This window comes from Candidatus Njordibacter sp. Uisw_002, from assembly GCF_047730155.1.
GTDB lineage: Bacteria > Pseudomonadota > Gammaproteobacteria > Pseudomonadales > Balneatricaceae > Njordibacter.
The window spans coordinates 47,501-104,768 of sequence record NZ_CP159832.1; the positions used below are offsets into that span (position 1 = coordinate 47,501).

At 44.4% G+C, this 57,268-nt stretch carries 56 protein-coding genes and 2 rRNA genes (1 of these 58 only partly in view); 23 read left to right on the forward strand and 35 right to left on the reverse strand.

Annotated elements, in window-relative coordinates; all coding sequences use genetic code 11:
- The 5 genes from ABXT42_RS00225 to cysZ all read left to right on the forward strand — a co-directional run.
- A 23S ribosomal RNA gene (locus ABXT42_RS00225) occupies positions 1-1,147 on the forward strand (it extends 1,742 nt beyond the left edge of the window).
- 189 nt (positions 1,148-1,336) lie between these two features.
- Positions 1,337-1,452 (forward strand): 5S ribosomal RNA (gene rrf, locus ABXT42_RS00230).
- A 182-nt stretch (positions 1,453-1,634) separates the two neighbouring features.
- The gene (locus ABXT42_RS00235; protein ID WP_443628374.1) at positions 1,635-2,249 is read left to right on the forward strand and encodes a LysE family translocator; all 615 of its coding nucleotides are present in this window, start codon (positions 1,635-1,637) and stop codon (positions 2,247-2,249) included.
- 95 nt (positions 2,250-2,344) lie between these two features.
- Entirely contained in the window at positions 2,345-2,941 is a 597-nt protein-coding gene (locus tag ABXT42_RS00240; RefSeq protein ID WP_443628375.1) for a DUF416 family protein, read from the forward strand.
- A gap of 93 nt (positions 2,942-3,034) precedes the next feature.
- On the forward strand, positions 3,035-3,796 hold the full coding sequence (cysZ, locus tag ABXT42_RS00245; RefSeq protein WP_443628376.1) for a sulfate transporter CysZ: 762 nt from the start codon (positions 3,035-3,037) through the stop codon (positions 3,794-3,796).
- Here cysZ and ubiA read toward each other — a convergent pair.
- The gene (gene ubiA / locus ABXT42_RS00250) at positions 3,776-4,633 is read right to left on the reverse strand and encodes a 4-hydroxybenzoate octaprenyltransferase (protein ID WP_443628377.1); all 858 of its coding nucleotides are present in this window, start codon (positions 4,631-4,633) and stop codon (positions 3,776-3,778) included. The two genes, cysZ and ubiA, sit on opposite strands and share 21 nt — an antisense overlap.
- A gap of 161 nt (positions 4,634-4,794) precedes the next feature.
- Here ubiA and ABXT42_RS00255 point away from each other — a divergent pair, with 161 nt between their 5' ends.
- A complete protein-coding gene (locus tag ABXT42_RS00255; protein WP_443628378.1) occupies positions 4,795-5,172 on the forward strand; it encodes an arsenate reductase/protein-tyrosine-phosphatase family protein in 378 nt (125 codons plus the stop codon).
- Here ABXT42_RS00255 and ABXT42_RS00260 read toward each other — a convergent pair.
- Positions 5,150-5,701, reverse strand: a complete 552-nt coding sequence (locus tag ABXT42_RS00260) for a chorismate--pyruvate lyase family protein (protein WP_443628379.1) — start codon at positions 5,699-5,701, stop codon at positions 5,150-5,152. The genes ABXT42_RS00255 and ABXT42_RS00260 overlap by 23 nt on opposite strands.
- A 98-nt stretch (positions 5,702-5,799) precedes the next feature.
- On the opposite strand from ABXT42_RS00260, the gene ABXT42_RS00265 reads away from it, so the two are divergent.
- Both ABXT42_RS00265 and ABXT42_RS00270 read left to right on the forward strand, forming a co-directional pair.
- Positions 5,800-6,318 carry a DUF1415 domain-containing protein gene (locus tag ABXT42_RS00265; protein WP_443629420.1) on the forward strand — a complete coding sequence of 173 codons (519 nt, stop codon included), beginning with the start codon at positions 5,800-5,802 and terminating at the stop codon, positions 6,316-6,318.
- Positions 6,319-6,328: 10 nt separating this feature from the next.
- Positions 6,329-6,811 (forward strand): asparaginase domain-containing protein, encoded by a 483-nt coding sequence (locus ABXT42_RS00270; protein ID WP_443628380.1) that lies wholly within the window; start codon positions 6,329-6,331, stop codon positions 6,809-6,811.
- Between the two features lie 8 nt (positions 6,812-6,819).
- Here the strand turns inward: ABXT42_RS00270 and ABXT42_RS00275 are convergent, their stop codons facing one another.
- The 9 genes from ABXT42_RS00275 to gmk form a co-directional block, all read right to left on the reverse strand.
- Positions 6,820-7,368: a DUF501 domain-containing protein gene (locus ABXT42_RS00275; RefSeq protein WP_443628381.1), complete on the reverse strand. Its 549-nt coding sequence runs from the start codon at positions 7,366-7,368 to the stop codon at positions 6,820-6,822.
- Positions 7,369-7,407: 39 nt separating this feature from the next.
- Entirely contained in the window at positions 7,408-8,172 is a 765-nt protein-coding gene (locus ABXT42_RS00280) for an amino acid ABC transporter ATP-binding protein (protein WP_443628382.1), read from the reverse strand.
- Positions 8,173-8,197: 25 nt separating this feature from the next.
- The gene (locus tag ABXT42_RS00285; RefSeq protein WP_443628383.1) at positions 8,198-9,301 is read right to left on the reverse strand and encodes an amino acid ABC transporter permease; all 1,104 of its coding nucleotides are present in this window, start codon (positions 9,299-9,301) and stop codon (positions 8,198-8,200) included.
- 14 nt (positions 9,302-9,315) lie between these two features.
- Positions 9,316-10,494 (reverse strand): amino acid ABC transporter permease, encoded by a 1,179-nt coding sequence (locus tag ABXT42_RS00290; protein WP_443628384.1) that lies wholly within the window; start codon positions 10,492-10,494, stop codon positions 9,316-9,318.
- Positions 10,495-10,649: 155 nt separating this feature from the next.
- Positions 10,650-11,672 carry an amino acid ABC transporter substrate-binding protein gene (locus ABXT42_RS00295; RefSeq protein WP_443628385.1) on the reverse strand — a complete coding sequence of 341 codons (1,023 nt, stop codon included), beginning with the start codon at positions 11,670-11,672 and terminating at the stop codon, positions 10,650-10,652.
- 264 nt (positions 11,673-11,936) lie between these two features.
- Positions 11,937-13,994: an ATP-dependent DNA helicase RecG gene (recG, locus tag ABXT42_RS00300; protein WP_443628386.1), complete on the reverse strand. Its 2,058-nt coding sequence runs from the start codon at positions 13,992-13,994 to the stop codon at positions 11,937-11,939.
- Positions 13,995-14,006: 12 nt separating this feature from the next.
- Positions 14,007-16,127, reverse strand: a complete 2,121-nt coding sequence (locus tag ABXT42_RS00305) for a RelA/SpoT family protein (protein WP_443628387.1) — start codon at positions 16,125-16,127, stop codon at positions 14,007-14,009.
- Positions 16,128-16,279: 152 nt separating this feature from the next.
- Positions 16,280-16,603 carry a DNA-directed RNA polymerase subunit omega gene (gene rpoZ / locus ABXT42_RS00310; RefSeq protein ID WP_443628388.1) on the reverse strand — a complete coding sequence of 108 codons (324 nt, stop codon included), beginning with the start codon at positions 16,601-16,603 and terminating at the stop codon, positions 16,280-16,282.
- 88 nt (positions 16,604-16,691) lie between these two features.
- The gene (gene gmk / locus ABXT42_RS00315) at positions 16,692-17,321 is read right to left on the reverse strand and encodes a guanylate kinase (protein ID WP_443628389.1); all 630 of its coding nucleotides are present in this window, start codon (positions 17,319-17,321) and stop codon (positions 16,692-16,694) included.
- Between the two features lie 158 nt (positions 17,322-17,479).
- On the opposite strand from gmk, the gene rph reads away from it, so the two are divergent.
- Positions 17,480-18,247: a ribonuclease PH gene (gene rph / locus ABXT42_RS00320; RefSeq protein WP_443628390.1), complete on the forward strand. Its 768-nt coding sequence runs from the start codon at positions 17,480-17,482 to the stop codon at positions 18,245-18,247.
- A 39-nt stretch (positions 18,248-18,286) separates the two neighbouring features.
- Here the strand turns inward: rph and ABXT42_RS00325 are convergent, their stop codons facing one another.
- Complete coding sequence (locus tag ABXT42_RS00325) at positions 18,287-19,060, reverse strand: exodeoxyribonuclease III (protein ID WP_443628391.1); 774 nt, start codon at positions 19,058-19,060, stop codon at positions 18,287-18,289.
- A gap of 239 nt (positions 19,061-19,299) precedes the next feature.
- Here ABXT42_RS00325 and pyrE point away from each other — a divergent pair, with 239 nt between their 5' ends.
- The gene (pyrE, locus tag ABXT42_RS00330; RefSeq protein WP_443628392.1) at positions 19,300-19,941 is read left to right on the forward strand and encodes an orotate phosphoribosyltransferase; all 642 of its coding nucleotides are present in this window, start codon (positions 19,300-19,302) and stop codon (positions 19,939-19,941) included.
- A gap of 10 nt (positions 19,942-19,951) precedes the next feature.
- Here the strand turns inward: pyrE and slmA are convergent, their stop codons facing one another.
- The 6 genes from slmA to ABXT42_RS00360 all read right to left on the reverse strand — a co-directional run bounded on the left by slmA (position 19,952) and on the right by ABXT42_RS00360 (position 25,099).
- Positions 19,952-20,536, reverse strand: a complete 585-nt coding sequence (slmA, locus tag ABXT42_RS00335) for a nucleoid occlusion factor SlmA (RefSeq protein WP_443628393.1) — start codon at positions 20,534-20,536, stop codon at positions 19,952-19,954.
- Between the two features lie 18 nt (positions 20,537-20,554).
- Entirely contained in the window at positions 20,555-21,472 is a 918-nt protein-coding gene (gene argB, locus ABXT42_RS00340) for an acetylglutamate kinase (protein WP_443628394.1), read from the reverse strand.
- Positions 21,469-22,878, reverse strand: a complete 1,410-nt coding sequence (locus ABXT42_RS00345; RefSeq protein WP_443628395.1) for a phosphomannomutase/phosphoglucomutase — start codon at positions 22,876-22,878, stop codon at positions 21,469-21,471. Before ABXT42_RS00345 ends, argB begins: the two co-directional genes overlap by 4 nt.
- 54 nt (positions 22,879-22,932) lie before the next feature.
- Positions 22,933-23,397, reverse strand: coding sequence for a dUTP diphosphatase (gene dut, locus ABXT42_RS00350; protein ID WP_443628396.1), 465 nt, complete (start codon positions 23,395-23,397; stop codon positions 22,933-22,935).
- Between the two features lie 12 nt (positions 23,398-23,409).
- A complete protein-coding gene (gene coaBC, locus ABXT42_RS00355) occupies positions 23,410-24,609 on the reverse strand; it encodes a bifunctional phosphopantothenoylcysteine decarboxylase/phosphopantothenate--cysteine ligase CoaBC (protein WP_443628397.1) in 1,200 nt (399 codons plus the stop codon).
- Between the two features lie 76 nt (positions 24,610-24,685).
- Positions 24,686-25,099, reverse strand: a complete 414-nt coding sequence (locus ABXT42_RS00360; protein WP_443628398.1) for a CBS domain-containing protein — start codon at positions 25,097-25,099, stop codon at positions 24,686-24,688.
- A gap of 184 nt (positions 25,100-25,283) precedes the next feature.
- Between ABXT42_RS00360 and mutM the strand changes: the two genes are divergently transcribed.
- Positions 25,284-26,096 (forward strand): bifunctional DNA-formamidopyrimidine glycosylase/DNA-(apurinic or apyrimidinic site) lyase, encoded by an 813-nt coding sequence (gene mutM, locus ABXT42_RS00365; RefSeq protein WP_443628399.1) that lies wholly within the window; start codon positions 25,284-25,286, stop codon positions 26,094-26,096.
- A 30-nt stretch (positions 26,097-26,126) separates the two neighbouring features.
- Here the strand turns inward: mutM and ABXT42_RS00370 are convergent, their stop codons facing one another.
- The 9 genes from ABXT42_RS00370 to lptM form a co-directional block, all read right to left on the reverse strand.
- Entirely contained in the window at positions 26,127-26,375 is a 249-nt protein-coding gene (locus ABXT42_RS00370) for a YfhL family 4Fe-4S dicluster ferredoxin (RefSeq protein WP_046484856.1), read from the reverse strand.
- A gap of 53 nt (positions 26,376-26,428) precedes the next feature.
- Positions 26,429-26,917 (reverse strand): pantetheine-phosphate adenylyltransferase, encoded by a 489-nt coding sequence (coaD, locus tag ABXT42_RS00375; RefSeq protein ID WP_443628400.1) that lies wholly within the window; start codon positions 26,915-26,917, stop codon positions 26,429-26,431.
- Positions 26,918-27,043: 126 nt separating this feature from the next.
- Positions 27,044-28,045: a glycosyl transferase family protein gene (locus ABXT42_RS00380; protein ID WP_443628401.1), complete on the reverse strand. Its 1,002-nt coding sequence runs from the start codon at positions 28,043-28,045 to the stop codon at positions 27,044-27,046.
- Positions 28,035-28,733, reverse strand: coding sequence for an HAD family hydrolase (locus ABXT42_RS00385; RefSeq protein ID WP_443628402.1), 699 nt, complete (start codon positions 28,731-28,733; stop codon positions 28,035-28,037). Before ABXT42_RS00385 ends, ABXT42_RS00380 begins: the two co-directional genes overlap by 11 nt.
- Complete coding sequence (gene xerC, locus ABXT42_RS00390; RefSeq protein ID WP_443628403.1) at positions 28,726-29,673, reverse strand: tyrosine recombinase XerC; 948 nt, start codon at positions 29,671-29,673, stop codon at positions 28,726-28,728. The genes ABXT42_RS00385 and xerC overlap by 8 nt, the downstream gene beginning before the upstream one ends.
- A gap of 1 nt (position 29,674) precedes the next feature.
- A complete protein-coding gene (locus ABXT42_RS00395) occupies positions 29,675-30,388 on the reverse strand; it encodes a DUF484 family protein (RefSeq protein ID WP_443628404.1) in 714 nt (237 codons plus the stop codon).
- Positions 30,385-31,215, reverse strand: a complete 831-nt coding sequence (gene dapF / locus ABXT42_RS00400) for a diaminopimelate epimerase (RefSeq protein WP_443628405.1) — start codon at positions 31,213-31,215, stop codon at positions 30,385-30,387. Before dapF ends, ABXT42_RS00395 begins: the two co-directional genes overlap by 4 nt.
- Before the next feature lie 14 nt (positions 31,216-31,229).
- Positions 31,230-32,483, reverse strand: coding sequence for a diaminopimelate decarboxylase (lysA, locus tag ABXT42_RS00405; protein WP_443628406.1), 1,254 nt, complete (start codon positions 32,481-32,483; stop codon positions 31,230-31,232).
- Between the two features lie 7 nt (positions 32,484-32,490).
- On the reverse strand, positions 32,491-32,607 hold the full coding sequence (gene lptM / locus ABXT42_RS00410; RefSeq protein ID WP_443628407.1) for an LPS translocon maturation chaperone LptM: 117 nt from the start codon (positions 32,605-32,607) through the stop codon (positions 32,491-32,493).
- A 172-nt stretch (positions 32,608-32,779) separates the two neighbouring features.
- Here lptM and cyaY point away from each other — a divergent pair, with 172 nt between their 5' ends.
- Entirely contained in the window at positions 32,780-33,118 is a 339-nt protein-coding gene (gene cyaY / locus ABXT42_RS00415; RefSeq protein WP_443628408.1) for an iron donor protein CyaY, read from the forward strand.
- On the opposite strand, the gene argH is transcribed toward cyaY, so the two are convergent.
- Together argH and ABXT42_RS00425 are read right to left on the reverse strand one after the other, a co-directional pair.
- Positions 33,115-34,518, reverse strand: coding sequence for an argininosuccinate lyase (gene argH, locus ABXT42_RS00420; RefSeq protein WP_443628409.1), 1,404 nt, complete (start codon positions 34,516-34,518; stop codon positions 33,115-33,117). The genes cyaY and argH overlap by 4 nt on opposite strands.
- Positions 34,519-34,646: 128 nt before the next feature.
- Positions 34,647-34,952, reverse strand: coding sequence for a hypothetical protein (locus ABXT42_RS00425; RefSeq protein WP_443628410.1), 306 nt, complete (start codon positions 34,950-34,952; stop codon positions 34,647-34,649).
- Between the two features lie 272 nt (positions 34,953-35,224).
- Between ABXT42_RS00425 and ABXT42_RS00430 the strand changes: the two genes are divergently transcribed.
- A complete protein-coding gene (locus ABXT42_RS00430) occupies positions 35,225-36,148 on the forward strand; it encodes a thermonuclease family protein (protein ID WP_443628411.1) in 924 nt (307 codons plus the stop codon).
- Here ABXT42_RS00430 and ABXT42_RS00435 read toward each other — a convergent pair.
- Positions 36,145-38,670, reverse strand: a complete 2,526-nt coding sequence (locus ABXT42_RS00435) for a penicillin-binding protein 1A (protein ID WP_443628412.1) — start codon at positions 38,668-38,670, stop codon at positions 36,145-36,147. The two genes, ABXT42_RS00430 and ABXT42_RS00435, sit on opposite strands and share 4 nt — an antisense overlap.
- A 98-nt stretch (positions 38,671-38,768) precedes the next feature.
- Here ABXT42_RS00435 and ABXT42_RS00440 point away from each other — a divergent pair, with 98 nt between their 5' ends.
- The 10 genes from ABXT42_RS00440 (at position 38,769) to ABXT42_RS00485 (ending at position 53,164) form a co-directional block, all read left to right on the forward strand.
- Positions 38,769-39,446 (forward strand): hypothetical protein, encoded by a 678-nt coding sequence (locus tag ABXT42_RS00440; RefSeq protein WP_443628413.1) that lies wholly within the window; start codon positions 38,769-38,771, stop codon positions 39,444-39,446.
- Entirely contained in the window at positions 39,440-40,780 is a 1,341-nt protein-coding gene (locus tag ABXT42_RS00445) for a hypothetical protein (protein ID WP_443628414.1), read from the forward strand. Before ABXT42_RS00440 ends, ABXT42_RS00445 begins: the two co-directional genes overlap by 7 nt.
- Entirely contained in the window at positions 40,777-42,015 is a 1,239-nt protein-coding gene (locus ABXT42_RS00450) for a hypothetical protein (RefSeq protein WP_443628415.1), read from the forward strand. The genes ABXT42_RS00445 and ABXT42_RS00450 overlap by 4 nt, the downstream gene beginning before the upstream one ends.
- Positions 42,016-42,143: 128 nt before the next feature.
- Entirely contained in the window at positions 42,144-42,635 is a 492-nt protein-coding gene (aroK, locus tag ABXT42_RS00455; RefSeq protein ID WP_443629421.1) for a shikimate kinase AroK, read from the forward strand.
- 107 nt (positions 42,636-42,742) lie between these two features.
- A complete protein-coding gene (gene aroB, locus ABXT42_RS00460; protein WP_443628416.1) occupies positions 42,743-43,840 on the forward strand; it encodes a 3-dehydroquinate synthase in 1,098 nt (365 codons plus the stop codon).
- 10 nt (positions 43,841-43,850) lie between these two features.
- Positions 43,851-45,398 (forward strand): SPOR domain-containing protein, encoded by a 1,548-nt coding sequence (locus ABXT42_RS00465; protein WP_443628417.1) that lies wholly within the window; start codon positions 43,851-43,853, stop codon positions 45,396-45,398.
- Between the two features lie 250 nt (positions 45,399-45,648).
- Positions 45,649-50,091 (forward strand): glutamate synthase large subunit, encoded by a 4,443-nt coding sequence (gltB, locus tag ABXT42_RS00470; protein WP_443628418.1) that lies wholly within the window; start codon positions 45,649-45,651, stop codon positions 50,089-50,091.
- A gap of 43 nt (positions 50,092-50,134) precedes the next feature.
- Positions 50,135-51,571 (forward strand): FAD-dependent oxidoreductase, encoded by a 1,437-nt coding sequence (locus ABXT42_RS00475; protein WP_443628419.1) that lies wholly within the window; start codon positions 50,135-50,137, stop codon positions 51,569-51,571.
- Between the two features lie 139 nt (positions 51,572-51,710).
- Entirely contained in the window at positions 51,711-52,784 is a 1,074-nt protein-coding gene (gene hemE, locus ABXT42_RS00480) for a uroporphyrinogen decarboxylase (protein ID WP_443628420.1), read from the forward strand.
- A 41-nt stretch (positions 52,785-52,825) separates the two neighbouring features.
- Positions 52,826-53,164, forward strand: coding sequence for a 5-carboxymethyl-2-hydroxymuconate Delta-isomerase (locus ABXT42_RS00485; protein WP_443628421.1), 339 nt, complete (start codon positions 52,826-52,828; stop codon positions 53,162-53,164).
- A gap of 71 nt (positions 53,165-53,235) precedes the next feature.
- Here ABXT42_RS00485 and ABXT42_RS00490 read toward each other — a convergent pair whose 3' ends face one another.
- The 5 genes from ABXT42_RS00490 to ABXT42_RS00510 all read right to left on the reverse strand — a co-directional run bounded on the left by ABXT42_RS00490 (position 53,236) and on the right by ABXT42_RS00510 (position 57,186).
- Entirely contained in the window at positions 53,236-54,513 is a 1,278-nt protein-coding gene (locus ABXT42_RS00490; RefSeq protein WP_443628422.1) for an MBL fold metallo-hydrolase, read from the reverse strand.
- A 155-nt stretch (positions 54,514-54,668) separates the two neighbouring features.
- On the reverse strand, positions 54,669-55,283 hold the full coding sequence (locus tag ABXT42_RS00495) for a hypothetical protein (RefSeq protein ID WP_443628423.1): 615 nt from the start codon (positions 55,281-55,283) through the stop codon (positions 54,669-54,671).
- A gap of 77 nt (positions 55,284-55,360) precedes the next feature.
- Positions 55,361-55,903 carry a hypothetical protein gene (locus ABXT42_RS00500; RefSeq protein ID WP_443628424.1) on the reverse strand — a complete coding sequence of 181 codons (543 nt, stop codon included), beginning with the start codon at positions 55,901-55,903 and terminating at the stop codon, positions 55,361-55,363.
- Positions 55,904-55,968: 65 nt separating this feature from the next.
- Entirely contained in the window at positions 55,969-56,577 is a 609-nt protein-coding gene (locus ABXT42_RS00505) for a glutathione S-transferase family protein (RefSeq protein WP_443628425.1), read from the reverse strand.
- Positions 56,578-56,670: 93 nt separating this feature from the next.
- Positions 56,671-57,186: a hypothetical protein gene (locus ABXT42_RS00510; RefSeq protein WP_443628426.1), complete on the reverse strand. Its 516-nt coding sequence runs from the start codon at positions 57,184-57,186 to the stop codon at positions 56,671-56,673.
- Between the last annotated feature and the right edge of the window lie 82 nt (positions 57,187-57,268).

Sequence of the window (57,268 nt, forward strand, 5' to 3'; positions counted from 1 at the left end):
GATACCAGGTGGCTGCGACTGTTTATTAAAAACACAGCACTGTGCAAACACGAAAGTGGACGTATACGGTGTGACGCCTGCCCGGTGCCGGAAGGTTAATTGATGGGGTTAGCTTCGGCGAAGCTCTTGATCGAAGCCCCGGTAAACGGCGGCCGTAACTATAACGGTCCTAAGGTAGCGAAATTCCTTGTCGGGTAAGTTCCGACCTGCACGAATGGCGTAACGACGGCCACACTGTCTCCACCCGAGACTCAGTGAAATTGAAATCGCTGTTAAGATGCAGTGTATCCGCGGCTAGACGGAAAGACCCCGTGAACCTTTACTATAGCTTCACAGTGAACTTTGAACCTATTTGTGTAGGATAGGTGGGAGGCTTTGAAGCGGTGACGCCAGTCATCGTGGAGCCAAACTTGAAATACCACCCTGGTATGTTTGAGGTTCTAACTCAGGTCCGTAATCCGGATCGAGGACACTGTGTGGTGGGTAGTTTGACTGGGGCGGTCTCCTCCCAAAGAGTAACGGAGGAGCACGAAGGTATGCTAATCATGGTCGGAAATCATGAGGTTAGTGCAATGGCATAAGCATGCTTAACTGCGAGACAGACACGTCGAGCAGATACGAAAGTAGGTCATAGTGATCCGGTGGTTCTGAATGGAAGGGCCATCGCTCAACGGATAAAAGGTACTCCGGGGATAACAGGCTGATACCGCCCAAGAGTTCACATCGACGGCGGTGTTTGGCACCTCGATGTCGGCTCATCACATCCTGGGGCTGAAGCCGGTCCCAAGGGTATGGCTGTTCGCCATTTAAAGTGGTACGCGAGCTGGGTTTAGAACGTCGTGAGACAGTTCGGTCCCTATCTGCCGTGGACGTTTGAGATTTGAGAAGAGTTGCTCCTAGTACGAGAGGACCGGAGTGAACGAACCTCTGGTGTTCCGGTTGTCACGCCAGTGGCATTGCCGGGTAGCTACGTTCGGACAGGATAACCGCTGAAAGCATCTAAGCGGGAAGCCCCCTTCAAGATGAGATCTCACAGGACTTTAAGTCCCTAAAGAGCCGTTCAAGACTAGGACGTTGATAGGTTGGGTGTGTAAGCACGGTAACGTGTTGAGCTAACCAATACTAATTGCTCGTGAGGCTTGACCATATAACGCCAAAAGCGTTGTACAAGCTAATGGAATCGTATGCAAATGCGGTGACATGAAGTACAAACAATTAAGTTTACGATAGAAGTACGACGGGTAAGCCCTCGGTAAACACATTGTGTATCACCTAAACGAAGACATATCACAAATTCAAGGATGCTGATCGAAAGATTATCATTCAACTTTTTTTGCTTGGCGACCATAGCGAGATGGAACCACCTGACCCCATTCCGAACTCAGAAGTGAAACGTTTTAGCGCCGATGGTAGTGTGGGGTTTCCCCATGTGAGAGTAGGTCATCGCCAAGCACCTCATTCAGTACTAAAAAACCCCTAGCCCAAAAAGCTAGGGGTTTTTTATTGGGCGTAAGAAAACTGGGAAATAAACAATAGTATATTTTGGGTTCCTACGATGATGAATGCTCAAATATGTAGGCTTGAAAAGTATGCAAATGCTACAATTCGTAAGGACAATGACAAGGACGCCAACAATGCTCGAGCTAACGCTACAGTTTTTAGCTATTACCTTATTTTTAGAAGTAACTCCTGGACCCGCGGTTCTTTTTGTCTTATACCAATCAGCGTTTAGTTTTCGCAATGCGCTTGCAGGCATTTTGGGGTTACTGACATCTAATATTATTTGGATTAGCTTGGTCGCTACAGGCTTAGGATTAGTGCTAACTCAAACCCCGGTTATATTTAATGGCTTACGTTATATAGGTGCAGCTTACTTAGTTTACTTGGGTTATAAGATTATTCGCTACGGTATTGGCAAGCCCCACGCTGATGAAAATACCCAAGTAGGGAATTACAAAAGCACCGGATCAAGCTATAGGCGAGGCATGTTTACCTCATTATCAAACCCTAAAGCGCTATTATTCTTTATGGCACTATTTCCTCAATTCACTAGGCCAGAATTCTTTATCCATGATATTTTTTATTTTGGAGCCATAAAAATGTTATGTTTAGCCGTAGTGATGACCAGTTATGCTCTGATGGGGCGTCGCGTATTTAATTATTTGGGAGAGTCTCCATGGACAAACACTATTTCCCGAGTGCTTGGTGGAGGTATTATTGTTGCGGCTATTGCGGTTGCAAGAGGATAGTATTGTCTTGAATTTCCATGCTTGATCGAGTGTCCATGACCCTAGAGCAATAACCCTTTATACTAACCTTCTAATGGTTACCTTGGTGAAACACAATGTACTTCGACCAGTTATACGCTCCACTAAAAGATATGCAGGACTGGCAACAAATTGCGTTCTCTGCAGCACTTTGCGAACGCATATTTCCTCACTATGCTTTATTTGATAGTTTGTCAGAGGCTAATCATGTCCTGATTGCCAGAACAGCATTAGATCAAGTATGGAAGCAGTTATCCCTGCGCGGTAATATGAATGCCGACACCCAACTTACTAAGGTTGAGGCTATTGTTCACAATGAAGAAGATGAAAGCTTTGGAGCTGGGTTGGCATTTGATGCATTAGTGGCACTAATGGCCACTTTACACTGTGTGGATCATGCAAGTTATGAAGATGCCGCCAGTGTGGCTCACTTGTCACGTGAGAGTGTGGCGAAATTTGTTGAACTACACGCAGAAGATGAGCTTAGCGACGAACAACTTATTCGACACATATCAACCCATGAACTTATGGTTAAGGAACTGGCGTTTCAATCTGATGTGATGCAACTTCTGATCTCTCAAAATGTTGCTAAATCATCTCAGATTGACCAGCTTAAATTGATGGCAATGGCAGATGGTGTAAGTAACATAGGCATTAGTATGGATCATGGCTAAGACCGCTTAAACTTGAAAAGATATAATGGGTATTTAAATCCATAACTGTTGTATATGTATTGGTCACGGATAGTAAAGGTAAGGGACGGCATTATGAAACTGGCCAAAGGCTTTGGTTACCTGCTTCAAGGTGCAAAACTACTTGCCCATCCAGATTTAAGAATCTTCGTTTTATTACCTTTATTAGTCAATATCATTATGTTTGCCATTGGTCTTGGCCTGCTCATTTTTTTTGTCGGCGGTTGGATGGATGATGTTGTAGGCTGGTTGCCGCAGTGGATGAGTGGAATTACTAATTTATTGTGGTTTTTGTTTGCGATATTTTTTGGCATGGCTGTGTTTTTTAGCTTTAATATATTGGCGAACTTCATTGCAGCGCCTCTGAATGGTCTATTGTCAGAAAAAGTGCAACAACACTTAACGGGGGAAGATTTGGGTCAAACGAATTTTGGCGCACTCTTGGCAAGTATTCCTCGTTCAGTAGGCAGAGAGCTCATTAAGTTGACCTATTATCTGCCAAGAGTACTACTGCTTTTAATATTCTCCTTTATCCCCATCGCTAACATCATAGTGCCTTGGCTTTGGCTATTTTTTGCTGCTTGGATGATGGCCATACAATATGTGGACTATCCGATGGATAATAACGGCACAAGCTTTAGAAAAATGAAAAAGGCAGTCAGTAATGAACGTTTTTTGCACCTCGGTTTCGGAGCTGGAGTATCAATTTTGTTAATGGTGCCTGCAGTCAACTTTTTTGCAATGCCAATCGCCGTTGCTGGCGCTACAGCTTTATACGTCAATGAGCATAAGGCATTACAACAAGCTCAAAATGACCTACCAATAATTCACCAATAATCCAACCCAAACACTAAATGCTGCCCAGTGGTTATTGATAAACGCCTTAAAGTAATCATCTTTTTTACGGCTACGGCCCAACTTGTGTTGATAGACAAACATGCCTGACATGACAGCCACACCGATATAAAAAGGGCTATTAAGCTGGTTGATAACCCCTATCACACACAAAATACCTACACATGCAGCTTGAAAAAGCCCAATAATTCGCAAATCCCATGTGCCAAAAAGGATTGCAGTAGATCGTAATCCGATTTTTAAGTCATCATCTCTATCTACCATGGCATAATAAGTGTCGTAGGCAATAGTCATACATACAGCTGCTGCAAACGCTAACCAAGCGGTTGAATCTGTGCCTTGTGTTTGGGCAGCAAACCCCATGGGAATCGCCATCGCAAAAGCGGCTCCCAAAACAGCCTGAGGCCAGTGTGTATAACGTTTCATAAACGGATAAGCACTAGCCAACAAAAGCGCTAAAAGAGACAGTTTGACTGTATAACTATTGGTGAAAAGTACTAAAATAAAGGCGATTGAGCAGAGTCCAAAAAATAAGCCCAAGGCTTCTTTAGCGCTGATTTCACCTGTTGCAAGTGGTCTTTGGTTAGTGCGTTGAACATGAGCGTCTACTTTTCGATCTGCATAATCATTAATGACACAGCCGGCTGCCCTCATGACATAAACGCCCACCACAAAGATCACTAATACATCCAGCTTTGGCGTGCCTTTTGCCGCCAACCAAAGGCCCCATAAGGTGGGCCACAGCAGTAAATAAGTGCCTACTGGTCGGTCTAGCCGCATAAGGGTTTTAAATTGGGGCCAACGAAGAAATAACGCCATTAAAGTAAAGCTTCAACTTATATCAAAGACACCATGCTAACATATACGCTAATATTTTCGCTGTTCACAACCGTAACTAAGTTGCAATTATGCTAACAAAAACATATAAAATTTTATTTTTGTGCACAGGAAATACCTGTCGATCCCAAATGGCTCACGCTATGTCCAAGCAATGGGTCAAGCTACAAAAGCTTAATGTAGACATTAAGTCTCGTGGCATTCGTGCAAAATTTGGAGAGCCAACAACCAAAGAGGCACTTTTGGTGCTATCTAAAGCGCAAATCAACTGGCAAGGTACAAGCTCGCAGTTGCTCCTAGAAGATCTAGACTGGGCAGATCTAGTTTTGGGAATGACCCAAGAGCACCTAGATGTAGCCATAGAGCTAGGCGCTGGATTACGTCAAGACTATGGTCCCCTATACCAACTACTGGCGTATCAGGATGAGCTAGTAGATCCCTTAAACTGCGGCCTTGCACGTTATCAAGAGCTGTATGATAAGTTACAAGTCTTATTACCTAAACGTCTTGGGGCAATATAGAGGCCATGGGAGGCATAAAAACTTCCGTGACCAACACTCCTTTACTATCCAGGTAGAAAACGGATCGGCGTGCCCAATGCTTTTGTTGGTTGTGGGTTTGTTTTAGAACGGTGACTTCAAGATCGCCACGACTCATATTGGAATGTTTAAATAAGACTTCACCAAGAGGCTTAGTACCGATGCTTTTCAACAATCTCAAACGACCTTTTAGGGTGCTGTGAGGTATAATGCTGCGTGCACACACCCAAACTTGGTCATGGCATAGTAGTTCTACTTCACGAATAATGGCTTTTTGACGTGGTTTTAGGTTTAGCGCTTGAGCTTCTGATGGGCTTGGAATGCCCCACTCATTACTCACCACGCGAACTGAAAAGTGACCATTGCTTGCACGTATAAGCCTTTGTGTTAAAGAACCTTTGTCCTGTAGCCAAGCTTGCCAGTGGTGAGGTATCGTATGGTGCATTGCACGTTTATAGCTATGCCATGTGCAAGGGTAAGGCGTTTGGGAATGAACTAGAGAAATAGGCACAATAAGCTCATTAATTAGGCGTAATAGAAAGGGGACATTGTATCAATAAGTTTAACTCTAAGACACTCTCGGTAGCACATCAAGAGGTTATCCATACTATTCAAGTATGGCTAGAGAAAACAGTAGTAGGGCTAAATCTATGTCCATTTGCCCATACTGCGGTGGCTAAAGAGCAAGTGCATTTTGCTGTTTGTGATGAATCTAGCGATATAAAGCTAAAGCAGTTTTATGTTTCACAGATGAGTTTGTTACTTGATGCCGATGAGAATGATATTGCCACTAGCCTGCTTATTTTCCCCAAAGGTCTGGAAGTCTTTGATGATTATCTTGATGTGCTGGATTGGTTTCAACAACTATTGGAACAGGCCGATCTTACTCACCATGTGCAGCTTGCATCATTCCATCCTCAGTACCAATTTGAAGGAGTGGCGTTTGATGATTTGAGTCATTTCACTAATCGAGCGCCGTATCCAGTAATTCACCTTCTGCGTCAAACTCAAGTCACTAAAGCATTAGAACAGATAACAGACCCTCATAAAATTTACGAAGACAATATTGAAACACTCAATCAGCTTGGCCGAGAAAAGGTCGAATCACTTTGTCCATGGGGCAAATAGGAAAAGCTTTATGACATTACATATTTTGGCTATCGGCGGCACTATCGATAAAGTGTATTTTGATGCTTTGAGTGATTATAAAATTGGGCCCCCTGCTGCTGCTGAAATATTGCAGCGGGTGAAAGTAAACTTTGACTATGATGTGAGCCAACTGATTTCTAAAGATAGCTTGGAGATGACTGATAGCGATCGTGAAGAAATTGTTAATGCTGTGCAGTCGCATCCTGCTAATCAGGTGATTATTACCCATGGCACAGACACTATGGTGGACACTGGGCAAGTTTTAAAACAAGTATCTGGCAAGACTATTGTCATCATGGGAGCCATGCAACCTGCTATTATGAAGTCAACAGATGCTGACTTTAATCTTGGCGTAGCGGTAGCTGCAGTACAGGCGCTCCCAGAAGGGGTGTACCTGTGCATGAATGGAAGAATCTATAATGTTGACAAGGTTTCGAAAAACCGCGCTCAGGCGCAGTTTCAGGACCTATAAGCGCAAGCTTAATTGGTAATTAACAGCTCATTGAGAGAATAATGTTCATCTAGCCACTGGCCAATCACATTATTACCACACAGATGGTGGGCGTAGTGCATATGCAAACAACGTATCTGCTCCCAGTCACGTAATCCACCAATACCATAAGTGCTAAGTAGCTGGTCATAACCTAAGCTGGTTAGCTGTGCAAGATCTTCAGGTGAACAGCTTTCTAAACGCTGTGCCACATATTCACGCTGATTCTCTTGATAGGCGGCCATCCAGACTGGATCATCTTGCAAGCGCTGTTCTAGCAGCTTTACAGTGCCGATCATTTCTATCTGACTAATAGCCTTATGCAGGTCTCTAGAGGATAACCAATATAAGGTCGGAAATGGTTTGTCATCCACCAAAGGACGCATTTTAAGCACTAATGGCACGCCACTAGGAGAGCTAGCAGCAATGCCCTTTAAGCCCCTTGGACTTCGGCCTAACTGCTGTTGGATGACGCCAAGTTTAGCATCAAGTTCTTTGTTATCTTCAAGTGCGCAGCGCGATGAAGCTATTTGTGTCACGTTGCTACGCTCCTAAAAGTAACATCAGTAGATGATGTTTTAATGGCCTAAGATTTGGCTTAAAAATAACTTAGTACGATCGTGTTGTGGGTTATCAAAGAATTCATGCGGTTTGTTCGACTCGATGATTTCACCTTCGTCCATGAAAATAACACGGTCTGCTACTTTCTTAGCGAAGCCCATCTCGTGGGTTACACATAACATGGTGATACCTTCTTCAGCCAAAGACACCATAGTGTCTAACACTTCTTTGATCATTTCAGGGTCAAGCGCCGATGTAGGCTCGTCAAACAACATAATGTTTGGACGCATACACAAAGAACGAGCAATCGCCACACGTTGCTGCTGGCCACCTGAAAGTTGACCAGGATATTTGTTTGCTTGCTCAGGAATCTTAACCCGCTCAAGAAACTCCATTGCAGTAGCTTCAGCTTCAGCCTTTGGCGTATTACGCACCCAGATTGGGGCTAAGGTGCAGTTTTCCAATACAGTTAGATGAGGGAACAAGTTAAAGTGTTGGAATACCATGCCCACTTCGCGGCGCACAGCATCAATATTTTTTAAGTCGTTGGTCAACTCAGTGCCATCTACGATGATGTCACCTTGCTGGTGTTCTTCCAACCGGTTGATGCAGCGAATCATGGTAGATTTGCCGGAACCAGAAGGGCCACAGATAACAATCTTTTCACCTCTAGAGACTTCAAGATTAATGTTTTTAAGAACGTGGAAATCGCCGTACCATTTGTTCATGTTACGAATTTCAATACACAGATCGTTGGTTGAATTACTTTGTGCTTCTGACATGTTGAGAAACCCTTAAAATTAGTTGTTATCGCTTATGGCCGGTATTTAGCTTGTTCTCTAAGTACAGAGAATAGCGAGACATACCAAAACACGAGATAAAGAAGAAAATGGCGACAAATAGGTAAACTTCAGTAGACAAGCCTAACCAGGCCGAGTCGGCGACAGACGCGCGACCAATACCCAGAGGGTCTAACAAACCTATGACAATTACTAATGTACTGTCTTTATATAGGCCAATGAAGGTGTTAACGATACCTGGAATAGATACCTTTAACGCTTGCGGCAAAATAATGAAGCGCATGGATTGGCCGTAGTTTAACCCTAGAGACTCTGCAGCTTCTAGCTGGCCTTTAGGTAGTGCTTGTAAACCACCACGAATCACTTCTGCCATATAAGCTGAAGCAAACAAACTAACCATAATTAAAACACGCAACAATAGATCAAAGGTGCTGCCAGGAGGTAAGAAATAGCTGAGCATCGTTGAAGCTACAAACAATAAGGTAATTAAGGGCACGCCTCGAATAAATTCGATAAACCCAATGCAGAAATACTTAATTATAGGCAGGTTTGATTGACGGCCTAAGGCTAGCAAAATGCCCAAAGGTAGTGAACATACTATACCTGTCACACCAATGGTTAAGGTGAGCATCAAGCCACCAAACAAATGGGTGCTAACACTTTCTAAGCCTAATCCACCAAGCAACAACCACGCTGCGATGAATGGGTAAGCTAGAGCAAACCAAAGCATATATTTACGAGCAGGAATCTTATCCCATAGTACCGCAGCACTAGCAACAACCAAAAGGATCGCTGTTAGATTTACACGCCAGCGCAGCTCTGCAGGATAGAATCCATATACAAATAGGTTAAAGCGTTCGCCAATAAAGGCTAAGCAGGCGCCATCAGGGGCACAGTCTTTGCGAGATGTGCCAACAAACGTAGCATCAAGAAACAGCCAGTTGATAGCTGGAGGTATGGCTAAGTATAGAAGGTAAATCGCCAGTAGGGTAATAACCGAATTAGATAGCGATGAAAAAAGATTCATCTTCAACCAGTAGGCTATACCTGTGGTACCTTTTGGTGGTGGCAGGCTTGGGTGCGTGCCTGGTACGTAAGTTTGTTTAGTCATTGTCATGATCTTCCTTATCGCTCCACTAGCTGTATGCGGTCGTTATACCAGTTCATTACCGAAGAAATGAGCAATGACATGGCCAAATAAATAGCCATTACAATGAGCATACATTCCATCTCACGACCTGTCTGGTTAAGGGAAATGCCTCCTATGGTAGCAACGACATCCATGTAACCAATGGCTAACGCTAAAGATGAGTTCTTAGCTAGATTCAAGTATTGGCTAGTTAGGGGTGGAATAATTACCCGCAGTGCTTGGGGAATCACCACGAGCTTTAAAATAAAGCTATTAGATAAACCAAGGGCTTGGGCAGCTTCAGTTTGCCCGTGACTAATAGCAATAATACCGGCACGCACTATCTCACCGATAAAGGCTGCAGTATATAAAGACAATGCTAACCAAAGGGCAATAAACTCAGGGCGAAGAACGATACCACCCTTAAAGTTAAAGCCTTTAAGTGCTGGCACATCCCAAACGATAGGGCTGCCTATAAGGAAATAAACAGCCATTGGTAATAATACGATAGCGCCAATGCTAATCATACCTACAGGATAAATCTTACCAGTAGCGTCTTGGATTTTTTTAGCATAGCGCTTGAACCACAACGAAAAAGCCAAACCACCCACCAGAAAAGCGGCCACTACCCAAAATAAACTTTCAAACTCAGGGCTTGGCATCTGCAAGCCACGGTTGTTAAGAAAGAAGGTGTCATTGAGGTTGTAGGAAGACTTAGGGCGGGGCAAAGCGTTTAAAATCACGCCGTAGAGCAACAAAATATGCAGTAAAACCGGTACATTACGTATGTATTCGATATAAACGTAGGCAATTTTTTGTGTTAACCAGTTGCTAGATAGACGCATAATACCTAGGAGAAATCCAAGGATAGTGGCCAGAAAAATGCCAGCAACTGCAACGAGTAAGGTGTTAATAAGACCCACAATCATAGCTTCAAAGTGGCTAGAGGTGGAGCTGTATTCAATTAAGGTTTGGTTAATGTCATAACTGGCATTTTGCCAGAGAAAACCAAAGTTAATGTCTTTGCCAATTGCAGCTAAGTTTGTGACTGCGTTATTAATAATGTAGGCAAAGAATGAAATGATGAGCGCAGCAGCAATGATCTGAATGATGACTGAGCGAGTCTCTTTGTCGTACCAAGCGCGTAACAAAGGGTTGGTAGTAGGTGTACTCATAGTGTGAACCGTGTTGTGTAGATATCAGCAGCTAATGCAAAACTAAGATTAGCGTTTGATTGTTAATGAGTGATGTAGCAATCACAAATTATTAAGTTCCAGATATGAACTGGGGCGCCGAAGCACCCCAGTTTAACCTTGCTAATTCGTATTAATTAACGAATTGGAGCAGCGTAAAGTACACCGCCTTTATTCCACAAGTTGTTTAGACCACGTCCAATTTCTAGAGGAGTATTTGGTCCAACGTTACGCTCGTAGATTTCACCGTAGTTACCTACAGCTGCGATTGCTTGAGCAGCCCACTTAGGACCTAGACCTAGCATTTCGCCCATAGTACCTTCAGAACCAACCAAACGGTTGATACCAGGGTTGTTGCCAACGTTTGAAGCAAGGTTCATAGCGTTAGCTTGAGTGATACCCATTTCTTCAGCGTTGATCAAAGCGTTAACAACCCACTTGCCAATGTCAGCCCACTGGTCGTCGCCATGACGCACAGCGCCACCTAGTGGCTCTTTAGAGATGATTTCTGGCAACACAAGGTGTTGAGTTGGATCTTCGAACTTAGCACGAGTAGACGCTAGACCAGAAGCGTCAGTTGTGTAAACGTCACAACGGCCAGCTACGTAGTTAGTAAAGCCTTCTTCGTTAGTTTCGATTGCAACTGGCTCGTAAGACATACCGTTAGTGCGGAAGTAGTCAGCCAAGTTCAATTCAGTAGTAGTACCAGTTTGGATACATACAGAAGCGCCGTCTAGCTCTAGAGCAGAACTTACGCCTAGTGCAGCAGGAACCATGAAGCCCTGACCATCGTAGAAGTTAACTGGTAAGAAGCTTAGCTTCAAGTCAACGTCACGGCTTAAAGTTTCAGTAGTGTTGCGGAACAAAATGTCGCCTTCACCAGAGTTCAACATAGTAAAGCGAGTCTTACCTGTAGAAGGTACAAACTTAACTTTATCGCCGTCACCTAGAACAGCAGCAGCTACAGCACGACAGAAGTCGGCGTCAAAACCTTCCCAGCGGCCAGCAGCGTTTGGTGCAGCAAAACCAGCCAAGCCAGTAGTTACAACACACTTTAGTTCATCTGCAGCGCGCACGTCTTCAAGAGTAGAAGCTTGGGCAGCAGTTGCAGTCATGGCTGTAAGAGCCACGCCAGTTAAAACCTTATTGATTAATTTCATAGTAAGGAGCCTCCTAAGGGCTTTGTCATTTTAATGCGGTAAATTAAATAATTTTTTATTGTTGTTACAGAAACTGTGATTACTTAATGCTCAATATTCATTGAGGCTATATCCACAGCTCAGTAGAGTGATAATAGACGAATCTGACCAATTGTAAACCCATTAAATTACAAATTGTTTAGAAAACGACAAGGAATTGATATAAAACGCAGATGATTAGCGGGAAAATATTTCCGATAGTAAATATTTTCCCTTATTGGTAAGTTAGACTTTAGCAAATACTTGATTATCACCTACCCATCTTTGGATAATTTGAGCCGTTTTTTCTGGATAGGCTGCATAACTTGCCGCAATCTGTTGAACTTCAGGCAATAAGTGGGCATCGCGCAGTAAATCGGCAATCTTTAAACCTATGGCGCCCGCTTGCCTAGTGCCAAGCACTTCACCTGGCCCTCGCAACTGGAGATCTTTTTCTGCAATCACAAAACCATCACTAGATTGGCGCAAAATGTCTAATCGTTCCCGGCCCATGGCAGATAAAGGTGCTTGATACATAAATAAACAATGGCTTTGTGCTTGCCCACGGCCAACGCGACCGCGTAATTGGTGCAATTGTGCCAGCCCCAAACGTTCAGCATTATCAATCACCATGAGATTAGCATTGGGTACATCAACGCCCACCTCCACTACAGTGGTGGCTACTAAAACTTGTACATGTCCTGCTTTAAAGAGTGCCATGGACTCGGCTTTTTCGGTGCCGGTAAGGCGTCCATGTACCAAACCTACGTTGATGCCTTCAAGTTGCTGGGTGAGTAGGGCGCAGGTGTCTTGCGCTGCTTCACACTCTAATGCATCTGAGGCCTCTATAAGGGGGCAGATCCAATACACCTGTTGGCCACTTTCACAGGCCAGACGTATGCGTTCTATGACCTCTTCACGTTTAGTATTATTAAGCAACACACTATTAATAGGCTTTCTTCCTGGTGGAAGTTCATCAACGATAGAGTGATCAAGGTCGCCATAAGCACTCATTGCAAGGCTTCTCGGGATAGGTGTGGCGGTCATCACCAATTGATGAGCCCCGCAACCCTCTGGCGCTTTTTTCACTAAGCTGTGGCGTTGAGCCACACCAAATCGATGTTGTTCATCGATGATCACAAGACCTAGGTGTTGATAATGCACCGCCTCTTGAAATAATGCATGGGTGCCAATAATCACTTGTCCCTCGCCGCTTGCAATGGCTGCAAGCGACTGCCGTCTTGGTTGGGCTTTTTGTTTGCCCGTTAACCACACCACATTAATACCTAGGGGGTCTAACCAGTGACTAAAGCTGTGCAGATGTTGCTCTGCCAGAATCTCAGTAGGGGCAAGTATTGCTACTTGGCAGCCATTATCAATGGCACGACAAGCCGCTAAGGCTGCCAACACAGTTTTGCCTGAACCTACATCACCTTGCACCATCCTCACCATGGGTGCTGGCGTTTCAAGGTCTGCCAACACTTCTTCCCATACGCGTTGTTGAGCAAGGGTTAGCTGAAACGGCAGGCCTTTAATGAGTGCTTGTTCCAAACTCTTGTGAGCCGCCATTACAGGTGCCGGTAATTGCTGACTATTTTGTTTGGCTTGGCTTAGTGTGAGTTGTTGGGCAAGAAGCTCCTCTAAAACAAGCCTCAGTTTTGCAGGTGTCACTTGATGCTGCAGCTGCTCTATGTCTTGAGCCAAATGGGGATAATGCAGTTGCCTTAAGCTCTCTTCTAGGCTGGGCAGTTTATACTTGGTAACCAATTGGCGGGGTAATAGCTCCTCTAAAACTACTTTACCTTGCTCAAGCTGCTCCCACGCTATGGCAATAAGTTTGGCTATGCGAGCTGGGCCTAATCCTTCAGTGGTAGGATATATGGGAGTTAATTGCTCTGCTAAAGCTGGGGCTTGGGAGTCAAACAACACATACTCTGGGTGCACCATTTCTAAGCCTTGAGGCCCAGGGCGTATTTCTCCAAAACAACGAACGTTTCGGCCACTAATAAAGCTTTTTGCTTGGGCTGCATGAAAGTGCATAAAGCGAAGACCAAGCTTGGCACCATGGTGCTCAATAGTTACACGTAAACTTACCCGTCGCCCCCTTTGTAAGGTGCAGCTTGTGATCTTGCCATCTACTAAACAAGCTGTGTTGGGGGCTAGCCGGTGCAGTGGCACCAACTGTGTTCTGTCTTGAAAACGGTTAGGTAAATGGAATAACAGATCTGTGACCGTATGTAACCCTAGTTTGGCTAGTTTGGCAGCCAGTGCAGGGCCAATGCCTTTGAGGTGACTAACTTCCACTTGATAGGGGCCTTAGGTACGGTTAAGACGAATAACGCCTGGAATTTTACGCATAGATTTAATCACTTGCGCTAAATGGATACGATTGAGCACTGATATTTCTAGGTTAACTACTGAAAGGCGAGCATCCTTTTCACTCACATCAATCTTTTCAACATTTGCATCGTCTTTTGCCGCGCTGGTAGCAAGGCTTGCGATGATGCCACGGCTAGCAGACACTTCAATTTCTAGGCACACATCAAAATCACGATCACCCGTTTCTGCCCACACTAAGGCTAAGGTTTTATCCTTATCTTTGCCAATGTCTTGAATGTTTTTGCAAAAGCCTCTGTGCACTGCAATACCATGTCCAGCATTGAGGTGGCCTACAATCGTGTCACCAGGGATAGGCCGGCAGCACTTTGAGTAACGGATCATTATGCCTTCGGTACCATGAATTTCCATAGGCCCAATACCACTGGTTTGGCCTTCGGTATCGGATGCGTCTCTGGTTAAAGATGAAGCAACAATATAGGCTAAACGCTTACCGGCGCCTATTTCAGCTAGCAATCCATCTAAACCAACCAGCTTATGCTGGCTGATGTAGGTATTTAATAAAGAGGTGTCAATGGACTCGATTGTTAAAGCGCTGCTGCCTAACTCTTGATTAAGTAAGCGGCGGCCTAAGTGCACCGCATCATCTGTGGCCTGATACTTTAGGGAGTGGCGAATATTGCTATTAGCCTTTGCGGTCGCAACAAAATTTAGCCAGCTCATATTAGGCTTAGCACTGGCTGTGGTGACGATCTCAACCGTATCGCCACTAGCTAGTTTTTGGCTCAATGGAGCCAGGCGACGATTAATACGACAAGCAATGCAGGTATTACCCACATCAGTATGTACGGCGTACGCAAAATCAACGGGTGTTGCTCCGGCAGGGAGTGAGAAAACACCACCTTTAGGAGAAAACACATACACTTCGTCTGGGAATAAATCATGTTTAACATGATTGATAAATTCCATTGCATTACCGGAGCGTTTTTGCATGTCGACCAGCTCTTGGATCCATTTTTGAGCGTGATTATGGGCCCGCTGAGCACGTGTATTGGTGTTTTTGTAAAGCCAGTGGTCTGCTACACCATAGTTTGCAATTGCATCCATTTCTTCGGTGCGTATTTGTATTTCTATCGGGGTATGTACACCAGATCCAGCACGATAAAGTGTGGTGTGAATAGATTGGTAACCATTAGACTTAGGGATAGCGATATAGTCTTTAAAGCGACCAGGCACCGGGCGATATAAATTTAAGTGGTGCACTGCACCCAAAATGCGATAACAGGTGTCTACTTTGTCTGTGACGATACGAAAAGCAAAGACATCCATGATTTCGCGAAATGATTTTTTTTGCTCATGCATTTTATTATAAATGCCAGCTAGATGCTTTTGGCGACCACTTACTACACCTGGCAGTTCTTCATGTTCTAAACAGTCTACTAAAGCGATCTGCACTTGCTCCAACAATGCTTTTCGCTCACCTCGTGCCGCAGCTACTGCGCGTTGAATATATTTGTGGCGCATAGGGTGATATGCGGCAAACGCTAAATCTTCTAGCTCTATTTTTAAGTCGTGCATGCCCAAACGTCCAGCTATAGGAGCATATATATCCGTGGTTTCTTTGGCAATGCGGCGACGACTATCAGGCCGCATTGCACCAATAGTGCGCATGTTGTGAAGGCGGTCAGCCAGCTTAACTAATATAACGCGGATATCTTTAGCCATCGCAATGGCCATCTTCTGGAAGTTGTGAGCTTGGCTTTCAGCGCGGGTTTTAAATTCTAAATGAGTGAGTTTACTGACGCCATCTACTAAGTTTGCAACCGTTTCACCAAATTGAGATTCAAGTCCTGGCTTGTCTACCTGTGTATCCTCAATGACATCATGCAACATAGCAGCCATCAAGCTTTCATGATCCATGTGCATACTGGCAAGGATACTGGCAACTGCCAGAGGGTGAGTTACATAAGCTTCACCACTTTTGCGCATTTGGCCATCATGGGCCTGCTCTGCATAATAATAAGCTCGCCTAACAGCTTTCACCTGAACAGGATCAAGATAATCGTCCAAACGCTTAGCGAGGGCGTCAATGTTAGGCATAGTTCAGCATCGTATTTGACTCATACCCCATGGTAACGGAAAATTATCTAAGCGTGGCGCTTTTGTTGAAAATATTAACAAAAACGCACAAAAAAAGAGCCCTTAGGCTCTTTTAGTTAGTGCAATTTAGTAGCTCATATTTAGCTCTAAAATCACTCGTCAATTTCTGGGCTACCCTGAACTGTTTCTTCAGTGGTTTCAGCTACAGTTTGTGTCACTTCATCTAGCACTTCTTGGTCTGCTGGAATTTCCGTAAACTGTTGGTTGATTTCGTCGTGATCGTCCAAAATGCTTGCGTTAATGTAACCTTCAGCAATTTCGCGCAAAGCAACTACAGTGCACTTGTCATTTTCCCATTCAATGTGGGCTTCTTTACCGCCCGTTGCAAGCTGACGAGCACGTTTGGTGGACACCATGATTAGCTCAAAGCGGTTATCAACGTTTTCCAAACAATCTTCTACGGTTACGCGAGCCATGTGGTTTACCTGTTATTTATGATCAATGCAGAAATGCGGTATCGGCTTTAAGTGCAGGCCGTAATTTAGACGCGCTAGTGTACAAAATTTAGTCACCAGTTGACAAGAGTTCTGACAGTAATTGGTGGTTTTTAAGCGCTTGTTGGGGGGTTTTTAAGCGTCTGCAGGTAAAAATGCACTGCAAATCGTCCAAAGCCTTAGTAAAGTCATCGTTTATCACTAAAAAATGACTTCCCGCGTAATGACTGATTTCGCTATGGGCTTCTGCCATACGTGTAGCAATCACAGACTCGCTATCCGTTCCTCGCCCTTGCAAACGTTTTTGTAAGGCATGCTGAGACGGAGGCAATATTGTGACGGCGATGGCTTGTGGGAAAATAGCCAGTACTTGATCGCGGCCTTGCCAGTCGATTTCTAAAATTACATCCTTACCTTGTGCAAGGCTAGATTCAACCCATTGCCTAGAGGTACCGTAGCTGTTTTCAAACACCGTAGCATGTTCAAGCATCTGTTGTTGATCTACCAAATGTGTAAAGATTTCTTGAGTAACAAAGTTGTAATCAATGCCATCTTCCTCGCCATTGCGCATAGATCTTGTGGTATGAGACACAGACACGCACACATGATTGTCTTGTGCCAATAGGGCTTTTACCAATGTGGTTTTACCCGCACCTGAAGGGGCTGAAAGAATATAAAGTGCGCCAGAAGCGTTGGACATAGAAGACCCGTTGTATTGAACACAGTAAAACAAGGCACAATTATATGCGCGCTTAGAGTGAATGTCAGCTTTACCTTGCTTAATATACTCACCAGAGGTGTCATCTCATCTCAACTGGATTAAAATAGTGGCATATCATCAATAAATTAAGGTTAGCCATGACATCCACCATTACCGATCAGCTTAAAGGCCTCAAACTCCCATTTACTCGCCCTAGTGGCCGAGCAACTGATCAATTACGCGACATTAAAATCACCCGTGGCTTTACCAAGCATGCTGAAGGCTCGGTGTTGATTGAATTTGGCGATACACGTGTTTTGTGCACCGCTACAGTTGAGCGCGGCGTGCCACGTTTTTTACGTGGGTCTGGCAGTGGTTGGGTTACGGCTGAATATGGTATGTTGCCGCGTGCCACTCATACTCGTAACGGACGTGAGGCGTCGCGTGGTAAGCAAGGTGGGCGCACATTAGAAATTCAGCGTTTAATTGGTCGCTCTTTGCGTGCTTCATTAAACTTGGAAAAATTAGGCGAAAACACCATCACTTTAGACTGTGACGTATTGCAGGCTGATGGCGGTACTCGAACAGCTTCTATCACGGGTGCTTACATTGCGATGGTAGATGCAATTAATGTATTAAAGAAAGATAAAAATGGTGCCATGAGAGGCAACCCTCTAAAACGCCAGATTGCTGCTATTTCTGTAGGTATCTATAAGGGTGAGCCAGTTCTTGATTTGGACTATGATGAAGACTCTAAGGCTGAAACTGACATGAACGTGGTGATGACAGCAGATGGAGGTTTTATTGAAGTGCAAGGCACCGCAGAAGGAGCTCCTTACTCTGAAGAGGAAATGACAGCGATGTTAGCGTTAGCGCGTAAGGGTATTATTGAGCTTACTGCTTTGCAAACGGCTGCTTTGGTCTAGTAATGAGATTACTGTAAGCCCAAGCAGCGTAGCTTGAGCTTACAGGTCGCAGTTATAATCGATAATCAATGGAGCGTGGCTAGAGAAGCGCTGCTCACGATAAATGCCCGCATTAAGCACGTTGCGGCGTAAGTTAGGAGTGGTGATTTGATAATCTAATCGAGCACCTTCGTTTAGCTTAAATGCGCGGTTGTAGTCTGGCCACCAAGTAAACTGACGTTCGTTTTGGTTAACTTGGCGAAAGGCGTCACAAAAATCCATTTGGAAAAACATTTCATCCAACACGTCACGCTCTGCCGGCAAAAAACCAGAATTCTTTTGATTAACATACCAGCCAGATAAATCTTCAGGCTTGTGGGCTGTATTTATAGTGCCACAAAAAATAAAATCTCTACGTTTGCGCAAAGTTTTACGTAGATGGTTGCTAAATTGCTCCATGAAGTCATCTTTAATATCTTGCTTATCCTCGTCCCCTAAACCAGAAGGCACTGATATGGAAGCAATACTAACCTTTTCGAAGTCCGCTTGAATAAAGCGTCCCTCAAAGTCACAACCAGGAAAACCTAGGCCTGTCATAATGGCTTTTGGCTGGTGGCGACTATAAATAGCGGTGCCACTATAGCCATCTTCAAAGGCGTCAAAAAAATAGGCATGCCAGCCATTTGGATGAAACATCAGATCATCAAGCTGGTACTCTTTCTCGCGGATATCTTGCAGGCACACTACATCAGCGTCTTGGGTTACCATCCAATCAAAAAATCCACGTTCTGCTGCTTGGCGCAAGCCTTGAACATTTAAAGTAATAATACGCATGTTTTGGTTTGATTACTCGCGTAGACGGCGCAGTAAAGCGCTAGCTCTTTCGCATTAATAGAGTTAATTTTATTATTCACTTTAAATTGTACCACGATCTTCCCTTTTGACCCACAAGAGGTGGTCTTAAACCTATGGCGATTTACTTATATTTACTCTTATTAAGGCCCTCCCAGAGATAGGGCTCTAGTGTATAATATGGTCAGTTAAAAACAGCCGTACAAAACTTAGAGAAGATTATGAAAGACTACCAAAGAGAATTTATAGAGTTTGCAATAGAGCGTGATGTATTACGTTTTGGTGAGTTCACTTTGAAATCTGGTCGTCTAAGTCCTTATTATTTTAACTTTGGCTTGTTTAACACAGGCTCTGCTCTTGCTAGGTTGGGGCACTACTTCGCTCAAGCGCTTGTAGACTCTGGCATTGAATGTGATGTGATTTTAGGGCCTGCATACAAAGGTATACCGCTTGCTACAACAATGGCGGTGGCATTAAGTGAGAAACACGCAATTGACATGCCCTATGCGTTTAACCGTAAAGAAGCTAAAACCCATGGCGAAGGTGGTTCTATAGTAGGCGCACCGCTTAAAGGTCGCGTAGCTATTGTTGATGATGTGATTACTGCTGGCACAGCAATTAGAGAAGTAATGGCTATCATTCAAGCCCATGACGCGACACCTGTAGCAACCTTTATCGCCATTGACCGCATGGAAAAAGGCCAAGGTCATTTGTCAGCTATACAGGAAGTAGAACGCGACTACTCCATGAAGGTAGTGAGTATTATTAGCTTCACTGACGTGTTGGAGTATTTACAAGAAAGTGGCAACAAGCAACAACAAGTTGCTGCAATGTTGCAGTATCGACAAGACTTTGGCGTATAGTCTTTAATGTTTAGCGCATAAGACTTTGGCTAATAAGCGCCCACTGGTCAGACCAAGTTGCTGTGGGCTTATGGCGAAAGTTAGTGCGACTGTATTGTCTGATCCTACCTTCTGCTATGGCAAGTAATAAATTAGCGCTGCTAGTGGGCGTGTCTTGAGTGCGCAAGCCTTCGCGCATTTCTGCTTCTCTTAAGATCTGCTTAAGCTGCGTTTCTAGCTTTTCAAACAGCTGATTCACCCGATTACCTAAGCGTTCATTCTCTCCTACAAGAGCCTCACCAGTTAAAATACGGCTGATGCCTGCGTTACGCTCTACAAAGGTAAGCAGCAGGGTAAGAATTTGCTGACATTGGGTTAGTGCGCTTAGTTCTTGTTGCTGAATCTTTTTTGCCCGGCTAAATATAGTCTCTTCTACAAATTCAATGAGTGCGTCGTACATTTGCGCTTTACTTGCAAAGTGCCTGTATAAAGCAGCCTCAGAAACTCCTACACGTTTTGCCAGGGCCGCTGTAGTGATGCGAATATTGGGGTCTTCCAACATTTCCATTAGGGCCTGTAAGATTTGTTGTTTACGAGATACTTTAGCTTCTGTCATAGTGTGGTTATGGCTTCGTTATAGAGTTTTAGTATTGTGGTCGGTGTCAGTAATGAGAGTGCCCACACCTTGATCAGTAAAGATTTCTAATAGGGTAGCATGATTTACCCTGCCATCAATAATATGAGCACGCTTTACTCCGCCTTTCACAGCATCTAGCGCACATGCAATTTTAGGCAACATGCCACCATATATAGTGCCATCAGCAATCAAATCATCTACTTGAGCGGTAGATAATCCCGTTAATAAATTACCTTTTTTATCGAGCAAACCTGCAGTGTTTGTTAGCAGCATAAGCTTTTCGGCTTTAAGTACCTCTGCCACTTTACCAGCGACTAAGTCAGCATTGATATTATACGAATTACCTTTACTATCCACGCCGATGGGTGCAATCACTGGAATAAAATCACTATTACGTAGCATGTCCAGTACGTCAGTATTAATAGCGCTTACTTCGCCCACATGGCCAATATCAATAATCTCAGGGGCCAGCATCTCAGGGCTTTGGTGCGTCACTTTTAACTGTTTGGCCTGAATAAGCTTGCCATCTTTGCCTGTTAAACCAATGGCTTTGCCGCCGTTTTGGTTGATTAGATTAACGATGTCCTTATTAACAGAGCCACCAAGTACCATTTCCACTACGTTCATTGTGGCGGTGTCTGTGACACGCATGCCATTTACAAAGTGAGAATCAATATTAAGCTTATCCAACAGTTCGCCAATTTGGGGGCCACCGCCATGCACTACAACTGGGTTCATACCTACTAATTTCATCATCACAATGTCGCGCGCGAAACTGTTTTTAAGGTCTTCGTCTATCATGGCGTTGCCGCCAAATTTAACCACGATAGTTTTGCCAGTGAAGCGCTGGATATAAGGTAAGGCTTCACTTAATACTTGTGCTACATTGATAGCAGCTTTGCGATCTAGTGTCATAGTGATTGGTAGTCCGGTACGGTAAGTTTGGCATCAACGGCATATAAATGACGTTGAAATTCATCTTGAATACGTTGTAATACAGCTTGGCTTTGGCCCTCAAAGCGTAACACTAAAACGGGGGTGGTGTTAGAGGCTCTTACTAAACCCCAGCCATCTGGATAGTCTACCCGAATGCCATCGATGGTAGACACTTTGCCAGTGGGGAACTGCGCTTTTTGCAATTGCCTTACCAGCTCAAACTTTTCATCTTCTGTCACATTGATGTTGATTTCTGGAGTGCTTACATCTTCTGGAAAGCGCTTAAATAGTTCACTTGCAGATTCAGTGCTGTTAGCCAAGATTTCACACAAGCGCACTGCGCTATATATACCATCGTCAAAGCCGTACCACCTTTCTTTAAAGAAAATATGCCCACTCATTTCACCAGCAAGTAAGGCGCCAGTTGAAATCATTTTGCTCTTAATAAGCGAATGTCCAGTTTTCCACATAGTAGGCACGCCGCCTATATTTTTAATAAATGGTTCTAGTAGGCGAGTACATTTTACATCGTAAATAATTTCTGCGTTAGGGTTGCGGCTTATCACATCTTGCGCAAACAGCATTAGAAGCTTGTCTGGGTAAATCATTTTTCCAGTGTCAGTCACCACGCCAACACGGTCGCCATCACCATCAAAGGCTAGGCCTATATCTGCCTTGTGCTTAGCAACGGCGGCCTTTAAATCCACCAAATTTTCAGGCTTGCCTGGATCTGGATGATGATTGGGGAAGTTGCCGTCCACTTCGCAATATAACTCAATTACTTCACAACCTAGTTGTTTAAATAGCTTAGGTGCTATATCGCCTGCAATACCGTTACCTGCATCTAACACCACCTTTAAAGGCCTACTTAAAGAGATGTCTTGGCTGATTTTATCTTGATAGGCTTGATCGATAAAGTGGTCTTCAATACTACCGGTGCCGCGCTGGTAATCTTGATGTTGGATAAGATCGTGCAACGCGGTAATGCTTTCGTTAGCTAAGGTTTCTCCACCAATCACAATTTTACAGCCATTATAATTAGAAGGGTTATGACTACCTGTAAGCATAATGCCAGATTCAGTGCCTAAGGTTTTAACACCAAAATATAACACTGGGGTAGGCACCGCGCCTAAGTTAAACACTTTACAGCCAGTATCAGATAAGCCTTTCATAAGTGCACGGCCAAGTCTTGGGCTAGATAATCTTCCATCTGCCCCAACGGCAATGCTATTTTCTCCGTTACGAATCACTTGTGTGCCTACGGCTAAACCAATGTGGTAAAGCATGGACTCACTGAGCTGCTCGTCGACGATGCCACGAATATCGTAGGCCCTAAAAATACTGCTTGTTAGAGGCTGTGGTGGTGCAAAGCGTAAGCGATCCATGCTGATAATGTCCTATTAGGTTTAGCGGGTATGTAATTAGTAATTAAAAAAATGTTATTGACGACCAGAGTGTCCAAAGCCGCCTTCGCCGCGAAGGCTAGCGTCAAAATCATCCACAATAGTCAGCTGTGCTTGCACCACTGGCACAAGCACCATTTGGGCGATGCGCTCTGAAGGCTCAATAATAAAAGGCGTATCTCCGCGGTTCCAGCAAGACACCATCAGTTGACCTTGGTAATCAGAATCAATTAGGCCCACTAGATTTCCAAGCACAACGCCATGCTTATGACCAAGACCTGAGCGGGGTAATAACATGGCACAAAGATTGGGATCTTCTACGTGTATCGCCATGCCCGTAGGGATTAACTCGGTTTGGCCTGGATTTAGTGTAATAGCATGATCAATACAGGCGCGAAGATCCATTCCTGCAGAACCTTCAGTGGCATAAGTAGGTAAAGGAATTTCTTGGCCTACTCGTGGATCTAGTATTTTTACTGCTAATTTTGGGCGTTGAGTCATTTGATTGATGCCTTATTTGGAAAGTTTGGAAATAGCCAAGATGAGTTGGCGCGCCAGATTATGCTTAGACAATAGGGGTAAGCTTTCCACCCCATTGGCAGTGACTAAAGAGACTTGATTATCATCGCTATTAAAGCCAATACGGGTATCAGATACGTCATTGGCAATAATCATCTGCACATTTTTGCGTTTTAGTTTGGTTTGCGCATGGGTGATTATATCTTGTGTTTCTGCAGCAAAACCAACAGTGATGGCGCGGGGGTAATGCGCAGACATAGTGGCTAATATGTCTGCGTTTTGCACCAACTCTAAGGTAAGGCCATCATCTGCATTTTGCTTTTTAAGCTTTTGTTCGGACACCTTGGCTGGACGATAATCAGCCACTGCAGCTGTGGCAATAAAGACATCGGCATCATCTCCAACATTTAGGCAGGCTAAAAGCATGTCTTGAGCACTATTTACGCCAATAAATGTAACGTCTTCAGGGGGAGTAAGGTGTGTAGGGCCACTGATAAGAATGACTGTGGCACCTTGGTCTTTTGCCGCTTGGGCTAAGGCATATCCCATCTTGCCGGAGCTATGGTTACTGATGAAGCGCACAGGATCTAACGCCTCTCTAGTAGGCCCAGCAGTGATCACTACTGTTTTACCTGCTAATAGCCCTTGGTCAAACTGTGCATTAAGTACACTTACTAATTGGCTAGGCTCAAGCATACGGCCAGAGCCAGTATCGCCACACGCTTGTTCTCCGCTAGCTGGGCCATGTACTTGTATATTCCTGCCTAGTAGCGTTTGTAGATTGTCTTGTGTAGCTTGATCTTTCCACATGGCTTGGTTCATTGCAGGGGCAATGAGCACTGGAGCATTGGTGGCTAAGCATAGCGTAGTAAGCAAGTCATCAGCTTGGCCTTGGGCTAAGCGGGCCATAACATTGGCGCTAGCAGGGGCGATGAGCACTAGGTCTGCCCAACGGGCAAGTTGTATATGGCCCATGCCAGCCTCAGCTTTAGGGTTAAGTAAGTGTTGGTGTACAGGGTTGCCTGACAAAGCTTGGAGAGTGAGTGGGGTAATAAATGCCGTGGCGCCAGAGGTCATGACAACCTGAACCTTAGCGCCAGCTTTTATTAGCAAACGCACTAGCTCTGCGCTTTTATATGCAGCTATGCCACCACTAATGGCAAGGATGATATGTTTGTTGTTGAGGCGGCTCATAGGGTGACATAACCAATAAATTGGATAGTTAATTAGATGCCTACTTTAGCATAAATGAAGCCAAAATCTCATTAGCTTAGTGGCATTCCTTGCAAATGAAATCATGCACAGCAATAAGTATATCTTTGCGACTTACTTGGCCAATTAACTTTCCATCTTCAACTACGGGTAAGCGGCGGCGTCCACGTTGGATAAACTCCTCTGCCACAGCAATAATGTCAGTGCTGCCGCTTACTGTGTCTACGTTTTTGGTCATAAACTCACCCACCGTGCCTCCCACTTCTTCTTTGTGGTATGTTTTGCTTAAAATGCCTCTCAAACAATCCACCTCAGACATTACTCCTACCACATGGCCTGCTTTATCCACTACAGGGGCACCTGAAACAGGATGCTCAGAAAACACTTTAATAGCTTCAAGTAAAGGGGTGTCCGCACTAAAGGTGATCAGCTGGCGGGTCATATAATCGGTAACTTTTACTGAAACAAGCATATCTCTCTCTCAAAAAGGGTGTTGGTTGGCTTCTACAATAACCTTTTCATAAATACTGTCAATAAAATTGGACATAAAATAAATAAAAGAGTCAATAAAAATATATCCGTAGACCATTGAAATGGCGAAGGTTTCGTGGCTTTATGGGCAGATAGAAATGTAATGAAATAATAGAGATGCATCGATGCCAGAGTTGCCAGAAGTAGAAACGACCCGCGCAGGTATTATGCCGCATATCCAAGGCCAAACCTTGCAGCAAGTTATCGTCAGAGACACTCGTTTACGCTGGCCTGTGCCTGCTGATTTGGCAGCTAAAGTGGAAGGTGAAGTGCTGCGCCAAGTGGTAAGGCGGGGTAAGTATCTACTATTTGAATTTGATCATGGCGCCATTATTGGTCATCTAGGTATGACGGGCAGTATGCGTATAGTGGGCCATAGCGAACCGCCTGCATTTCATGATCATGTGGATTTGGTGTTCCCTAATGTGACCTTAAGGTATAGAGACCCTAGGCGCTTTGGCTGTATGTTATGGCAACAAAACCCAGTAATGGAGCACTCACTATTAGCTAGCTTGGGGCCAGAGCCGCTAACCAATGAGTTTAATGCGCAGCACTTGTTAAATGCTTGTACGGGCAAAAAGCAAGCGATTAAAAGCCTAATAATGGACTCTAAGCAGGTGGTGGGCGTGGGTAATATTTATGCCAATGAAGCATTGTTTATGGCGGGTATTCACCCACACAGACAAGCAGGGCGTATTTCAGCTGCACGATTAGCTAAGCTTGTAGAATGTTGCAAACAGGTATTATCAGCTGCTATTAAACAAGGAGGCACTACGTTGCGAGATTTTGTAGATAGCGAAGGCAAGCCAGGTTATTTCAAACAGCAGTTGCAAGTGTATGGTAGAACAGGACAAGGGTGTGTGAACTGCGATCATCCGTTAACAGAAAGCCGATTAGGGCAGCGCAGTACAGTATATTGTAAGCGCTGCCAGCGGTAAAAACCTTGCCGTAAGCAAGGCTTACCTTAATTAGGCTGCGGTGAGCTGGATGTACTTATCCATCAGCTGATCTTGAGTTTCAACATTGTCAGGATCAAGTGGAATACAATCTACTGGACAAACTTCCACGCACTGTGGCTCATCATAATGACCCACACACTCAGTGCATTTGTTCATGTCAATTTCATAGATCTCTTCCCCTGGTGAGATGGCCTCATTGGGGCATTCCGGTTCACATACATCGCAGTTGATGCAGTCGTCGGTAATAATTAAAGACATGTTACTTTTCCTATTTATAAGCCAGTTAATCTTATTAGATGTGCTGGCAATGCTTAATTTTTTGACTTGCTCAAGTGCATCCTGAGCTCTTCGGCCACCAAAGGGTGAACAAATTGTGACACGTCGCCACCCAAAGAAGCGATTTCTCGCACTAGGGTTGATGAGATGAAAGAATGTTTTTCCGCAGGGGTTAAAAACATACTTTCTACATCTGGTGCTAACACGCGATTCATTTTAGCTAACTGAAACTCGTATTCGAAATCCGACACGGCTCGTAAGCCCCGTAGAATAATATTCGCACCCTGTTGAGTAAGCAGTTCCGTTAGCAGCCCAGAAAAACCAACTACACTCACATTGCCTAATGGCGCAGTAATAGCACGTGTTAACTCAACACGTTTTGCTAAATCTAGCATAGGGCGTTTTGATGGACTTTCGGCCACCGCAACCACTACGTGTTCAAATAATTTAGATGCTCTTTCAATAAGGTCAACGTGTCCATGTGTTACTGGATCAAACGTGCCTGGATAGATTGCTTTGTTCATGCCAATAGCACCTTTTTTATACCCGCTGCTTGAAGCTGTTAGCTTTAAAACAGCGGAATACTAAATGAATTATATAGCCGATACAACTAAAATTAAATAGTTATAAGAAACTGTTTTGATATAACCTTATCGCATAAGCTGTTTATTTCTATTTTCCCACCATTTTGTAGCCAGCTCTATGGCATCTAATTGCTCTTTCGCCTTGCCTAAAAGCACCAAGCAACTAGCTAAAGTGCTTATAACAGCTGCTTCTCCATACTTATCGTGCTGCTTGCCTTGCCACAGCAAGCGCAGTCGATCTGGATCTAATTTTTGCTCTAGAGTATCTCGCTTAATAAGATGCCTTTGCCAAATTTGGGTGTGACACGTTTGTTCGTCCACCCACTGCAGCTCACACTCGCTATCTGGACGCACTTCAGCCTCGCCGCCATCCCCACGAATGGTTAAGCTACGCGGGTGCTTTAATAGCATGGCCGTTTGTTGATGCAACGGGCCATAAGCAGGATGAAAAACCCCATCTATCGTATGTTTTGCAGCCAATGGGTTAAGTAGCCTAGTGAGCGTGTGTACAGGAGAACGCAAACCAAAAATAGAGCGCAAGCCAATTAGGTGTTCCAGCGCAGGGCTCATGTGCCTGAGGCTCATAAAGCTAAAATTATCACTATTAAGCTGCGACTCCACTTGTGAAAAGCTCTCAGCCACAGGTAAACCTAATTGATGTAATACATCTTCACTATAAATACGCCCAGCAGTATGTCCTTTGGCACCATGCATAAATACTTTAACACCTTGGCCTGCTAGGGTAAGTGCAGAAAGTAAAAACCAAGGTAAATGACGTTTTTTTCCAGCATAACTAGACCAATCAATATCTACTTTAATATTACCCACCTGAGCAGGGCTGTATTGATGGAAATGGCGCACAGCTTCTACAAAACCTGCTAGTTCTGAGGGAGTTTCTTCCTTTAGCCGAAGCAACATTAAAAATGCTCCCAATTGTTCTGGCTCAACTTGCTGCTGCAAAATCATACTCATGGCATCAAACGCTTCCTTTTGACTAAGGGAGCGGCTGCCACGCTTGCCCTTTCCAAGAGCGCGTACGAAGGGTGCGAATGCGTGTTCAACTGCCATGAATATTGGCCACAGCTGCACTAAGCTGGTTAAGATGCTGTATTTCTTGGCAGGCAGGCTGTTGACCAGTAGGCCAAGCCATTTGGTTTGGGTTCATCCAAATAGTGCGCATGCCTACAGACTGGGCTCCAGCAATATCGTGACCTGCATGATCACCAATATGGATAAAGTTTTCTGCACTGTGGCCGGTGTGTTCTAGTGCTTTAGTAAAAAACGCTGGGTTTGGTTTACTAAGGCCAAGCTGGGCAGAATTGAAGTAAAAATCAAATAAATCATCGATGCCCACCTGTGCCAAATCGGCGTTGCCATTGGTCAGAGCACCTATTTGATACGTTTTCTTTAAAGCCTTTAATGTAACTCTAGCGTCATCAAATAACACCACGTCATTGCGAGATTTAAAATACGCAGCATAAGCCTGCTGTGCTAATGCTAAAGAGTTGGTATAGCCACAACGAGAGAGACCTAGCTCGATAAGTGTAAGGCGAATTTGACTCAAATCATGCAGCATCTCAGGGTGATCTGCCATCACTTCATCTCTTAGTCCATTAATCCCCGCCTCATCATATGTACGGCCAAACTCAGGCGCATGTTGCTCCATCCACTCCAGCATTTTTTGATTAGCCTTTTCTATAACAGGCCCTATTGCCCATAATGTGTCGTCTAAATCAAAAGTAATCACTTTAATCATGGCTAGGTTTCTCTTTAACTAGGGCTTTAGTTTGGATGCTTTGGGCACGAGGATGAGCTTGATCATACACCTTGGCTAAGTGTTGATAGTCTAAATGAGTATAGACTTGGGTGGTGCTAATATTACTGTGACCAAGCAGCTCTTGCACGGCCCTTAAGTCTCCACTGGATTGTAATAAATGGCTAGCAAAAGAATGGCGCAGCATGTGCGGATGTATGTGCTGACCATGGGCTGCGGACATAGACGCCATACGCATTTGAATGCCTCTTGCGCCCATGCGCATGCCCCTATGGTTAATAAACAATGCATTAGCATCTAAGCATTTTAAATGAGAGCGCTGCTGCAACCACGCATTAATGGCGCTAATAGCATGGCGACCTATAGGTAGTTGACGTGTTTTATTGCCTTTACCTGTGACGATCAGGCTAGCGTCTGCAAGGTCAATATCAAAAATATTAAGGCTAGCAAGCTCGGCTAAACGTAAACCACACGAGTAAGTAAGCTCCACCATAGCTTGGTCGCGCATGGCCATAGGGTCATCTGCTGCAATGGGAGTGCTAAGCACTTGAATAATTTGATCTGGCTCTAGGCTCTTTGGTAATTTGCGCGCTGACTTAGGTGCGCGAATGCCTTCTACTGGGTTAATAGTGACCACGCCTTGCTGCAATAAATAGGTGAAAAAGCTACGCCAGCTAGATAAAATACGCTGAATGCTTTTGGCCGCTAAGTCAGCTTTTTTGGCAGCCACCATGGCGCCGCGTATGGTATCGGCTTGGGCATCGCCCCACTTGGTATATCCATGCTCTTCAAGAGTGTTGATTAGCCTGTCTATATCTCTTTTATAGGCGCTGATCGTATGAGGTGAATAGCGCTTATTATGGGACAAATAGTCTAGGTACTTTTGCACTATTTGGTTAAGAGGCGCGTAGTGATGTGTCATGTTACAACCGTATACGGCCCAAACAGGCAGCGGTTACTGAGGCTACATGATTTAAAAATAACGTATCTAATTGATCGTTATAATGATCTTTATTATCACTGGCAATAATCACCACACCTATGGCTTTATCAGATAAGTATAAGGGCACAATAGCACTAGATTTTAGCTTTTTATGGTCAGGGAAAAGTGCAGCCATAGTGACACTTTCAAAGGCCTGACAGTAGGCCCAATTCTTAGAGGCAAGTGCTTGAATTTGAGAATAATGCTCATTGTCATCAGCACTGTTCACGCTGCTCAGATCAATGTGGTCATCCATCTTTTTAAGAGGTGAAAATAACGCTAAATGCACAGCACTTGCATTAAATTCTTGTGTAAAACTTTGCTTCAAGGCTTCAGTTAAGCTGTTAAGGTCTGCTGCTGCTGCAAGCGATATTACTAAACGTTTAGTTTTTTCAAACTGCACATCATTGCGTCTAGCAGTGGATAAGATGTCAGACATTCTTGCTGCATTGTCGGTAATTTTTTTACGCATTACTAACGTTTGGCGTTCAATCAGTGAGGTGGCTTGACCACATTCATGGGCCAATTCAATGTGAGCTAAAAGGTCTGGATGTTGTGAAATAAAGGTGGGGTGTTCGCGTAAATAGCCAGCAACACTATGCTCATCTAGCTTTACACTGTCAGTTGCTTGGGTATTAGTGTCGATTTTGCTCATAATTTAATTTGACCTTCATACACATGGGCCGTGGGCCCATTCATAGTTAGCGTGTGGCCTGGGCCTTGCCAATGAATCGCAAGGTTTCCACCGGTAAGGTGTGTAGTCACCGCAGAATCTAGGTGGCCTTGCTGCTGGCCCACGACCACTGCAGCGCAGGCGCCAGTGCCACAAGCCTTCGTTTCGCCTACGCCACGTTCAAAAACACGCAGTTTGATAGTATTGCGATCCACTATTTGCATAAACCCTATGTTGGCTTTATTAGGAAAGCGTGGGTGTTGCTCTAGCTTAGCACCTAACTCAAGTACAGGTGCGCTGTCCACGTCATCTACCATGAGCACAGCATGGGGGTTACCCATAGAGACTACTCCAACAGTATAGCTTTGCCCTTGGTGCTCTAGAGTATAACTTGTGGCTTGGGCTGGTGCATCAAATGGCACCATCTCAGGGTCAAGGATAGGTTCGCCCATATCCACCTCTACCCAATTGTCTTGAAGCATTTTTAATACGATGCGTCCATTGCTGGTTTGCACAGCAATTTCACGTTTTCCAGTGAGGCGTTGGTCGTGCACAAATCTAGCAAAGCAGCGTGCACCATTGCCGCAGTGTTCCACTTCGTTGCCGTCAGCATTAAAAATACGATAGCGAAAATCTACATCTGGCGACTGCGGCGTTTCTATGAGTAACAGCTGGTCAAAACCCACGCCAGTGTTTCGATCACCCAATTGGCTGATTTGCTCAGTGCTAAGGTGCGCGCGCTGGCTTATAAGGTCAACCACCATAAAGTCGTTACCCAAGCCGTGCATTTTGGCAAAGCGTAATAGCATTTTTGCCTTTTCCTTTAGTTTTCTGGTAGTAGGCGTTCTCTTGCCCACTGTTGTGATAATTCTTCACGTTCACCAATAAGATGAGCTTGATCGCCATCCACCATCACCTCAGCAGCACGGTTTCGACTATTGTAGTTTGATGTCATAGCAAAACCGTAAGCACCGCTACTGCATACAGCCAGCAGGTCGTTAGCCTCTATAGCGAGGTTGCGGTCTTTACCTAAAAAGTCACCGGTTTCACATATAGGGCCAACAATATCAAAATTATTCTTTGCTGCTTTGGAGCCTAAATTAATGGGGATAATGTCCTGCCAAGCACTGTAAAGCGCAGGACGAATGAGGTCATTCATGGCTGCATCAACGATAGCAAAATATTTATCTTGGTTGTTTTTGATGTATTCCACACGGGTGATTAAAACCCCAGCGTCGGCGCAAATAGAGCGGCCAGGCTCAAATACCAAGGCTAATGGACGATCACCAAGATGGGCTCTCACGCGGGCCATAAAATCGCCAATGGCAGGGGGCTCTTCATCGCCATAACACACGCCTAAACCGCCACCCAAATCTAAGTGTTCAATGGCAATGCCTTGTGCAGCGATGGTGTCAATTAATACAAACAAACGATCCATCGCATCAAGGTAAGGCTCTATAGAGGTTAACTGCGAGCCAATGTGGCAATCTACGCCAATCACTTTGATATTGCTCATAGCCGCAGCTTGAGCGTAGGCAGCAGGGGCTTGGTCAATGCCAATGCCAAACTTGTTTTCTTTTAACCCGGTAGATATGTATGGGTGAGTTTTGGCATCTACATCTGGATTAATACGCAGCGATACAGGGGCTATGCAGTTCATACTGGCAGCCACGCTTTGCAACCGCTCTAGTTCGGCTTCAGATTCTACGTTGAAGCAATGAACGCCTACTTCTAAAGCTCGCTGCATTTCGTGGGTTTGTTTGCCAACACCAGAAAACACAATGCGCTTAGGGTCTGCGCCAGCTACCAGCACACGTTCAAGCTCGCCTACAGAGACAATATCAAAGCCTGCGCCAAGTTTGGCTAATACGTTTAATACTGCGATGTTAGAGTTGGCTTTTACAGCATAACAAACCATATGCTCACAGCCTTCTAGGGCTTGGCTATAGGCCACATAATTACGCTCTAAAGTGTCTCTAGAGTATACGTAAGTAGGGGTGCCAAATTGCTTGGCAATTTGGTTTAGGTCGATGTCTTCGGCGTGAAGTGTCTCGCCGCGGTACTCAAAGTTATCCATTGTTGGCTCATTCATTACTAGTTTGTGCATCAGTTTGCGCAGGATCAGGAATATACAAGCTACCGGCTTGGCCACAACTGGCAAGTGCGAAGCTTAGCGTAAGCATACAGAGTATTTTTTTCACGTAATAACGCTCTTAGTTAACATAGCTGTAATATACTAAAGATTATACCCTTGATTCAGGTTTGGGCACTAGCTAAGACAGGTGCAATGCTATATTTTGAAGGCATAATTACTGCACAGCCTAAATATTAGACCCGTTGAAAATCAATTTAAGACCAATGTAAGAGAAAAATATGAGCGAAGCCCAATTCCACGAGACAGTTGATCATTTGTTTTTGCAGGTGGAAGAAATATTAGATGAAGCACAAAGCGACATAGATTTTGTGAACAGCAGTGGCTTATTAACCATTACTTGTGAAAATAGAAGTCAGGTCATATTGAGCCGCCAACCTCCCTTGCAGCAAGTTTGGTTGGCATGTATGGCCGGTGGTTTGCACTTTGAACTAGTGCAAAACACGTGGGTTTTAACGACAGACCAAAAGCAAACGTTTGGCCAGTGTTTAACCTTAGCGCTAGAGCAGCAAGCCGATGAAAGCCTAGACTGCAGTGAGCTAGATCAGCTACAAAGCTAGCGCCCAGACACCAAAGCATAGGCCCTGTCTGCTGCAGCTAATACTTGCTTTGGCGCAGTGCCACCTATGTGATCTCTAGCACTTACTGAACCCTCTAAAGTGAGCACATCAAAGACTTCGTCTGTGATTAAGTCACTAAAGCCTTGTAACTCAGACAAGCTCATTTCACTTAAATCTTTGCCTGTGGAGATGCCATAGGCGACAGATTTACCCACTACTTCGTGTGCATCACGAAAAGCCAAACCCTTACCCACCAAATAATCTGCTAAGTCTGTGGCTGTAGCAAAACCCTTAAGGGCCGCCGCGCGCATTTGCTCGCGCTTTGGCACAAGTGCAGGCACCATATCTGCATAAGCTCTTAGGCAGCCCTTGACTGTATCAATGGTGTCAAACAAAGGCTCTTTGTCTTCTTGGTTGTCTTTATTATAAGTAAGGGGCTGGCCCTTCATCAAAGTAAGTAGGCAAATAAGATGACCATTTACGCGGCCTGTTTTGCCACGCACAAGCTCTGGTACGTCTGGATTTTTCTTTTGCGGCATGATGGATGAGCCTGTACAAAAGCGATCGGGTAGATCAATAAAATCAAACTGGATAGACGTCCACAAAATCAGCTCTTCTGAAGCGCGAGATAAGTGCATTAAAATAAGGCTGGCTGCAGCGCAAAACTCAATGGCAAAGTCGCGATCACTTACAGAATCCAAAGAGTTTTCTGTAGGGCGATCAAAACCTAGTAATTCACTTGTCATGTGGCGATCTATTGGATAGCTAGTGCCTGCCAAAGCCGCCGCGCCCAAAGGTGAAATATTAACGCGCTTGCGAAGGTCTTGCAGGCGTTCGTAATCACGCTGTAGCATTTCATTCCAAGCCAAAATATGATGCCCAAAAGTAACTGGCTGAGCGGTTTGAAGGTGAGTAAAGCCAGGCATGATAGTGGCGTTTTCAGCTTTTGCTTGAGCAATAAAGCCCATCTGCAAACGGCTAATTTCTTCTGCAATAATGTCTATTTCATCACGCAGATAAAGCCTGATATCTGTGGCTACTTGGTCGTTTCTAGAGCGCCCTGTGTGTAGCTTTTTACCCGCCATACCTATTTTTGCAGTAAGTGCTGCTTCAATGTTCATATGAACATCTTCCAGCGCCACAGACCAAGTAAAGTCGCCGCGTTCTATCTCAATACGAATCTCTTCTAAACCGCGTAAAATGTCATCTCGTTCATCAGCACTTAACACCCCAACATGGCATAACATTTTGGCATGAGCCACAGAGCCTTGGATATCTTGGCGATACATACGCTGGTCAAAATCTACAGAGGCAGTAAAGCGTGCCACAAAGGCATCGGTAGGCTCACTAAAACGGCCTCCCCATTGTTGGTTGGTTGCAGACTCTGTACTTTGGCTCATGGATTTACCTATAAACGATGCTTTGAATAATTTAGGGTAGCTATTGTAGCGAGGGGCTAGGTCTATAACAAGGATTTAGGCGGTTTGGTTCACTTGGCTTCATATTGGCCTTGGTTAATGCCAACCGACTATAGCTTTTCACCTTTTACTAAAAATGAAACCCTGATTGATTCTTCTTTTAGGTGCAAGTATTTTGTTCTTTGTTGATCCACCATAAAGGCATTGAAATCTGCTTCAGTATTGAAGCTCACAAGATGAATTTCGTAGGGTACTTCCATTGGGCCAATTTGAATAATTGAACTGGGTTCTGGACGAATTCGCAGTGCCAGCTCACCATTATAGTTAGCAATAATGGGAATGGCATGAGACTCAAACTCGTTGAATATATCCTCCTTACCTTCGTTGATATAAATTAGTTGAGTGATGTATATCATAGGCATCCTTGTTTAGGTGGCGAAAAACTAGGGTATTATAATATCAAATTAACTAGTAATAGTGATGTATTATGATATTTTATCTATCTTTATGCAAAGGTCGTGATTACTTAATGCTTTTTACAGCTCTCTATAAACATAGCCTTTATTTTAAAAAACGTTAAAAAATAACTAAATTTCTTAGTGCCCTCCTAAAATACATAAAACAGACTATGCTATATATGTATACGTAACCCTCCACTTTATAGAGCAACAAAAAGCAGGTAAGTAGCATGAGCCCCATAAAACATACGTTTAGGCTATCCCTTATATTATGGTGTGCCTTGGCTTTTTTTATATCGCCTATAGCGGGTGCGCAATGTCCTGTTTTACCTGCGCAGATGATGGAGACAGCAAAGCACTGGGATGATCAGCCTGTGGTGGGGCGCACTTACAAAGTGCAAAGCTGGTATGTACAAGATGGTGACAGCTTAAGTTTGGCAGGTGGGCATCGTTTGCGCTTGGGGCAAATTAACACCACAGAAATGGCTACTAAAAAACAGCCCATCCAAGCCTTCGCGCAGCAGGGCAAAGATCAGCTAAAGCAGCTCTTAAGCAAACACCAAGCTATTTATGTGCAGCTATTACCAGAGGAAAAAGACCACTATGGTAGGTGGCTGGTGAGCCTTTATGATGGTGCTGGAAATAGTGCAGAAGGCGCATTGGTAGATCAAGGTTTAGCGTATGTGATTAGCATGAATGAGCAAGGTGCAAAGCAATGCTTGTGGCAGCAAGAAGCTATGGCACAAAAGCTTGGCCTTGGGTTATGGCAAGCACCTAGCTCAATAGCAGCTGTGCGAAATGTCGCCACGCTAAGCGCTGCAACAGGTGGGTTTATGCGTGTTGGTGGCTTGGTTGCAGATGTTAGTGAAAGCCAGCAAGATTGGTATATTTCTTTGGCAGGCTTAGAAGACTTAGGCGGCTTTAAAAGCCAAGTGGCCTTAAAGGTATCCAAAAAGCTGTTGGCAGCTTCGACGCTCAATATTATTACTGAGGCACAATTAGAAAAGTGGATAGGCCAAGAAGTGACAGCCAGAGGTTGGCTCACATGGCGTAGATTGAGTAAAAAACAGCGCAAAAAAGGCTTTAAGTCAGGGGTAATGACACTCTATCATTTAGATATGTTGGAGAGAATCCCTGGAACTAACGCTAGTTAAAAAACCTGTTCTGGTCTGGTTTCTTGCTCGTCTATAGTATCGCTTGCGTCACCTGTTTTAGGTAACGCAATGGTTTGGGGCGTGCGTTCAGCTCGGAAAATCTCCTCTATTGCCGAATCATCTCCAGGCCTTGCCAGCTCTCCTGTGGCAGCATCTATTTTAACGGTTACCATTTTGTCAGGCTGTGGCCTTTGTGTTTGTGGCACATCTTTTAAGGCGATCTCCATAAAATCTATCCAAATAGGCAAAGCCGCGGTGCTACCAAATTCATTTTGCCCTAAGGTTTCAGGTTGATCAAAGCCTACCCAAGCTGTGCCAACCATTGAGTCTACGTAGCCTGAAAACCAAGCGTCCTTTTGGTCGTTGGTGGTGCCTGTTTTGCCAGCTAAATCATTACGTTGTAGTTTTTGAGCTCTGCGAGCCGTGCCCTTTTTCACTACGTCTTGCAAAATAGTATGCATAAGATAGTTTACCCGCTCATCCATAATACGCTTGGCGATGGGTAGGTTAGTAATAGGGCGAGCAAGCTTTTCAACCTCAACACCCGTTTGATTTAACTCTAGTTCTTGGTCTAAGGCTTCGTTAAGGGCTATGATAGCGCCAGAGGTAATATCAACAACCTCTTGGTCAGGTTGCTCTAAATTTACTTCATCAGTGGGCCTTACATAGTCACAGTTTGCGCATACAGTGTCAGGCTGTGCTTGGTATAACACCCTGCCAAAGCTATCTTCTACACGTTCTATAAAATAGGGATTTACCTTATAGCCTTTGTTGGCAAAGCTTGCGTAGGCTGCGGCTACGTCGATAGGTGGCACACTGGCACTGCCTAATGCTAGGGATAAGTTGCGGGGTAGCTGTTCTGGTTTAAAGCCAAAGCGGGTAGCGTAATCAATGGCTGATCGAATGCCTATTTCTCGCAAAATCCGTATTGATACAAGGTTGCGCGATTGATATAGAGCTTTGCGCAAGCGAGTAGGGCCAAAAAATTTGCCACTATAGTTTTCTGGGCGCCATGAGTCTTCAAGACTGGCATCATTAAATACCACGGGAGCATCATTGATTAATGTCGCTGCAGTAAAATCTTTCTCTAAAGCTGCAGAGTAAATTATAGGCTTAAAGTTGGAACCGGGTTGGCGCAAAGCTTGGGTGGCTCGGTTAAATTTGCTATGTAGGTATTCAAAACCACCCACTAAAGCGATCATAGCGCCATCTTTTGGGTCTAAGGCTATGAAGGCGCCTTGGGCGTCTGGCACTTGGGACAAATACCACACATTGGCATCATTATAGGCTTGGCGCACCCTGACTTGGTCTCCAATTTTTAGAATGTCGCTAATGCTTTTAGCAGCGCCACCTAAGGCGTTTATTGTAATGCGCTTTCTAACCCAGTTCATGTCACTAAAATTAACGGTAACCATTTGGCCGTAACGAAGCAATAACTCGGCAGAGTCTTGATTAACTTGGCGCACAATAGCAGGCTGCAATGGGCCAAGTACAAAGGTGCGATTGAGTAATTTTTCAGCGGCTTCTAACGTTAAATCTGGGCCGTGGTTTTTTTCTACACCACGAAAGCCGTGACGCCTGTCATAGGCTAATAAACCTTTTTGTACTGCCAGTTGTGCGGCGTCTTGTAGCCTACTGTCTATGGTGGTGTACACCCGATAACCGCCGGTATACACGTCTTCAATAGGGAAAGAATCAAATAGTTCGCTACGAACCATTTCGGCCACATAAGATGCAGACGTTTCTGGCTCTAAGCTATGAAAGCGCGCAATAATAGGGGTAGCGACAGCTATTTGATGCTGGGTTTCATCTATATAGCCTAGCTTTAACATGCGGCCCAAAATCCAATCTCTGCGCTCTTTGGAGCGTGTAGGATTAGAGATAGGGTTGTAGCGTGATGGCGCTTTATATAAGCCTGCAAGCATAGCCAACTGAGGCAGTTCTAAGGTGCTAATAGGCCTACCATAATACACCTGTGATGCAGCACCAATGCCATACGAGCGATGGCCCATAAACATTTTGTTGAAATACATCTCTAATATTTGCTCTTTACCGAGTTCTTGTTCGATTTGAAACGAGAGTAATATTTCATTAAATTTACGGATAAAAGTTTGGTCAAGAGTAAGCAAATAATTTCGTGCTACCTGCATGGTAATAGTGCTACCACCACCTTGAATTGTGCCACCAGCTTGAGCCATTCGCACGGCTGCTCTTAGCAGAGCTTTAGGGTCCACGCCGTAATGGTCATAAAAATTTTCATCTTCAGCAGAGATTAGTGCGTTTATATAATGCTTGGGCACTTGGTCTATACGCAAAGGAATCCTGCGCTGTTCGCCAAACTCTGAAATAAGCTTGCCGTCACGGGTCATTACCCTAAGGGGAGTTTGTAAGTGGTAATTTTTTAGGCTTTCTACATCGGGCAGCTTGGGTATCAAATACAGCCAGGTTACCGCCGTCAAGGTGAGCGTGGTAATGGTTCCTAGTATAAAAGTCCATTTAATCAGGCGGCGTATTAATGACATGCTATGCTTTAACTCTAAGGCAGCGACGGTAATAAACGAAACGACGAAAAATAAAGTATATAAGATCTACTAAGTTTCGCCACCCAAGGATGGGATTAATGTTAAAGCATTTCTTTAGGCACCAGTTTAGGCGCAGATTAAAGCCATTATACTTAGGCATCGACTGGCAAGTGGATGACCTAAGGTTAGTCTTGTTAGGTTACGACAACCTAGGTCATAAAGCTTGCAAAAAAAAACATTCCTTAGTGTTGGGACAGTGGCATTTGTCACTACCCATGCTTTTGGGAAGTGATGGCACAGTAGCACACCCCGTTTGGCAAAGTTTTATTACACAGCTTGCACCGCTTGTAGGGACGGCCCCTGTACATATCAACGTGGGCATACCTAATCGATTATGCACTTGGCTACACTGCCCAAAAGCACCCACTGCGCATTGCAAATCCTTTTTTACTTTGCAGCTTTATTATCAAAGAATGGCCGCAACAGCACTTAATATAGAGCCCGTTAATCTGCGTGTTTGTCACCTAGAGCTTAGCTCTAATCTTAGTTTTTTAGTGGTGACTAAGCGCCGTTATGATGAACAAATAAGCCAGCTGCTTGGCCACCTGCATAATGGTATTAAAGGTAATGTGGCTGCTTGTGCGCAGCCTCAAGGTCTAACCCAAATAATACATCAAGTACCAAGCGATTCGGTGGGTCTAGATGATGCAAATGCCATGGCTTGGTATATGGCTAGCCAATTGATGACAAATACCCCAAAGGCCACGTCATGTTAGTTTGGTCTCAGCCCAAATCTAATGAGGTAAATTTTTTACCTTGGTTTGTGCATTCTATGGCACATAAACGGCGCAAAAGGCTTTGGTTATATTCGGGTTTGGTGGTATTTATTGCCTTGTGTATTGCATGGTTTGGGGTGGTCTATACCCATTTATTGCAGGCGCAAGTAGGTCTGCAGCAGCAGCTATCAGCAAGCACTTCGCATCTGCAAAAGCAGCAGCGCATAGTGTGGGCAGGCTCTTTAGAAGAGCGCCAAAAGCAGTGGCGCCAAACCATAGATGAACAGAGGCGCTTTAATGCTTGGTTGCCAGCTATGCAGTTGTCTAAGCTTTTGGGGCAGCTGCATAGCCATTCTCATACACAGCTTGTGAGCTGGCAGTGGCAGGCCACAAGCGATGAGCGTTTAGACACACACTCAGTGCTATTCATTATTACAGGCCAAGAACCTTGGCAAGCATGGTGGCAGCAGGCCCTTAAAGTGTGGCCCTCTATACGTATGGAAACGCTAGAGCCTAAAGGTAAAGGCTGGGCGTTGAAAGCAAGCTATATTGTTCAATCCGACACCAAAGTAGAGCCTAAGCCAGAGATTCAGCTAAGCTCAGACCCACTTACCAGGGCTGTCGAGCAGTCTCCAGCGTTCACCTTGCAGTTAACACCGCCTAATATTACTGATGCCACTTATGGCACAAATACAGATTTACAGGGTGAGCCTTTTGCGGATATGGCTAAGCAGTTACAAAAATATGGCCAAGCTTTGAATATTTCGCGTAGCCAAGGTGTGCAGGCAAGTGCTGTATTGCCATCTGCTGCATGGGTTTTACTTGCACCACTACCAAGTGCTCAGGGCTTTTGGCTGCAGGGCTTGTCTATTGAACAAACACCTTCTGATCAATGGCAAGTGTCGATGCAATGGGGGCTCAATAATGATGCGCCTCCTTTGACCTTTGCGCCAAGCGCTAATGCTTTAACTACACAAAGTATCCAAAGCATAAAGCTTTCCGCCCATCAGGGCATTTTGTACTATGCAAAAAAGATTGAGCAAGCTTACCTAGCGACTCAAAAGCCTTTATCCAAAAAATCTGTGCCTTTTTCGATTAAAAATCATCGACAGGCTATCAAGCAGCTGGAATTCATAGGATATAGCACACAACAAAAAAACATATCAGAGGTTTGGCTAAAGTCGCTCATGACTGGGCGTCTTATAAAGGCACAGGTTGGGTCTATGATTTATGGGTGGCGGGTGTCTGATATTGGCCCTCAAGGAGTGAGTTTTACGCTAGGGCAGCAGCACATTAAGCTGCTGCCTGCGTGCTTTACAGGAGTTTGTGAATGATGAATAAACTAAAATTAATGTTAATAATAGTGCCAATGCACTTAGGTTTGTTGGCGTTATCACCTGCAAGTTTCGCTAATGGACATGCTGGTAATACCATGCAAACAGTCACCATAAATGTACACAAGGTCACCCTTAGAGATGTGTTGTATGAGCTTGCACAAGCAGCACAAATCAACTTAGTGCTAAGCCATGATGTAGATTTTGAAATAAGCCTAATGCTACAAGAAATCGATCCCTATACAGGCTTAAAGCTGATGTGTAATACGGTAGCTATAGATTGTCAATTTACACAAGAGGGCCTTGTAGTAGGTGCGAAGGCTGAAACTATAAATACTAAAACATTGCCCTTACATACGGTTAAATTAAGCTATGGCGATGCAGACGCTATATTGCTTGCATTGCAAAGCGCCCCGTCAATGCTCTCTTCCAAGGGCCAATTATTAGCTGATAGTCGCAGCCAGCAGGTGTTTATTTATGACGATAACGCCCACGCGGCTACCCTAATCAAAGCTATAAAAGCATTAGATCAGCCTCTTAAGCAGCTTTTAATAGAGGGTAGGATTGTGATTGTAAAGTCTACTTTAGGCACATCTCAAGGGCTAGATTTTATTGGGGGACTGGGCCCGCAGGTGGTTGGCAATGGTTTAGCTACGCAAGCAAACCAAGCAAACCAAGCAACTGTTAGTTTTAACCAGCTAGGGGGTGGGCTGCAGCTAGGTTTGGTGGGAGCGCATGTCATGTTAAATTTGGAGCTTGCGGCACTTGAAGCCAGTGGTCAAATACTCACCTTGTCCCAGCCACAAATATTAGTACAAGAGGGCTATGCAGGCAGCATTTATACAGGCCAAGAAGTGCCCTATACAGTGGCCACAGACAATGGACAGCAGCAAGAATGGAAAAGTGCGGTGCTAGGGCTTACAGCAACACCTAGAGTTTTGCCCAAAAACCAGGTGCAGCTAGACTTGCTAGTAGTACAAGATTCTATAGGAGATTTATTGCCCAATGGAGAGCTCGCGCTAAACACCCACAAACTTGAAACTAGAGCAGTGGTGGGCTTGGGGCAAACGCTGGTATTGGGAGGGGCTTTATATCAGCAACAATTAGATCGATTACTGTCTAACCCAGCAATTTCAAGCCTCCCCTTAGTAGGACAATGGTTTGAACAACAAAAACAAGAGTCTGAGAGGTTTGAACTATTGATTTTTGTCACCCCACGCATAGTTAACCCTTGATTATGTTAATGTTAGTCTCCATAATTTAGCAAGTCTACCCGGGTTGAGCAGTGAGTGCTTAATGACCGGGTTTTGTTGTTGCTGTTCCTAAAAGGAATCTCATTGTGAATATATTTTTAATTGGCCCAATGGGTGCTGGTAAAAGCACCATCGGGCGCCAGCTTGCACGTGAGCTAAAGCTAGAGTTTTTAGATACTGATAGAGAAATCGAGGAAAGGTCTGGTGCAGACATTCCTTGGATTTTTGATGTAGAAGGCGAAGCAGGCTTTCGTAAGCGTGAAGCAAACATTATTACCGAGCTAACCGAGCATAGAGATTTGGTGATGGCTACAGGTGGTGGTGCAGTAGAGCTAGCTGAAAACCGTCAACATTTATCGGCCCGCGGCACTGTGGTGTATTTATTTGCCACAGTAGAGCAGCAGTTAGAGCGCACATCAAAAGATAAAAATCGCCCATTGCTTCAAAATGAAGACCCAGAGCAAGTGTTGCGAGATTTATTTGCGCACAGGCATGCGTTATACGAAGAAACAGCTGATATTCAAGTGGCTACAGGCGCACAAAACCCACGTTTGTTAGTGGCAGAAATTATTAAGCAAATTGAAGCTATTCGGTCCTTGTAGCCAGAATAGTCCACCAAGCCCTGCAGGATGTAGGGCCAAGCAACGATTGAATCAAAGGCTTAGCCTAACTTAAAGCCTTAGCCAAATTTAGAGCCCTCCATTATTCCATGACTAGCATACAACACACCCTAACCGTTGAATTAGGAACGCGCAGTTATCCCATTTATATTGGTAGCGGGCTATTACAGCAAGCGCAGCTTTTAGGGCAACATATTACTGGCAAACAAGTGATGGTGGTGACTAACACCACTATAGCGCCACTATACTTACAAGCAGTAATTGATGGATTAAAAAGTCTGCAAGCTAGTGACTTGCAGATAGATACTTTAGTGCTTGAAGATGGCGAACAACACAAACATCTAGATACAGTAAGCTTAATTTTTGATCACCTATTAGAGCAGCGTCATAATCGCACCACTACCCTTATTGCATTAGGTGGTGGCGTGATTGGTGATATGACAGGTTACGCTGCAGCAGCTTATCAGCGTGGGGTTAATTTTATACAAATCCCTACTACCTTGTTATCTCAGGTTGATTCTTCTGTAGGTGGTAAAACGGGCGTTAACCACCCCCTTGGCAAAAACATGATTGGCGCATTTCATCAGCCCCAATGTGTGATTATAGATACCCATACTTTAAAAACGTTACCTTCGCGTGAGCTATCCGCAGGGCTAGCTGAAGTGATTAAATATGGCCTTATAGCGCAGCCAGACTTTTTCTCTTGGTTAGAGCAAAATATAGTTGGGCTGCGTGAATTAGAGCCTCAGCTTATTAGCCAAGCTATCTATCAGTCTTGTTTGAGTAAAGCGCGTATTGTAGCCGCCGATGAGCGTGAGCAAGGCCAGCGGGCTTTGTTAAATTTTGGCCATACCTTTGGCCATGCTATAGAAACGCAAATGGGTTATGGCAACTGGCTGCATGGCGAAGCTGTAGGTGCTGGAATGGCCATGGCGGCAGACTTATCATGCCGTTTGGGGTGGATTACTAAGTCACAAGTTCAGCGTATTCAAAACTTGTTAGAAGCTTCTGGATTGCCTTTATGGGGGCCGCCAAAGATGCAAGTAGAGGCTTATTTAGCGCACATGCAGGTAGATAAAAAAGTCACCGATGGCACTATTCGTTTAATACTGCTCCAGCAATTAGGCCATGCCATAGTCACGTCAGACTTTGACAACCAACTATTGCAGCAGACTTTAGCTGTTTAGGTGATAAATTGTGAGCCAGCTGCGTAAAAAAGCAAACAATCAAGCAGGCCTCCATGCCGCTTATGTTGCTTATGCGCAACAAGTGGACGAACAAGAAATTACTCCCCAGTCGGATCGCTTAACAGCCTTTACATATCATTCCAGAGCCCGTGGGCGCCAGTTAGAAACTTTGCTTCACTTAAGTCATTTTTCTGATCACTTGGTGCTAATAAGTGCGCTGTCAGGTGCGGGTAAAACAACCTTTATTGAGCAGTTTTTACCCGCCACACCTACTCAAACATCTATAGTGCACCTAGCATTAAAAAAGCCTGTAACAGCCTCATGGGTTGCGCGTGCGCTAACCCAGCATTTGGCTGTGCCAGTGGAACAAGATGCAGGCTTAGAAGGCAATGTTGTATCTATACAAGGTTTAGCGCAGGAGTTAGCAGCGCAAAAAGAAGTGCTGTTAATTGTAGTAGATAATGCCCATTGGCTAGATGAAGATGCGCTAAACCTATTAGCTAATACATTGGCAGGTAGTGAACAGCTAGAGGCTCGCCCTCACGTTATTCTTTGTGCTGATAACACTATGGTAGAGCGCATCGAAGCGCCTGCATATGCACAGCTTAAACAAGATCGTTTTTATCACTTGAAGCTTGCGCCATTTTCGCAAGAAGAAAGTGCGGACTACTTGCGCCAAAGGCTACAGCACATTGGCTTAACCCACGGCCTTGCTCCTATTCAGTTATTACAGTTACACCAGTTAGCCAAGGGCAACCCTGGCTACCTTAATATGTTGGCCAATAAAGCCCTAAATAAAGGCGGCTTTGTGCAGCAACAAGGCTTGCCTTGGCTGCACATAGTAGCCACTACATTGGTGGTGTTGATATTGGCTAGTATTTGGCTTACAAATTACTATTCTGATCGTTCCTTTAAAGACGTAGCGGCATATGCCAGTAGCTTCTCAAGCGCCCTGTCAGACTCAAACCTAGAGCCCACCAATATAGTAACGCCACAGCCTGCGGCTGCAATTATTAATGCTCCCGACCCTATAGCGGAGCCTGTGCAAGCAATAGAGGGGCTTGTTTTATATCCTCTATCAACGCAACCCATGCCAAAGCCTTTGCCACCTTTGCAGCCTATAGAGCTGTCACCTGCGTCAAAAAACATATCTCTTGAGCCAAAGCTAGAGGCAAAGCTTGCCCCAGCAACCGCGCAGCAAATAGCTAGGCTTTGGCCTCAATTTACCGCCATAACTAATCAGCCTTATCACTACCAAGCGATTTTAGAATTACCCAGTGATCATTTTAGTTTACAGATTCTTGGTGCTCGCTTAGAGGCTACCCTTGAAGCCTTTGTGGCTAAACAAAACATCACCCAGCCTCACTACGCTATACAGCTAGTGCGTGGTGGGCAGCCTTGGTATATGTTGCTAGTAGGTGATTATGCTAGCGCTAGTGACGCCATGAATGCTGTTGCATCATTGCCTGTGGCTTTGCAAAACCAACAACCTTGGCCGCGACCAGTATCTAGAATTCAGCAGCAGATTCGTAATAAATTCAACACAAGTGGTGAATAACTTTTACAAATGTAGCGAACGTCGCCAATTGTGTAGACATTCTCTCCTTTATACTCTGAATAGTTTGTCTGTGATGGTTTTCTCAGGTAGTATGTTCCTCCATTTGTTGATTCAATAAACTTATAAGCTCTTATAAGAGTTTGTAATTAAAGCAAGTGTCCTGCTGATCCTTGTTTCTTCTAAAGCGTTCATCTAGCACTTGTTAACACCCCGGTGGCTTGAAGCCCCGTAGATTAGCGAGAAAGATACGATGAGCGCTGGCTTTTTTAATCCCAAAGAATTTAAAGATAATTGTGGTTTTGGTCTTATTGCACATATGCACGGCGACCCTAGCCATGACTTATTGCAAAAAGCGATAGAATCACTTACCTGTATGACCCACCGTGGTGGCATAGCCGCTGATGGTAAAACCGGCGACGGGTGTGGTTTATTGCTACAAATGCCAGACGATTTTATGCGTCGTGTTGCACAGGATAACTTTTCAGAAGAGCTGACAGAGTCTTATGGTGTGGGAATGGTGTTTTTATCCCAAGATGAAGACAAAGCTGCTCACTCGCGTAATGTATTGAATCAAGCTATAGAAGATAATGGCCTTGAAGTTGTGGGCTGGCGTGAAGTGCCAGTAGATCCCTCTTGCCTTGGGCCTATTGGCGCAAACTGCCAGCCGCGCATAGAGCAGGTGTTTGTAAACAGCCCAGGTCTTCGGGGAGAAGTGTTAGAAGCGCGCTTATTAGTAGCTCGTAAAACCACCATGTATGCACTCACTTCAGATGAAGAATTTTATGTGTGTAGCTTATCCCACCGTGTGCTTTCCTATAAAGGCCTAATGATGCCGGTAGATCTGCCGGTGTTTTATAAAGACTTAGGCGACCCAGCATTAAAAACGGCTATTTGTACTTTTCATCAGCGTTTTTCTACCAACACATTGCCGCGTTGGCCGCTGGCCCAGCCCTTTCGCTTTTTAGCCCACAATGGTGAAATTAACACCATTGAAGGCAACCGTAACTGGGCTAAAGCCCGTCAAAATGTATTAGCAACACCGCTTATTCCAGAGCTACAAGAGCTTGAAGGCGTGGTAAACACCACAGGTTCAGACTCATCTAGCATGGACAATATGATAGAGCTGATGGTGTTGGGTGGTATGGATGTATTTCGTGCCTTGCGTTTGATTATGCCGCCAGCGTGGCAAAACGATGAGCTGATGGATCCAGAATTACGTGCCTTTTATGAATATAATTCTATGCATATGGAAGCATGGGATGGCCCTGCTGGCATGGTATTAAATACTGGACGTTATGCGGTGTGCTTATTAGACCGCAATGGTTTGCGCCCTTCACGTTGGGTGATGACCAAAGATGATTACCTAGTGACTGCCTCTGAAATTGGCACCTTTGAATATGACCCGCTAGATGTTGTGGCTAAAGGTCGCGTAGGCCCTGGGCAAATTTTGGCGGTAGATACTCATACCGGCGAAATCATGCACACTAAAGACATTGATGACCGCCTTAAGGCGTCTCAGCCTTATAAGAAGTGGTTGCGCAAGTCTGCCATCCGTTTGGAAGGCACCTTAGATGAAGAGCAGTCTTTTGAAGACTTCACAGAAGGTGAATTAAAGCGTCACATGAAAATGCATCAAGTGACCTTTGAAGAGCGTGATCAAGTGATTCGCCCATTAGCAGAAACAGGTCAAGAAGCTGTAGGCTCTATGGGAGATGATACTCCTATGGCAGTGTTATCTAGCCGTGTGCGTTCAGTTTATGAATACTTTCGTCAGCAATTTGCTCAGGTGACCAATCCACCCATAGACCCATTGCGTGAAGCTGTAGTGATGTCGTTGGAAACCTGTTTAGGTAAAGAGCGTAACATCTTCCAAGAAGGCCCAGAGCTAGCTAAGCGCATTGTGTTAGGTTCGCCCATATTGTCGGCCAGTAAATATACCAACTTATTAAACATGAACGTGCCTGGCTTTAAGGTGCAGTCCATTAACTTGAACTACGACCCTGAAGTAGGCTTAGAGGCCTCTATTAAAGACGTTTGCCAGCAAGCAGAAGAAGCTGTGCGTAGGCGTGTTGGCATAGTAATACTTAGTGATCGTGAGATTGAAAAAGGCAAATTGCCTATCCCAGCTAGTATGGCTACCGGTGCAGTGCATCATCACCTAACGAACACTGGGTTGCGTTGCGATGCCAACATTGTAGTGGACACAGGCAGTGCAAGAGACTCTCATCATTTTGCCGTGTTAATTGGTTTTGGTGCTACAGCCGTTTACCCATACCTAAGCTACCGCGTGATTAACGACATGGTGAGCTCTGGCGAAATTATTGGGGATCCGGTAGATTGCCATAAGTCTTATCGCAAAGGTATCAACAAAGGCCTGCTTAAAATCATGTCTAAAATGGGTATCTCTACCATCGCTTCATATCGTGGCGCACAGTTATTTGAAGCCATAGGAATAAGCAGCCCTATTATAGACCTTTGTTTCCATGGTGTGGCTAGCCGCATAGAAGGTGCAAAATTTGCTGACTTCCAGTCAGACCAACAAGTGCTCGCCGCTGAAGCTTGGATAGATCGTAAGCCTATACAACAAGGTGGCCTGCTTAAATACATTCATGGTGGTGAATATCACGCCTATAACCCAGACATCATCACCACCGTTCAAGCTGCTGTGCAAACAGGTGATTATGGGGTGTATAAAAAATATGCCAAGTTAGTTAATGAGCGTGGTGTTGCCTCGCTTCGTGACTTACTTAAGCTCAAGTCATCTGATGCGATTGATATCAGCGAAGTAGAGCCTTTAAGCGAAATATTTAAACGCTTTGATAGTGCGGCGATGTCTTTAGGAGCATTATCCCCAGAAGCCCATGAGTCTTTGGCTATGGCCATGAATGAGCTAGGTGGAAGGTCTAATTCTGGTGAAGGTGGTGAAGACCCTGCACGTTATGGCACTAACAAGCGCTCTAAAATTAAGCAAATCGCTTCGGGCCGTTTTGGCGTAACACCTGCCTACTTAGTGAGCGCAGAAGTGTTACAAATAAAAGTGGCCCAAGGCGCCAAACCAGGCGAAGGTGGTCAGCTACCAGGGGGCAAGGTAAACGATCTGATAGCGACGTTGCGTTACTCTGTGCCCGGTGTGACTTTAATATCACCACCACCACACCACGACATTTACTCTATCGAAGATTTGGCCCAGCTTATTTTTGACTTAAAACAAGTGAACCCAGAAGCGCTAGTGTCAGTGAAGTTAGTTTCACGCCCAGGTGTAGGCACCATTGCTGCTGGTGTGGCTAAAGCTTATGCAGATCTTATCACTATCTCTGGTAACGACGGCGGCACGGCTGCTAGCCCACTGACTTCTATTCGCTATGCCGGCTCTCCATGGGAGCTTGGCCTTGCTGATGCTCATCAATCTTTGCGCGGCAATGGCCTACGTGGCAAAGTGCGAGTGCAAACAGACGGCGGCCTTAAAACAGGCTTAGACGTAGTGAAAGCGGCATTATTAGGTGCAGAGAGCTTTGGCTTTGGCACCTTGCCCATGGTGGCATTAGGCTGTAAATACCTACGTATTTGCCATCTAAATAACTGTGCCACAGGAGTGGCCACACAAAATGAACAACTAAGAGATCATCACTTTCGCGGCACTGTAGAAATGGTAAAGCACCTATTTACCTTTATCGCCGAAGAAACTCGCGAAGTAATGGCGCAGCTAGGCGTGCGCAGTATCGAAGAGCTAGTAGGCCGCACAGACCTGCTAGAGATCAGTGGTGGGCTTACACCTAGGCAGAGCAACTTAGACTTATCGCCTTTGTTAAGCCAAGACGGCATCGACCCAAGCCAGCCAAACACTTGCCAGGTGGCTAGCAACCCGCCATACGACCCAGGCGCTATGAGCCAAACTATGTTGGATGAAATGGCTGACGCCATTGCCAACTCTACAGGTGGCACGTATAGCTTCAATATTACCAACTGTGACCGCTCTGTAGGTGCCAGAATATCTGGAGCTATTGCTAAAGTGCACGGTAACAATGGCATGTCTGAACATCCACTAGAAGTGCATCTAAAGGGTATTGCAGGCTTAAGCTTTGGTGTGTGGAACGCCGGTGGTTTAAACATGTACTTAGAAGGTGATGCTAACGATTACGTAGGTAAAGGCATGGCAGGGGGTAAGCTAGTTTTATTCCCACCTAAAGGGTCTAGCTTTAAATCTAACATTACTTCCATCATGGGTAACACCTGTTTGTATGGAGCAACAGGCGGCAGCGTAATGGCAGCAGGCTGTGCCGGAGAGCGCTTTGCAGTGCGTAACTCGGGAGCTCATGCGGTCATTGAAGGTGCTGGTGATCATTGCTGTGAATATATGACAGGTGGTGTGGTCACTGTGCTTGGTGAAACAGGCTATAACTTTGGTGCAGGTATGACGGGTGGTTTTGCATTCGTATTAGATGTAGACCGCACCTTTGTGGACAAATACAACAGCGAGCTGGTAGAAATTCACCGCATTCGTGGTGAGAACATGGAAGAGTATCGCAGCTATTTGCGCTCTATTTTGCATGATTTCCATGAAGCAACGGGCAGCCGTTGGGGCAGAGAATTAAGCCGTCATTTTGAAGATTATGTCAGCAAGTTTTGGTTGGTTAAGCCTAAAGCTGCCAACTTACAGCAGCTTATGTCGAACACCCGAACTAAGACTGAATAATTCGATCTTTTAAAAAATACATTACCAAGTATACGAGGCTATTATGGCTCAGCGATTAGAAAACCATTTCCAGTTCATTGACGTAGGTCGTCAAGACCCAGCGAAAGTGCATCCAGACTTACGTAAACGCCAGTTTGCCGAAATCTACCAATCCTTTACACCGGTAGAGGCCAAACCCCAAGCACATCGATGTTTGGAGTGCGGCAACCCCTATTGTGAATGGAAGTGCCCAGTGCATAACTACATTCCCAACTGGCTAAAACTGGTGTCTGAAGGAAATATTTTAGAAGCCGTAGAGCTATGTCATCAAACTAACTCATTGCCAGAAGTGTGTGGCCGAGTATGCCCACAAGACCGTTTGTGTGAAGGTGCATGTACCTTAAACGATGGCTTTGGCGCTGTTACCATTGGTTCGGTAGAAAAGTATATCACCGACACTGCCTTTGCCATGGGCTGGAAGCCAGACCTAAGCCATGTAGTGGCAACAGGTAAAAAAGTAGCTGTCATAGGTGCTGGCCCTGCAGGCTTAGCCTGTGCTGACGTGCTAGCGCGTGGCGGCGTTTCTGCTGTGGTATTTGATCGTCACCCAGAAATTGGTGGCCTACTCACCTTTGGTATTCCAGAATTTAAGCTAGAAAAGCCCGTTATGGCAAAGCGCCGTGAGATATTTGAAGGCATGGGTATCGAGTTTAAGCTGAACATGGAAATAGGCAAAGACCTTACTCTAGATCAGCTAATGGCAGACTATGACGCTGTATTTATGGGCATGGGCACATACAAATCTATGCGTGGTGGTTTTCCAGGGGAAGACTTAGAAGGCGTGCATGAAGCTTTGCCATATTTAATATCCAATATCAATCGCCGTATGGGTTTTGAAAAAGATCCTGCTGATTTTATCGATCTAAAAGGCAAGCAAGTAGTCGTGTTAGGTGGTGGTGATACTGCTATGGACTGCAACCGCACAGCCATTCGTCAAGCCGCAGCCACTGTGTCTTGTGCTTATCGTCGTGATGAAGCCAACATGCCAGGCTCTATTAAAGAAGTAGCCAATTCTAAAGAAGAGGGCGTGCAGTTCTTATTTAATCGCTCACCTGTTGAGATTATGGGTGAAGATGGCAAGGTAACCGGCATCAAGCTAGTCACTACTGAGCTAGGCGAAGCTGATGAAAATGGCCGCCGCCGCCCTGTGATAGTGCAAGGCAGTGAAGAGATTGTAGCTACCGATGCCGTGATCGTAGCCTTTGGGTTTAGCCCAAGCCCAACACCATGGATGGCAGATGCAGGCGTGCAGCTAGATGATCGCGACCTTGTAAAAGTGCCGCGCACTTCAGACCTAGTGGCTAAAACTTATGCTTTTCAAACCACCAATGAAAAAGTGTTTGCTGGTGGCGACATGGTGCGTGGCTCAGACCTAGTAGTGACTGCCATTGATGAAGGCCGCAGAGCCGCTGATGGTATTTTAGATTACCTACAAGTTTAAGCTTGTAAGTAAACTGTAAAAGCCATAGAAAATCACCTTTAGATCACCTGTATACTTGCCACAAACCGTGACAATTACACAGGTGATCTATATCATTAGCACCTATATCTAATATATCCAAAAAGGCTAATTGCCCCCTATGTCTGCTACCAAACCTGTATTAAAAAACGACCGTTTCTTACGTGCTCTTATGGGCCAGCCTGTCGACGTCACTCCAGTATGGATGATGCGCCAAGCGGGTCGTTATTTGCCAGAATATCGTGCTTCAAGGGCAGTGGCAGGCGACTTTTTAAGCCTATGTAAGAATGCAGACTTTGCGTGTGAAGTGACTTTGCAGCCGCTACGTAGATACGACCTAGACGCTGCTATCTTATTCTCAGACATACTCACAGTGCCAGACGCTATGGGCCTAGGGCTATATTTTGAAGCAGGCGAAGGCCCTAAATTTGAAAAGCCAGTACGCACCGAAGCCGACGTTGCAGCACTAAAAGTGCCAGACATGGATGCAGATTTAGGCTACGTGATGAATGCCGTAAGCACTATTCGTGGGGCTTTATCTGGCGATGTGCCACTGATTGGTTTTTCGGGTAGCCCATGGACACTAGCCACCTACATGATTGAAGGCGGCTCTAGTAAAGACTTTCGTCATATCAAAGGCATGATGTATAAGAGCCCAGAGCTATTACACCAAGTGTTAAGTGTGTTGGCAGACTCTGTGATTGGCTATCTAAATGCCCAAATTGCAGCAGGCGCGCAAGCAGTGCAGATATTTGATACATGGGGCGGCATTTTAAGTGGCCCTTGCTACCAAGCGTTTTCTCTCGATTACATGCAGCGCATTGTGAACGGCCTTACTCGCGAATCTGAAGGCCGGCCAGTGCCTGTGATCTTGTTCACCAAAAATGGTGGGCAGTGGCTGGAAGCTATGGCAGCTACTGGCGCAGACGCACTAGGTTTAGATTGGACCATAGAAGCCAGTGAAGCACGTGATCGTGTAGGCGACAAAGTAGCACTGCAAGGCAACATGGACCCATGTGTATTATATGCAGATGCACCTACCATACAGGCAGAAGTAGGCCGTATATTGGCAGACTTTGGTAAAAACGATGGCCATGTATTTAACCTAGGCCATGGTATTCATCAGTTTGTAGACCCAGAAAGTGCCAAAATATTCGTTGATGCTGTGCACGATCAAAGTGGTCAGTATCACTAAGCGCAACAAGGCTACCCTTAAAACAACTATTAGGAGCGCACATGCCACATTGTGTCATAGAAATTTCTAACCAACTTAGCAGCAGTGTGACACCCACCCAGCTGTTAAGGTGTGTGTTTGATGCCCATGTAAAATCTGGTTTGTTTGAAACAGACCACATTAAAGTGCGCTGCACAGGCTATGATCACCATATTGCAGGCACCGGCTCAGATCGTTTTATCCATGCCACATCACACATTATGGCAGGCCGCACAGGTGACCAAAAGCAACAGCTAAGCAACATGATAGTGCAAGGTTTGATTGATATGGGTATCACCTCTGCAGCCATGAGCGCACAAGTAGTAGACCTAGACCCTACCTACGTTACTTTTACTGACTAGTATTGCGCCTTTGCATCATTAGCGCGCCAGCCAATGGCCAGCGCGTCAGTTGTGCTGAGTGAAACCTTGAGCTATTCAAACTCCAACATTGTAAATATAGTGGCTGCATTTCTTAGGGCCAGCTGCCTGTAAGTTTTCCACTGCATAAACGCAGATTGATCTATGTTATAGGCGTCAGTTAATTCGCCGTCTTCTTCTAAAACTATTTCCACTTGCTCAAGCATATAGCTCAAATAATCTTTTGTGTAATAAGTGACAGTGTCTAAATCTGTCACACCACCATGGCCTGGAATAATTATCTGTGGATTTAATGCCACCAATTTATCCCAGTTTCCTATCCATTCTCTAATATTAGTATGCTCTAGAATAGGCAGCAATCGCTCATTAAAAGCAAAGTCTCCAGAGATTAAGAGGCTGTCTTCAGGTAGCCATAGCTGAATATCATCAGGGCTATGGGCGTTACCAAAGTGCATTAATACAATTTTTTTGCCTTTCACTGGAATAATGTATTGATCTGAAAAGGTGCGGTCAGGCATTACTAAATGTGATTTAAAGTATTTATCTTTTAAGCTATTTTTCGCCCGTGTGATCACTTCTACTGAGGAGTGTTCCAAAATTTCAGGCATGTTTTCATGGGCAATAATTTCTACACCTTGCTCTTTCCAGTAGCTTCCGCCTTGCACAGCATGGCCCTGTGCATTTTCGTAAACTAGGTATTTAACGGGGAGGTGGGTCACTTTTTTAATTTCTTCATGCATGGCTTTAGCCAGTAAATAACTACCGCCGCCGTTAAATACCACCACAGCATCATCAGCCACTATAAAGCTTAAATTATTATTATGGCCCGAGTTTTCATAGCTAGGCGGCTGCGGGGCACCAATGGCAGAGTAAACACCATCAACCACTTTTTGAGGGCGTTGATACAAAAGTGAGCTGCTATCTAGTGTGCCTTTAAATACGTCAAAGCCTTTTTCTTGCCAGTCAACATAGCCTCCACTGTAATTGCTTACATTGGTGTAGCCCATATCCATTAGTGTAATTGCAGCCGCGGGGCTGCGCGCATTGGTGCCACAATAAACCACTATGGGCGTATCAAAAGACGGCGCAGAGTCTGCTACACGAAACTCAAGCCAACCTCTGGGAATATTTATATTTTGATATAAGCCTATGGTGCCTAGCTGCTGTATTTCAGAGGGTGTTCGCACATCAATAAGCAGGGTATCAGGGCTTTTTTTGATTAGCTGTGCTATGTCATCAGCGGAAATATCACTAATGGTTTTATGGGCAGCATCTAAAGCAAGCGCAGGGTAGGCCAATAGTAGGCAAAGCAAAGGCAATAATTTTTTCATGTGTAATGTAGCCCGTATTAGAGGAGGTGATTACTGTTTCTTATATATTAGCAGAAAATTATATAATATATTGTGGGTGGTGATGAATGGGTGTTTCCTTACTAACTGTATTTGTTATGTATTTTTTGACGATAAGATCACGATTGTGAATGAGATTAGCCCGTCGAATAAAGTTGATTAATTATTTCTGCACTATCTTCCAGCGTTTGGTATGGCCATGGAGAGATACTGGAGCTGCCGTGAGCGTATGTGTTTCTAAAGTAAGGGATGTGCTCTTTTAATACTGTTAAGTAATCCCAGTATTGTGGCTCTTCTGGTGGTTTAGTATCGAGTACCTTAGCCAATTCAACGTCTTGCTTATACCGAAAGGCTTTATGTTTTGTAACTCTTTGCCACTGTGAAAATTTTTCGTTGGATAACCACTCTTCATCAATAGAACGTTGAAGTAGTTTTTTAAACGGAGCGTTTCTATTACCAGTTTTTTCTCTAAGTGCGAACTCTATGGAAATGAATGCATGTAACTCTGCTACTGGAATAAATCTGTATACGTGCCAAGCGAAGAGCGCAAGATTCTTTGCTGTTTCGAAATGAACCACTACAGCCTCTGGGACTTCACCATTAAGGCATATCTCCTGAATGGGTTTTGCGTATCGTTCGAGAGAAATTGACTCAATACCATTTGGTGTGGAGCGCCCAAAGGATTTCCATCTGGGATCAGGAGCTTGCATATGCACTAGTGGGCGCAAGTGTTCAGCGTGGAATTGGGTCATATGTTCTTTTCACACATAACGCCGCTGTACGGTCCGGGCGCAGCAAGCGTATGGAGGAGCGATTTTGGCCCACTTTCTTAGGCCATTCTTAGTAAAAATTTCATATCTTCATCTATTTTATTTGCTTCTTCCCTTAGTCTAGACTTCTTATAAACACAATTATTAAATAACTCCTTTTGTTCAAAACTACCATGTAGTTCTATAATTGTTTCTGAAAGCCTATTAGCTTCGCTAATAATAAACTTTTGTCGTGCTGCTAGAGCAATAATTTTATTAGAAATTTGTTGTTTTTCTAACTGGATCTCTGAATATTTTTGCTGCTGCAAGAGTTGTTTATTTAGTGCAAGAGCTTGCTCATTTAGTGCAATAGCTTGCTCATCTTGAGCTTTTGTTGAGTCTCGTAATTCTTTATTTTGATAAATAATTGCAATCAAAGCCAGAACCACAGTAATTGATGAAAACAAACCGTTTAACAAGCCCATCGAATCACCAAGCTCAGCTGTAGAATTAGGGAGCTTCAATGTTAAAAATGGGATTTCAATGACCCCTATGTAGTATAAGCTCGATAATATCCATAAACTTAAAAATAGTAACGTTGATATTATTATGAAAAATCTCATTGTAATCCTTAATTGCAGCTTAATGTCGCTAGCAGTGGCAGAGCGCTAACCACTGCCGAAACTCGTTAGCCTCTTAACATTTCGTATGGGTTTTGCCACCCTTTTTGCTCTCGAATTCTTCCCAACCAGCTTTCTGCATTTGTAGGCACTTTAACTTGTGCTTCATTTGCATACATCAAGTATGCACACAAGGAAAAATCTGCAATGCTGATTTGCTCACCTAGGATATAAGGCTTATCCATAAGTTCACGGTCTAACACATTAACGTCATTCTTATACCTGCCATATAGCCAATCATAGGCACCCTGCGACAGCCGAAACTGGGGGTGTTTATTGGAAAATTTCTCATGAGCTCTTAATTGTGGAAGACACATTCCAATTTTATTTGCTTCCCAAATCAACCATTCGAAGCATTTTTTGTTATTGGTTTCATTTAAAAGTCCAAACCTCTTACTCAAATAAGCAAGAATGGCATTGGACTGAATATAACTTTGTCCATTATCAATTAAAGTTGGCACTTCAGAAAATTTTGATGTGCCTAAAAAATCTGCGCTTCTTGTGCTTCGGTCAGAAAATATATCAATACATTCATACTCATGATCTACCCCAACCCAATCTAAGAAAAATTTAACTTTAAACGCATGCCCTGAGTCTGGGTGTCCATACAATTTCATCGTTATCTCCATAGGACTAACGCCCTTACCTGACGCAATTTTGCTGTTGATTTTTTTCAAGTGACGACATAATTGTCTTACTGACTAAACTTGTTAAGTGTTTTTAGTGACTTCTAGGTTTAGCATCAAATTATCAATTATCTGTGTGCAGGCTAGTGATGCTTGAAGCGAACGCTGAAAGTTTGAGCAAGGGCTGTCATAGTCTTTTTTTTCTGATGAAAGATGATCCTTATAACACTTCCAATAATAGCCAGCCTCACCTAGCAGAGGCTTAAAATCTTTTTTATATTCTTGAAAGTATAAAGAAAATGACATCATTAGTTCGGCGATTAGTTCGTTTGCTGAATCATAGTTGTCGTTAAACCACCTTAGATCGTCTTTACCTTCAGCCATATCTGCCTTTGAAAATGATAGCCTAGTTGATAAAAGGTATAGATTTTTCAATGCTTGCTCTCTTTGGTATCTGATGTTTTGTAGTTCAGATAACTTTTTATCTCCTTCGGTTTTAATTCTCGCCAAGTAGAATCCAACATAATTGTTTATTATGCTAGCCAAGATCACTGCAATAAAAGTTATGACTCCTACTAGAATCCTAGGGTCTAAATCCATAATTTTTCCTTATGTTTAATTGCCTTGTAATATGCCTTTGTGTGTTGATAATTTCATAGAAGGAGCAACTATAGAGTTTAAT

What these genes read in the sequence shown, in the direction of transcription:
- ABXT42_RS00235 (WP_443628374.1), top strand. Translation starts at nt 1,635, where the DNA reads ATGCTCGAGCTAACGCTACAGTTTTTAGCTATTACCTTATTTTTAGAA.
- ABXT42_RS00240 (WP_443628375.1), top strand. Translation starts at nt 2,345, where the DNA reads ATGTACTTCGACCAGTTATACGCTCCACTAAAAGATATGCAGGACTGG.
- cysZ (WP_443628376.1), top strand. Translation starts at nt 3,035, where the DNA reads ATGAAACTGGCCAAAGGCTTTGGTTACCTGCTTCAAGGTGCAAAACTA.
- ubiA (WP_443628377.1), bottom strand. Translation starts at nt 4,633, where the DNA reads ATGGCGTTATTTCTTCGTTGGCCCCAATTTAAAACCCTTATGCGGCTA.
- ABXT42_RS00255 (WP_443628378.1), top strand. Translation starts at nt 4,795, where the DNA reads ATGTCCAAGCAATGGGTCAAGCTACAAAAGCTTAATGTAGACATTAAG.
- ABXT42_RS00270 (WP_443628380.1), top strand. Translation starts at nt 6,329, where the DNA reads ATGACATTACATATTTTGGCTATCGGCGGCACTATCGATAAAGTGTAT.
- ABXT42_RS00280 (WP_443628382.1), bottom strand. Translation starts at nt 8,172, where the DNA reads ATGTCAGAAGCACAAAGTAATTCAACCAACGATCTGTGTATTGAAATT.
- ABXT42_RS00285 (WP_443628383.1), bottom strand. Translation starts at nt 9,301, where the DNA reads ATGACTAAACAAACTTACGTACCAGGCACGCACCCAAGCCTGCCACCA.
- ABXT42_RS00290 (WP_443628384.1), bottom strand. Translation starts at nt 10,494, where the DNA reads ATGAGTACACCTACTACCAACCCTTTGTTACGCGCTTGGTACGACAAA.
- ABXT42_RS00295 (WP_443628385.1), bottom strand. Translation starts at nt 11,672, where the DNA reads ATGAAATTAATCAATAAGGTTTTAACTGGCGTGGCTCTTACAGCCATG.
- ABXT42_RS00305 (WP_443628387.1), bottom strand. Translation starts at nt 16,127, where the DNA reads ATGCCTAACATTGACGCCCTCGCTAAGCGTTTGGACGATTATCTTGAT.
- rpoZ (WP_443628388.1), bottom strand. Translation starts at nt 16,603, where the DNA reads ATGGCTCGCGTAACCGTAGAAGATTGTTTGGAAAACGTTGATAACCGC.
- gmk (WP_443628389.1), bottom strand. Translation starts at nt 17,321, where the DNA reads ATGTCCAACGCTTCTGGCGCACTTTATATTCTTTCAGCCCCTTCAGGT.
- rph (WP_443628390.1), top strand. Translation starts at nt 17,480, where the DNA reads ATGACATCCACCATTACCGATCAGCTTAAAGGCCTCAAACTCCCATTT.
- ABXT42_RS00325 (WP_443628391.1), bottom strand. Translation starts at nt 19,060, where the DNA reads ATGCGTATTATTACTTTAAATGTTCAAGGCTTGCGCCAAGCAGCAGAA.
- pyrE (WP_443628392.1), top strand. Translation starts at nt 19,300, where the DNA reads ATGAAAGACTACCAAAGAGAATTTATAGAGTTTGCAATAGAGCGTGAT.
- slmA (WP_443628393.1), bottom strand. Translation starts at nt 20,536, where the DNA reads ATGACAGAAGCTAAAGTATCTCGTAAACAACAAATCTTACAGGCCCTA.
- argB (WP_443628394.1), bottom strand. Translation starts at nt 21,472, where the DNA reads ATGACACTAGATCGCAAAGCTGCTATCAATGTAGCACAAGTATTAAGT.
- ABXT42_RS00345 (WP_443628395.1), bottom strand. Translation starts at nt 22,878, where the DNA reads ATGGATCGCTTACGCTTTGCACCACCACAGCCTCTAACAAGCAGTATT.
- dut (WP_443628396.1), bottom strand. Translation starts at nt 23,397, where the DNA reads ATGACTCAACGCCCAAAATTAGCAGTAAAAATACTAGATCCACGAGTA.
- coaBC (WP_443628397.1), bottom strand. Translation starts at nt 24,609, where the DNA reads ATGAGCCGCCTCAACAACAAACATATCATCCTTGCCATTAGTGGTGGC.
- ABXT42_RS00360 (WP_443628398.1), bottom strand. Translation starts at nt 25,099, where the DNA reads ATGCTTGTTTCAGTAAAAGTTACCGATTATATGACCCGCCAGCTGATC.
- mutM (WP_443628399.1), top strand. Translation starts at nt 25,284, where the DNA reads ATGCCAGAGTTGCCAGAAGTAGAAACGACCCGCGCAGGTATTATGCCG.
- ABXT42_RS00370 (WP_046484856.1), bottom strand. Translation starts at nt 26,375, where the DNA reads ATGTCTTTAATTATTACCGACGACTGCATCAACTGCGATGTATGTGAA.
- coaD (WP_443628400.1), bottom strand. Translation starts at nt 26,917, where the DNA reads ATGAACAAAGCAATCTATCCAGGCACGTTTGATCCAGTAACACATGGA.
- ABXT42_RS00380 (WP_443628401.1), bottom strand. Translation starts at nt 28,045, where the DNA reads ATGGCAGTTGAACACGCATTCGCACCCTTCGTACGCGCTCTTGGAAAG.
- ABXT42_RS00385 (WP_443628402.1), bottom strand. Translation starts at nt 28,733, where the DNA reads ATGATTAAAGTGATTACTTTTGATTTAGACGACACATTATGGGCAATA.
- xerC (WP_443628403.1), bottom strand. Translation starts at nt 29,673, where the DNA reads ATGACACATCACTACGCGCCTCTTAACCAAATAGTGCAAAAGTACCTA.
- ABXT42_RS00395 (WP_443628404.1), bottom strand. Translation starts at nt 30,388, where the DNA reads ATGAGCAAAATCGACACTAATACCCAAGCAACTGACAGTGTAAAGCTA.
- dapF (WP_443628405.1), bottom strand. Translation starts at nt 31,215, where the DNA reads ATGCTATTACGCTTTGCCAAAATGCACGGCTTGGGTAACGACTTTATG.
- lysA (WP_443628406.1), bottom strand. Translation starts at nt 32,483, where the DNA reads ATGGATAACTTTGAGTACCGCGGCGAGACACTTCACGCCGAAGACATC.
- cyaY (WP_443628408.1), top strand. Translation starts at nt 32,780, where the DNA reads ATGAGCGAAGCCCAATTCCACGAGACAGTTGATCATTTGTTTTTGCAG.
- argH (WP_443628409.1), bottom strand. Translation starts at nt 34,518, where the DNA reads ATGAGCCAAAGTACAGAGTCTGCAACCAACCAACAATGGGGAGGCCGT.
- ABXT42_RS00425 (WP_443628410.1), bottom strand. Translation starts at nt 34,952, where the DNA reads ATGATATACATCACTCAACTAATTTATATCAACGAAGGTAAGGAGGAT.
- ABXT42_RS00430 (WP_443628411.1), top strand. Translation starts at nt 35,225, where the DNA reads ATGAGCCCCATAAAACATACGTTTAGGCTATCCCTTATATTATGGTGT.
- ABXT42_RS00435 (WP_443628412.1), bottom strand. Translation starts at nt 38,670, where the DNA reads ATGTCATTAATACGCCGCCTGATTAAATGGACTTTTATACTAGGAACC.
- ABXT42_RS00440 (WP_443628413.1), top strand. Translation starts at nt 38,769, where the DNA reads ATGTTAAAGCATTTCTTTAGGCACCAGTTTAGGCGCAGATTAAAGCCA.
- ABXT42_RS00445 (WP_443628414.1), top strand. Translation starts at nt 39,440, where the DNA reads ATGTTAGTTTGGTCTCAGCCCAAATCTAATGAGGTAAATTTTTTACCT.
- ABXT42_RS00450 (WP_443628415.1), top strand. Translation starts at nt 40,777, where the DNA reads ATGATGAATAAACTAAAATTAATGTTAATAATAGTGCCAATGCACTTA.
- aroK (WP_443629421.1), top strand. Translation starts at nt 42,144, where the DNA reads ATGGGTGCTGGTAAAAGCACCATCGGGCGCCAGCTTGCACGTGAGCTA.
- aroB (WP_443628416.1), top strand. Translation starts at nt 42,743, where the DNA reads ATGACTAGCATACAACACACCCTAACCGTTGAATTAGGAACGCGCAGT.
- gltB (WP_443628418.1), top strand. Translation starts at nt 45,649, where the DNA reads ATGAGCGCTGGCTTTTTTAATCCCAAAGAATTTAAAGATAATTGTGGT.
- ABXT42_RS00475 (WP_443628419.1), top strand. Translation starts at nt 50,135, where the DNA reads ATGGCTCAGCGATTAGAAAACCATTTCCAGTTCATTGACGTAGGTCGT.
- hemE (WP_443628420.1), top strand. Translation starts at nt 51,711, where the DNA reads ATGTCTGCTACCAAACCTGTATTAAAAAACGACCGTTTCTTACGTGCT.
- ABXT42_RS00485 (WP_443628421.1), top strand. Translation starts at nt 52,826, where the DNA reads ATGCCACATTGTGTCATAGAAATTTCTAACCAACTTAGCAGCAGTGTG.
- ABXT42_RS00490 (WP_443628422.1), bottom strand. Translation starts at nt 54,513, where the DNA reads ATGAAAAAATTATTGCCTTTGCTTTGCCTACTATTGGCCTACCCTGCG.
- ABXT42_RS00495 (WP_443628423.1), bottom strand. Translation starts at nt 55,283, where the DNA reads ATGACCCAATTCCACGCTGAACACTTGCGCCCACTAGTGCATATGCAA.
- ABXT42_RS00500 (WP_443628424.1), bottom strand. Translation starts at nt 55,903, where the DNA reads ATGAGATTTTTCATAATAATATCAACGTTACTATTTTTAAGTTTATGG.
- ABXT42_RS00505 (WP_443628425.1), bottom strand. Translation starts at nt 56,577, where the DNA reads ATGAAATTGTATGGACACCCAGACTCAGGGCATGCGTTTAAAGTTAAA.
- ABXT42_RS00510 (WP_443628426.1), bottom strand. Translation starts at nt 57,186, where the DNA reads ATGGATTTAGACCCTAGGATTCTAGTAGGAGTCATAACTTTTATTGCA.